A 48,889-nucleotide genomic window follows, 5' to 3' on the forward strand; every position below is an offset into this window, starting at 1 on the left:
CAGTGCGGCCGGGTCCTGGCGCAGCGCTTCAGGCAGGCGCACCACGATGTCGAAGCGGCGGTCGCCTTCGAACAACTGCCCTGCCACCTGCCCGCCCACCGCCGTGGCCACGGTCGACTGCACCTGCCCTGGATTCAGCCCATAGCCGGCCAACGCGGTGCGATTCGGGGTGACGGTCAGCAGCGGCAGCCCGCTGGTTTCCTCCACCCGTACGTCTGCCGCGCCCGGCACGGTGCCGGCCACCGCCGCGATGCGTTTGCCGACCGACAGCAGCGTGTCCAGGTCATCGCCGAACAACATCACCGCCACGTCGGCACGCACGCCGGAGATCAGCTCGTTGGTGCGCATCTGGATCGGCTGGGTGAACTCGTAGTTGTTGCCGGGCAGCTGCTCGACCGCTTCCTCCAGCTCGCCGAGAAGGGCCGCACGCGATTTGCGGGGATCCGGCCAGGCCTTGCGCGGTTTCATCATGATGAAGGTATCGGCCACCGAGGGCGGCATCGGATCGGAGGCAACCTCGGGCGTACCGATCTTGGAGAACACCTTGTCCACCTCGGCGAACTGCACCAGCCGGTTCTCGATCTGCTTCTGCATCTCGATCGACTGGGTCAGGCTGGTCCCGGGGATACGCATCGCGTGCATGGCGACATCGCCTTCGTCCAGGTTTGGCACGAACTCGCTGCCCAGCCGCGTGGCCAGCAGACCGCAGCCGATCACCAGCACCAGCGCACCGCCGACCATCCAGCGGCCGCGACGCAGGGCGAACGCGAGCATCGGCTCGTAGCGCCGGCGCACCCACGCCATCAGGCGGTTCTCCTGCTCCTGCACACGCCCCCCGAGGAACAGTGCGATCGCGGCGGGAACGAAGGTCAGCGCCAGCACCATCGCACCGGTCAGGGCCAGCACCACCGTGATCGCCATCGGGTGGAACATTTTTCCTTCCACCCCGGTGAGCGCGAAGATCGGCAGGTACACCGCGGTGATGATGCCCAGCCCGAACAGGCTGGGGCGGATCACTTCGGCCGTCGCGCTGGCGGTTTCGGCGAAGCGTTCTTCGCGGGTCATGTCGCGGCCGAGCACATGCTGGCGTTCGCCGAAGCGGCGCAGGCAGTTCTCGATGATGATCACCGCCCCGTCGACGATCAGGCCGAAGTCCAGCGCACCCAGGCTCATCAGGTTGGCCGACACACCGCCGCGGGCCATGCCGGTCAGCGTGAACAGCATCGCCAGCGGAATCACCGCCGCGGTGATCAGCGCCGCACGGAAATTGCCGAGCAGCAGGAACAGCACCACGATCACCAGCAAGGCGCCTTCGATCAGGTTCTTTGCGACCGTCTCGATGGTGCGGTCCACCAGCGCGGTGCGGTCGTAGCTGGCGGTGACGGTGACGCCCTCGGGCAGGCTGGCCTGCGCCTGCTGCAGGCGCGCCGCCGCGGCCTGGGCGACGTCTCGGCTGTTGGCCCCGATCAGCATCACCACGGTGCCCATCACCACTTCATGGCCGTTCTGGGTGGCCGCGCCGCTGCGCAGTTCCGGTCCGTCCTGTACTTGGGCGACGTCGTGCACGTGGATCGGCACGCCTTCGCGGCGGGCCAGCACGATGTTGCCGATCTCCTCCAGGTTGGCGACCTGGCCGGGAATGCGCACCAGGAACTGCTGGCCGTTGCGTTCGATGTAACCGGCGCCGACGTTCTGGTTGTTGGTCTCCACCGCCTGCGCGACGTCTTCCAGCGTGAAGCCCAGCGCGCGCAGCCGGGCCGGGTCGGGGGTGATGTGCACCTGCCGCTGGAAGCCACCGATGGTGTTGACCTCGGTCACGCCGGGCACGTTGCGCAGCTGCGGCCGGATCACCCAGTCCTGCAGGGTGCGCAGGTCGGTGGCGGTGTACGCCGTGCCATCGGCCTTGCGTGCCTTGGGATCGGCGTCGATGGTGTACATGAAGATTTCGCCGAGGCCGGTGGAGATCGGTCCCAGCTGTGGATCGAGGCCGTCCGGAATCTGCGACTTGACCTGCTGCAGGCGTTCGGCGACCTGTTGGCGCGCGAAGTAGATGTCGGTGCCGTCCTTGAACACCACGGTCACCTGCGAGAGCCCGTAGCGCGACAGCGAACGCGCCTGCTCCATGGCTGGCAGGCCAGCCATCACCGTTTCCACCGGGTAGGTGATGCGTTGCTCGGTCTCCAGCGGCGAATAGCCGGGGGCGGCGGTGTTGATCTGCACCTGGACGTTGGTGATGTCCGGGGTGGCGTCGATCGGCAGCCGGGTGAAGCTCCAGCTGCCGATGACGATCAGCACCAACGTCAGGGCCATCATCAACCAGCGATGGGCGATGGCGGCGCGGATGATGCGCTCAAGCATGGGGGCGCCCTCCGTCTGCGGGGCACGGCAGCACGTCAATGTTCATGCGATGCCCCTGCCTTGCCGATATCGGCCTTGACCACGTAGCTCTGCTCGACCACGACCGCTTCGCCGAGGGTCAGGCCACCGAGCACTTCGACCTTGCCCGCGTCGCGCGCACCCAGCGTCACCGCACGCGCGGCATAGGTATCGCCCTGGCGCACGAATACCACGTCCTTGCCGTCCATCGTCTGCAGCGCGCTCAGCGGCACCACCTGCGCAGCCGGTGTGGTGGCCACGACGATCCGCGCCTTGACCGCGGCACCGGGCCGCCACTGACCATCGTCGTTGCGCAGCGTCGCGCGGGCGACCGTGCTCTGGCTGGCGGTGGCGGTGCCGGGCAGCACACGTTCCAGCGTGGTGGCCTGGCTGACGCCGTCGGTCATCCGCGACACGGTGACCGGCACGCCGGCGGTGATGTGCTGGGTGTCGTTGCCGAAGATATGCAGGTCCACCCACAAGGTGGAGAGATCGCCGATCTCGAACAGCGGCGTACCCTCACCGGCGACGCCGCCGACCTGGGCCTGGCGCGCGAGCACCACGCCACCGATGGGTGCGCTGACCGTGTACGTGGTGAGGCTGAGATTGCTCTCGATGCTGGCCAGCACCTGGCCGGCGCGCACGCGGTCGCCGACGTTGGCGCGCAGCGAGCGGATCGGGCCGGGGAAGCGCGCCATCACCTGGGCGACGCGGCCATCGACCGGGGTCAACAGGCCCTGCACGTCGTGTTCGTCGGCGATGGTGCCGGCCACGACCGGTGCGACGCGGATGCCGGCCTGGTCGGCCATGGCCGCGGCGATGGTGGTGCTTTCCGGGGCGTCGTGATCGTCATGATCATCGTCGTGCCCGGCCTCACCATGGCCGGCATCGGTCCCGGCCGGCTTGGCCGGTGCCGCAGCGGGTTCAGTGCCGCCGCAGCCGGTGAGCGCCATCAGCGCGATCAAGAGGCTGCCGGCCAGCGCGGTACGGGTCTGGGAACGGGTCATCGGCGGTCCTCCGTGGACACGGTGTCGGTAGCGGCGACCATGCTCTGGCCGGTCAGGCGCTGGATTTCGATCAGGGCGGTCTGTGCGGCGATGGCCGCTTCCAGCTGGCGCTGGCGTGCGTCGATCCGCATCGCCTGCAGCTGGGCCCATTCCATGTAACTGATCGCACCGGCGCGCCAGGCCTTCTCGGCAGCGTTCTCGGCACGCTGCAGCTGGGGCAGCACATCGCGCCCCATGCGGGTGACGTCCAGCCGCGAGGTCAGGTAGCGGCCATGCGCTTCGGCGAGCGTGGCGTACAACTGCAGTGCGCGCGCATCGCGCTCCACGCTGTTGAGCGCCAGTTCGGCTTCCGCCGCGCGGATCTCCGGCCCGGCACGGCGCACGCTGCCCAAGGGCAGGCTGAAACCCGCGACCAACGAGGTATCGCGGGTATCCCGGCTGTTGCGCACGCCGACCTGCCAACTGACATCGGGCCGCGCCTGGGTGCGGGCCAGCTGCACCTGCGCCTCGCGGATGCGACGTTCGCCGGCCAGCACGGCCAGTTCCGGGGTGCGCTGCAGTGCGTCGGCGAGCACCGCGAAGTCCTGCAGCGCGGGCAGTTGCATCGGGTCGCCACTCACGACATCGAAGCCAGGATCGCGCTGGCGCCACAATGCCGACAGCGCCGCACGCGCGGACTGGTCCATCTGCTTGGCGCGATCGCGGTCCAGTTCGGCCTGGGCCAGCATCGCCTGGGCGGTCATCAGCACCGATTCCGGCGAGGCACCGGCCTGCAGGCGCAGCCGTGCGGCGGCGACCGCGCGCCTGCGCTGTTCGATATCGGTCTCGGCGATGCGCAGTTGCTGGCGCGCGTCGGTCACCGCCAGATAGCGGCGTGCGACCTCGGCCATCAGGTCCAGCCGCGCGGTTTCGCGCTGCGGGGCCAGGCTGTCCAGGTTGGCCTGGGCCACGGCGCGGCGGGCATCCAGCTTGCCGCCACGTTCCAGCACGCCGGCCAGGGTGACGGTGGCTTCAGCTGCATCAAAGCCGCGGCTGTCGCCGGTGCCGAGCGCGTTCTCCAGCTCCACGCCCAGGGTCAGCGGGGGCGGGAGCCCGGCGGCGTCACGGCGGGCTTCCCACACCGGACGCTGGGCATCGGCCAGGCGCAGGTCGGGGTGGTACTGGGCAACGCGCGCGATGGCGGCGTCGAGGGTCAACGGTACGGCGGGTGTCGTGCCCTGTGCGTACACGCACGGCACGAACGCAATGGCAGCCAAGGCTGCCAGACGCATCCACATGGGAGTCTCCAGAAAACGATCAGATGGCAAACGGCGGCGCGCGGCCGCAGGGCATCAGATCGCTATCGGGGGACGCAGCAGGTTCTCGGGCGGCTGTGAGCGCAGCTGCGCGATCAGCCCGGCAGGGACACCGTGGCTGGGGGCGGCGGCCAGGCTCCAGGCCATCGCGGCCATCGGCAGCACGCCGCCGTGGCCATGGCAGTGGCCGCAATGCACCAGGGCATGCAGCCAGTCGTCATTGCCATCGTCATCGCCTGGCGCGGTGGACGCCGTGTCATCCAGGCTGCCATGCAGCTCGCTGCTGTCCGCATGAACGGTCAGGTGAATGTCGGCCAGGGCCGAGGCCAGCGAACTGCCGAACACGCCCACACCGACCACCACCAGCATCAGCAGGCGGAGCAGCAGGGACGGACGCGGGCGGGCACGACGGAACATGGCCCGCAGGGTAGCCGGGTGCGAAGCCGTTACACAATCGCAGCGCGTTCCGGTGGTTCACGTTGGCGGGGGCCGGCACGATGACCGGCCCCCACGCGGATCAGCTGGCCGCGGCCTTGCGCTGGGCGATGAAGGCCTGGATCTGTTCCTCCAGCACCGGCAGCGGCACCGAACCCTGGCTCAGCACGGCGTCGTGGAAGGCCTTGACGTCGAAACGGTCGCCCAGCTCCTGCTCGGCCTGCGTGCGCAGGCGCACGATCGCGATCTCGCCGAGCTTGTAGCTCAGCGCCTGGCCCGGCCAGGAGATGTAGCGGTCCACTTCGGTGGTCACTTCATGCTCGCTCAGCGCGGTGTGGTCGCGCAGGTAGGACAGCGCCTGCTCGCGGGTCCAGCCCTTGTGGTGCACCCCCGTATCGATCACCAGGCGCGCGGCGCGCCACATCTCGTAGGTCAGGCGACCGAAATCCTCGTACGGGGTTTCGTAGATGCCCATCTCCACGCCGAGCTTCTCGCAGTAAAGGCCCCAGCCTTCGCCGTACGCGGAGATGTAGTTGTTGCGACGGAACGCGGGCTGCTCGCCCTGCTCTGCCGCGAGCGCGCCCTGCAGCGCATGGCCCGGATCGGACTCGTGCAGGGTCAGCGCCGGCAGGTTGTACAGCGGCCGCGCCGGCAGGTTGTAGGTATTGAGCCAGTAGGTGCCCATGCCACCGCGGCCCGCGGTCCAGAACGGGGCGATGTCCGGCGGCACCGGCACGATGGTGAAGCGCGCGCGCGGCAGCGTCATGTACTTGCCGATCACGCCGTCCACACGCTTGGAAATCCAGGCGGCGCGGTGCAGCAGCTCGTCCGGGGTCTTGGCATAGAACTGCGGATCGGTGCGCAGGAAGGTCAGGAATTCGGCGAAGCTGCCCTTGAACTCGACCTGCTTGATGATGCCGTCCATCTCGGCCTGGATGCGCGCGACTTCCTTCAGGCCGATCTCGTGGATCTGCTGCGGGGTCAGGTCCAGCGTGGTGTACTCGTGGATCTGCTGCTTGTAGTACGCCTTGCCGCCCGGCATCGCCTCGGCGGCCAGGGTGGTGCGCGCCTGCGGCACGTACTCGCTGACGAAGAAGGTGCGCAGCTTGGCGAAGGCCGGCACCACGCTGCCGCCGATGGCCTGGCGGGCCTGCTCCTGCAGCTGCGCCTGCTCGGCGGCGGGGATGCCGGCCGGCAGCTTCTTGAACGGTGCGTACAGCGGCGACTGGGTCGGGTCCTTCAGTTCGGACACGGTGGCGATGGACACCTCGCGCCCATCGAGCACCGCACGCGGGACGCTGAAACCGCGCTTGAGGCCGGCGCGCATGTTCTCGGTCTGCTGGTCGAAATAGCGCGGCACATCGTTCAGGCGCGCGAGGTAGTTGCGGTAGTCCTGCGCGGTCTTCATCTCGCGCCGCGCCATGAAGGACAGGTTGGACCAGAACGAGGAATCGGCATTGAACGGCATCTCATAGCCGCGCAGGCGCACATCGGCGGCCAGGTTGAACACCTGGTCGCGGTAGATCGCGTAGTTGATCCGGTTTTCGGCCGAGAGCGCCTGGGTGTCGACCTTGTCCAGCTGGGCCAGCACGTCGTCCCAGACCTTCAGGCGTGCCTGCTGCGCGGCCGCGCCGACATCCGGCATGCGGGTGGCGTTGGCCGGGCCGTCGCCATCCTCACTGGCTTCACCACCACCGGCCTCGCGCCAGGCCCATTCCTTCTCGTAGATGGCGCGGAACTGCGCATCGGCGGGACCTTCAGTGGCCAGGCTGGCCGGGGCGACGGCCGGGGCAGCCGGAGGCGCGGCCAGGGCAGCGCCGGCAGGAAGGGCCAGGGCGAGCAGCAGCGCAGCAACGAGCGGTGATTTCACGGTCAGGGGTTCCCGAGGGACGACAAACCCCGATGATGGCACCAAGCGGCCGGGCGCTGCATGGATCAAAGGTCCTGCCCCCGACACGGCAAGCATCCACGCATGGCGTGGATCCACCCTAGTGCGCGGCCTTGTCCCGCTTCCATCCGCGGTGCGCGATATCGAGCTTCAGGCTGTACAGCGCGGTGAACGCCGGGAACAGGTTCTGCAGCACGCCCACCGAGTCCTGCTTGGCCGAGAACAGGAAGTAGCTCAGCGTCATCAGGCTGCCGACCACGCTCATGTACCAGAACAGGCGCGGGATCACCGGCTTGCCGGCGCGGCGCGAGGCAACGAACTGGACCAGCCAGCGGCCGCCGAACATCAGTGCGCCGGTGTAGCCGATCAGCTTCCAGCCGGTGACGTGCAGGCCGGTCCAGTACAGCCAGGTCAGCGGCTGGTCGAGCCAGTGCAGTTCCATCAGCGTTCTTCCACGGCGGTGCGCTTGCTGCGCGTGATCAGCCAGGCGACCCCGCGCAGGTCGCGGATGCCGACCAGGGCGCGGCCGAGGTTGTTGTACTTGGATACGCCCGCGGTGCGATGGCGGTGATTGACCGGCACGCTGAGGGTCTTCCAGCCGGCACGCTGCATCAGCGCCGGCAGGTAGCGGTGCATGTGGTCGAAATACGGCAGGTCCAGGAACGCGGCACGCTCGAACAGTTTGATGCCGCAGCCGGTATCGGGCGTGTCGTCGCGCAGCATGCGCGCGCGGATCGCGTTGGCCCACTTGCTCGCCCAGCGCTTGCTGCCCGAATCCTGGCGGTGCACGCGCCAGCCGGCGAACAGCTTCACCTCGCTGGCGGCCGCAGCGCGCGCGGCAAGCAGCCCGGGGATGTCGGCCGGATCGTTCTGGCCGTCACCGTCCAGGGTCGCGATCCACGGCGCGCGGGCGTGCTTGACGCCGTTGCGCACCGCGGTGCTCTGCCCGCTCTGGGTGACATGGTGCAGCACCCGCAGTTCCGCCGTGGTGGCCTTCAGGGAGTGCAGCACCGCCAGGGTGTCGTCGCGCGAATGATCGTCGACATAGACGATTTCGAACTCGATCCGTCCGCGCAGCGCGGTGGTGATCTCGTTGATCAGGGGCGTGACGTTGTCGCGTTCATTGAAGACCGGGACGACGACCGACAACTGGGGTTGGCTCATGGTCGGACTCTGCGAATGGCCAGGATCGAAAAAGAGCGCGCATTTTCCGCACCCGAGGTTATCCGAAGATGAATGGGTGCGTGTGTGTCAGGCGTGAGCACCGAAATAATCGCGGCACCAGGCCACCACCGGCGGCAGGCCGCGCTCGATCGGCATGGCCGGCTCATAGCCGAACGCGTCATGCGCCCGCGTGGTATCGGCCATGGTGCGGACCATGTCGCCCGGCTGCATCGGCTTGTAGACCTTCTGCGCCGGGCGTCCGGCCGCGGCCTCGATGACACCGATGAAGTGCTCCAGCTCGATCGGCGTGTGATTGCCGAGATTGAAGACGCGGTGCGGAACGACCTCGCTGGACGGATGCGCCAGCGCGCCGAGGATACCGTCCACGATGTCGGAGACATGTGTGAAGTCGCGCTGCATTTTTCCGTCGTTGAAGACATCGATCGGGCGGCCGGCCAGCACCGCGCGCGAGAACAGCAGCGGTGCCATGTCGGGGCGGCCCCACGGGCCGTACACGGTGAAGAAGCGCAGGCCGGTCGCATGCAGGCCGAACAGCTGGGCGTAGGTGTAGGCCATCAGCTCGTTGGCGGCCTTGGTCGCGGCGTACAGCGAGCGCGGCTTGTCGATGCGCTGGTCTTCGGAGAACGGCGGGGTGGCGGAATCGCCGTACACCGAGCTGCTCGAGGCATACACCAGATGGGCGACGCCGCGATGGCGGCACAGCTCCAGCATGTTGACGAAGCCGGTCAGGTTGCTGTCGACGTAGGCCTGCGGGTTTTCCAGCGAGTAACGCACGCCGGCCTGCGCGGCCAGGTGGATGACCCGGGTCGGCTGGACCTCGTCGAACAGCGCGGCCAGGCCCTCGCGGTCGGTCAGGTCGAGCACGCGGATGTCAGCCTGCGGGCACAGCGCGGCCACGCGATCGCGCTTGATCTGCGGATCGTAGTAGTCGTTGTAGTTGTCCAGGCCGACGACGCGCTCACCGCGCGCGAGCAGGGCCTTGCAGGTATTGGCGCCGATGAAACCGGCTGCACCGGTCACGAGAATCGTCATGGGGTCCGTCCGTCATACCGCCACGTATCAATACAGTGATGCCGGGGCGCGCGCGTGGCGATCCGCGCGTCCCGGCGCCGCTTCACCACAGGCTCAGCGGCGCTTCCTTGGCCAGGGTGGCCTTGCGTTCCTTGCTGAAATCCCACCACGGCCGCGGTGCCTCGCCCTGCATGAAACGCACCACCGACAGGAACACATCGATCACGCAGGGGTCGTGCATCACGCCGGTGCGCAGACACAGCTGTGCGTACATGTCATAGGCATCGCGGCCGCGCAGGTGCGCTGGCACGCGAATGCCGATCAGACGGAGATCTTTCTCACAGGCCGGCCCGACATTCGGCAGGTCGGTCAGACGCAACAGATGGTTGCGGTCGACCTTGGTGGGGTTCATTGCTTGGGGGGGATCCTCTGACGCCTGCGGGGGACTCAGCCCTTCTGTGCGCGAAGTCGGTCGAGCACGCCATCCAGCGTGTCCAGGTCGGTGTAATGGATGATCAGCTTGCCCTTGCCGCCACGGCCGTGGTTGATCGCCACGCGGGCGCCCAGCGACTCGGACAGTTCGGTTTCCAGCGAGGCGATGTCGGCCTGCGGCGCCGCGGCAGCGGGTTTCTTGCGCAGCGCGCCCGGCACCTTGCCGGCGGCGAACTGCTGCGCGCGGTGCTCGACTTCGCGCACCGACCAGCCCTGGTCGGCCGCTTCCTGGGCCAGCTTGCTGGCCAGTTCCGGCGCCAGCGTCAGCAGCGCGCGGGCATGGCCCATTTCCAGCCGGCGGGTTTCCAGCAGCAGGCGGATCGCGACCGGCAGCTCGAGCAGGCGCAGCAGGTTGGAAACCGCCGCACGCGAGCGGCCGACAGCCTGCGCGGCCTCGGCGTGGGTCAGCGCGAATTCGGTGATCAGCCGCTGCAGTGCTTCGGCTTCTTCGAGCGGGTTGAGGTCTTCGCGCTGGATGTTCTCGATCAGCGCCATCGCGATGACGGTGCGGTCTTCCAGTTCGCGCACCACCACCGGCACTTCATCCAGGCCGGCCAGCTGCGAGGCGCGCCAGCGGCGTTCGCCGGCCACGATCTCGAAGCGGTCCGCGCCAAGCTGGCGGACCAGGATCGGCTGGATCACGCCCTGCGACTTGATCGACTCGGCCAGCTCGCCGAGCTTGATCTCGTCCATGTCGCGGCGCGGCTGGTACTTGCCCGGCTGCAGGTGGCCGACCGGCAGCTTGCGCAGGATTTCACCCGGCTGCGGCTCGACCACCGCCGCTGCCTGCACCTGTGTCACCGCCCCCTTGGGCCCCAACAGCGCGTCGAGGCCACGGCCGAGGCCGCGTTTCTTGCCAAGGGCAGGCTTGGTGCTCATCAGGCGGTCTCCATGGCCTTGTCGGCCTTCTTGCGTTGGTTGTTGCGACGGATGATCTCGCCGGCGAGGCCGAGATAGGCAACGCCACCGCGCGAGGCACGGTCGTAGCCGACGATGCTCTGGCCATGGCTGGGCGCCTCGGCCAGGCGCACGTTGCGCGGCACGATGGTGCGGAACACCTGCTCGCCGAAGTGCTCGGTCAGCTCGGCCGACACGGCGTTGGCCAGGTTGTTGCGCACATCGAACATGGTGCGCAGCACGCCCTCGATCTCCAGCGCGGGATTGAGGTTGGCGCGCAGCGCTTCGATGGTTTCCACCAGCGCGCTCAGGCCTTCCAGCGCGTAGTACTCGCACTGCATCGGCACGATCACCGAGTCGGCGGCGGCCAGCGCGTTGAGCGTCAGCAGCGACAGCGCGGGCGGGCAGTCGATCAGGATGTAGTCGTATTCGTCGCGGATCGGGGCCAGCGCGCGCTTGAGGCGCTGCTCGCGCTCGCTCTGGTCCATCAGCTGGATCTCGGCGGCGGTCAGGTCGATGTTGCCCGGGAGCAGGTCGAAGCCTTCCGGCGTCTTGACCCGGACCTCGGCCGCGGTGCTTTCGCCCAGCAGCAGATCACAGGTGGACGCGGCGACTTCGCGCTTGTCCACGCCGCTGCCCATGGTCGCATTGCCTTGGGAATCGAGGTCGACAAGAAGCACGCGCTTGGGTGCAGCAGCCAGGGAGGCGGCCAGATTGACGGCGGTCGTGGTCTTGCCGACGCCACCTTTCTGGTTGGCGATGGCGATGATGCGGGCCATGCGGGTGAGCCTCATCGGCAGGGAGTGGGACTGGTCATTATGCGTATATGGGGCGTGTCATGCACTGTGAGATGCGCGGCAGGCACGCGCCGCAATGCCGCAGCCGCGCCCACGGGCACGCCGACGACGCGGCACGGGGCCAGGCCGGGAGAGGGGCAGGACGACCGTGGGACGGGCGATGCGGGCAGTGAAGTCACCGGCTCACGGGCCGGTGACCACCACCAGATGGCGCTCACCGGTCAACCCGGGGACGCTCAGCGGCACCACCTTCTCGACCGACCAGCCGGCCGGCAGCTGCGCGATCTCGTCGTGCGGGTACACGCCTTTCATCGCCAGCAGGCGGCCACCGGGGCGCAGCAGATGCCCACCGACCCGGATGATCCCGGCCAGGGTGTCCATCGCGCGCGCGGTCAGGTGGTCATACGCGGCCGGTTCGGCCAGCGCCTCGGCGCGCGACTCGGCCACGCGGGCATTGCCCAGGCCCAGCTGGCGCACGGCCTCACGCATGAAACGGGCCTTCTTGCCGTTGCTCTCGACCAGGGTCACCTGCAGCTGCGGGCGCGCGATCGCCAGCGGAATGCCCGGCAGCCCGGGGCCGGTCCCCAGGTCGGCCAGGGTGCCGGTCTCCAGGTAGGGCTGCATCGCCAGCGAGTCGAGCAGATGGCGGGTGACCATCTCCAGCGGGTCGCGGATCGCGGTCAGGTTGTAGGTACGGTTCCAGCGGTCCAGCAGGGTCAGGTAGGTCAGCAGCGGCGGTGCCAGCGCGGCCTCCAGGCCCATCGCCGACAGCCCGCGCTCCAGCGCGTCGGCCACGCCGGACGGAAGTGTGTGATCAGTCATGCCGTGATTATCGCATCTTGCCTGCAGCGGCAGCGGCGCCCGGGGACGACGGGCATCCATTACAGAGCGTGGAAGGCCAGCGCGGCCCGGAAATCATCGGCCGCCTGCCACTCATGCAGGTGCCAGCGCTCGGCAGGCCCGAGTTCGGGGTCGCACCAGGCCAGGTGCAGGCCACCATCGATGCCCGGCGCGAGCTGCAGCCGGTGCAGGCCGAACGAAATGCCCTGCCCCTGCGCCTTGAGCAGCGCTTCCTTGGCGCACCACACGCGGAAGAACCAGTGGTTGCGGGCGGTCTCGTCCAGCGACTCCAGCCAGGCGATCTCGGCCGGGTGGAAGAAGCGCTGGACGATTTCCAGCATCCGCGGGCGCGGGCGCAGCGGCTCCAGGTCCACCCCGAGCCGGACCCCCTCGCCCATCGCGACCAGCAGCAGCCCGTGGCTGTGGCTCCAGCCGGTGCCCACATGCGCCAGCGGGCCATGCAGCTCCGGCCGGCCACGCGGGTCGCGCTGCAGCGGCAGATCCTCCGGTTCGCCACCCAGCTGCCCGGCCAGCAGCACCCTGGCCTGTGGCTCCCCACGGGTGCCCGCCACGTGCGGCAGGCGCCAGACCGTGACCGGGCCGAAGCGCCAGGGGCCGTCGAGGGTGGCCGGCAGGCTCATGCCACGCCCCCGCCATCGCGGCTGCACGACGACTTCACGGGGTGTGCCGTCAACTGCACAGGTTGCAACCGCACAGAGGGAGTCAACGCTATGGGCATCATCATCTGGTTGATCGTCGGCGGCATCGTGGGCTGGCTTGCCAGCATCATCATGAAGCGGGACGCGCAGCAAGGCATCATCCTCAACATCGTGGTCGGCATCATCGGCGCACTGCTGGCCGGTTGGCTGTTCGGCGGTGGCATCAATGAAGCAATCACCATCCGTACGTTCCTGTTCTCGCTGATCGGTGCCGTCATCCTGCTCGCGATCGTGAACCTGTTTACGCGTCGAAGCGTCCGCTGACGCGCTCACGCAGTTCGTTCGATCAACAAGGCCCGGCACTGCCGGGCCTTGTTGTTTCCGCGGTCAACCCAGCTGCACCCACGCCGGGGCGTGGTCGCTGGGGCGTTCCCAGGTACGCGGTTCGCGGTCGATGCCGGAGGCCAGCGCGCGCGCCTTGAGCGCGTCGGAGACCAGGGTCAGGTCGATGCGCAGGCCCAGGTTGCGGCGGAAGCCGGCCGCCCGGTAGTCCCACCAGCTGAACACGCCCTCTTCCTCGCTGTGCAGGCGGAAGGCATCGTGCAGGCCCAGCTGCAGCAGCTTGTTCAGGGCGCCGCGCTCGGCGGTGGAGGTCAGGATGTGGTTCTCGTTCCAGACCAGCGGGTCGTGCACGTCGCGGGCATCGGGCGCGATGTTGAAGTCGCCCATCACCACCAGCTCCGGGTACCTGGCCAGCTCGGCCTCGACCCAGGCGTGCACGGCCTCGAGCCAGCGCAGCTTGTAGGCGTACTTGTCGGTGCCCACGTCCTGGCCGTTGACCACGTACAGATTGATGATGCGCACGCCGTTGACGGTCCCGGCGATGGCGCGCTTCTGCTCATCCTCGAAGCCGGGAATGCCGATCTGCACGTCCTGCGCCGGTTCGCGCGAGAGCAGCGCGACACCGTTGTAGGTCTTCTGCCCGGCGAACACGCTGCGGTAGCCCAGGCCGGCCAGCACCGCGTCGGGGAACTTGTGGTCCTCCATCTTGGTTTCCTGGATGCCGACCACGTCCGGCGCGAACGCCGTGAGCCATTGTTCCAGGTGCGGCAGGCGCACATTGAGCGAGTTGACGTTCCAGGAGGCGATTTTCATGTGCGCCATTCTACCTGTGGGGCGCGCCTTCGTCGGCGGCCCCTAGCGCACCATCATCTTCAACATCCCGGCGATCTTCGAATACGGCGGTTTGAGCAGATCGCTGGCGGCCCAGCGCGACTGCCACAGGATCGGCAGCTGCTTGCTCATCGCATCGAAGCCGGCACGCGCGTGGTACGCGCCCATGCCACTCGGGCCGACGCCGCCGAACGGCAGCCCATTGACCGCGAAATGCAGCAGCGTGTCGTTGACGGTGACGCCGCCGGCCACGACCTGCGCCAGCACCCGTTCCACCTGCGTGCGTTCGTGACTGAAAACGTACAGCGCCAACGGACGGTCACGTGACTGCACCTCCGCGATGGCAGCGTCCAGATCCGGATACGCGCAGACCGGCAGGATCGGACCGAAGATCTCTTCGCGCATCAGGGCCAGATCGGCCGGCGGATCGAGCACGATGGTCGGCACGATCAGCCGCTCGCGTTGGGCACGCTCAGGATCGACCGTCGCCAGCTCGATCACCGGCACGCCCCGCGCGCGGGCCTCCTCGAGATAGCCGCGCAGCCGCTGATACTGGCCCTCGTGGATGATGCGCGTGTAATCCGCGGCGTCGCTGAAATCGCCATAGCGCGCCTGCACCTGGGTCTGCAGCTGCTGCACCAGCTCGCGCTGGCGATGGCCGTCGATCAGCACGTAGTCCGGCGCGATGCAGGTCTGCCCGGCATTGAAGAACTTGCCCGTGGCCAGGCGCGCGGCCGCCTTGTCCAGCGGGTAATCGCTGCAGACGATGGCGGGGGATTTACCGCCCAGTTCCAGGGTCAGCGGGGTCAGGTGCTCGGCGGCCGCCGCCATGACCTTGCGGCCGATGGTGGTGGAGCCGGTGAACACCAGGTGGTCCAGCGGCGAGCCGGCCACGGCGCTGGCGAGGTCTCTATCGCCCTGCACGACCGCCACGCGATCCGACGGGAATACCTCGGCCAGCAGCGACTGCAGGAAGGCACTGGTGCGCGGCGTGTGCTCGGACGGCTTGAGGATCACGTGGTTGCCGGCGGCGATCGCGGTCGCCAGCGGAATCAGGGCCAGGTTGACCGGATAGTTCCACGGCGAGATCACCCCGACCACGCCCAGCGGCACCGGCCGGGTCTGCGCACGTGCCGGCCAGAACCGCCAGCCGACACCGACCCGGCGCGGTTGCATCCAGCCGCGCAGATGGCGGCACAGATGATCGATGTCGCCGAGCACGGTCATGCCATCGGCGATCAGCGATTCGTGGGTGGAGCGGTGGCCGAAGTCGGCCGAGATCGCGGCGGCCATCTCCGGCAGCCGGGCCTTGAGGGCCGCGCGCAGGCGCTGCAGGTCACCGCGGCGCTGGTCCAGCGTCGGGCGGTTGGCCTGCCAGGCGGTGCGCAGGGCGTGCAGGATCGCGGGAAGCGCGGCGGGATCGGTGTGGGCATCGCTCATGGCCCGACTATAGCGGCAGGCTGCGTGATGGCGGGATCGGTAGTGCCGGCCGCTGGCCGGCAACCTCGCACGCGTACCCGCCGGTTGATCGGGAGCCGGCCAGCGGCCGGCACTACCCAGGACACAAAAAAGAGCCGCGATCTGCATCGCGGCCCCTTCGTCTTGCCATGTGGATCGCCTGTTACTTGGTGATGTCCACATCCTTGGTTTCATGCAGGAACAGGCCACCGACCACGACCGTCATCAACGCGATGATGATCGGGTACCACAGGCCGTAGTAGAGGTTGCCGGTACCGGCCACCAGCGCGAAGGAAATCGCCGGCAGGAAGCCACCGAACCAGCCGTTGCCGATGTGGTACGGCAGCGACATCGAGGTGTAGCGGATACGCGTCGGGAACAGCTCGACCAGATAGGCGGCGATCGGGCCGTAGACCATGGTCACGTACAGCACCAGCAGCCACAGCATGAAGATCGTGCCGGGGATGTTGATGCGCGCGTTGTCCGCCTTGGCCGGGTAACCGGCGGTGCTGAGTGCGCCCTTCAGCTCGCCACCGAAGGCATCGCCCTTGGCCTTGAGCTCTTCCTTGGTCAGGCCTGCAGCCTCGTAGGAGGTCACGGCGGTGGTCCCGACGTTGACCGTCGCCAGCGTACCGGCCGGTGCCGGCTTCACTTCATAGGGCACACCGGCCTTGGTCAGGGCCGCGGTGGCCACATCGCAGGAGCTGGTGAACTTGCGCAGTCCGACCGGATCGAACTGGAACGAGCAGGTGTTCGGGTCGGCATTGACCAGCGCCGGCGAGTTGGTGCGGGCTTCTTCGATGGCCGGGTTGGCGAAGTGGGTCAGGCCCTTGAAGATCGGGATGTAGGTGATGGCAGCCAACAGACAGCCGGCCAGGATGATCTTCTTGCGGCCGATACGGTCCGACAGCCAGCCGAAGAAGATGAAGAACGGTACGCCCAGTGCAAGCGCGGCGGCGATCAGCAGATAGGAGGTGGTGGCGTCGACCTTGAGCATGCTGCTCAGGAAGAACAGCGCGTAGAACTGGCCGCCGTACCACACCACGGCCTGACCGGCTGCGGCACCGAGCAGGACCAGCAGCATCAGCTTGAGGTTGCCGTCCTTGAGGCTGTCACGGAACGGGGTCTTGGAGCCCTTGCCTTCGGCCTTCATCTGCTGGAACAGCGGAGACTCGCTCAGCTGCAGGCGAATCCACACCGACACGCCCAGCAGCACGATCGAGACCAGGAACGGAATGCGCCAGCCCCAGGCTTCGAAGGCCTCATTGCCCAGGAAATAGCGGCAGGCCAGGATGATCAGCAGCGACATGAACAGGCCGAGCGTCGCGGTGCACTGGATGAAGCTGGTGTACAGGCCACGCTTGTCGGCCGGTGCATGTTCGGCGACGTAGGTCGCGGCACCACCGTACTCGCCACCCATCGCCAGGCCCTGGGCCAGACGCAGGATGATCAGGATGACCGGGGCGGCGAAACCGATCGAGGCGTAGTTGGGCAGCACGCCGACCAGGAAGGTCGAGATGCCCATGATCAGGATCGTGACCAGGAAGGTGTACTTGCGGCCGATGCGGTCGCCGAGGCTGCCGAAGAAGGCCGCGCCGAACGGGCGCACGAAGAAGCCGGCCGCGAACGCCAGCAGGGCGAAGATCATGCCCGTGGTTTCATTGACGCCGCTGAAGAACTGCTTGGCGATGATCGCGGCGAGCGAGCCGTACAGGAAGAAGTCGTACCACTCGAAGACGGTACCCAGGCTGGACGCGAAGATGACCTTCTTGTGTCCCTGGGTAAGTTGGGCTTTCGCCGGTGCAGGTGTTGTTGACATGGGACGCTTCCCCTCCGAAGCAATCGTTGTTGTTAGGTGCCGACCGTGGGTCGGCACGCATTTAGAAGCTGTATTTGGTCGTGAACTGCAGGCGGCTGATATCGCCCTTGCGGCCATCCTCGATCTCGCGCACGCCGTACATCAGCTCTGCGCCGACATCGACCTTGGGCATCGGCGTGTAGAACACGTTGCCGCGGATGCTCTGCACGCTCTTGGTGACCAGCGGGCCGAGGCTGCCGTCGTTGTCGTAATCGCTGCGCGCGTAGATCAGGTTGGTGCGCAGCTTCGGGGTGAAGGCGTGGCGCCAGCCCACGTAGCCGGCCAGGACGCCGGTCGGGTTGAGTTCGTCGCGGGCGATGTCATACGCGGTATCGGCGGTGACACCCAGGCCGATGTAGCGCGCGATGCCTTCGCCGCCGGTGACCTGGTAATGCAGCGTGTCGGTCGGACCCATCACCCACTTGCCGCCCAGGGTCAGGCCGCCGGCGATCTTGTCCGCATCGGCACCGGTGGTCTGGTTGTCGACCTTCAACTGGCGGACCACGCCGCCGACGCCGAAGGTGCCCCAGTCACCCTTCCAGCCATAGCGCAGGGTCAGGTCGGGCAATGCGCCGCGATCGGAGTTGCTGGCCACGTTGGTCCACGCACCGGTGACCGGATTGCGGGCGCCGGTGAGCAGCGTGGTTTCCGGGTTTTCCAGCGCGACGCTGAAGCCGCCCTGGGTGTAGCGGATCTGGGCCTGGCGCACGAAGATCACGCCGTCGGTCGGGCCGACGAAGTCAGCGGCTTCCGGCAGCGAGGCCGCGTCCATGAAGTTCGACCAGGTCTGGCCGGCCATCCAGTTGTTCCAGTACATGTAGGCGTGACGCAGGGTCGCACCGTAGGTATTGGTGGCGGTCTGGTTGCCCAGCGAGTTGCCGAAGAAGTCCATCTCGAAGAACGCACCGGACTTGTTGCCGGCCTCGCTGACATTGTCGATGCCCAGGTTGAAGCGCGAGAACTTGGCGTGGGCGTTGTAGTCCACGTCCGAACGCTTGCCGCTGCCGCCGGCACCGGCCACCGGGGTCTGGCCCGGCAGGTACAGCGCGCGGCCGGTGGCGTCGTCGGCCAGCTGGCCGTCGCCGGTCTGGGTAGCCAGGAAATCGGCCTTGATGAAGCCGCCGATCTTGACCGTGGTGCCCGGCGCGGCGCCCGGGGTGATGGTGGTGACCTGGATCGGCTGCTTGCCGGCCGGCACGGTGGCCGCCACCGGCTGCTGCGCCTGGACCGTGCGCACGGCGGTGACCTCGGTCTGGGCCTGGCTGATCTGGACCTGCTGTTGCTGCTGGTTGGACAGCAGCAGCTGGACCTGGCGCTCCAGTTCCACGACGCGGGCTTCCAGTGCTTTCTCTTTTGCGGTTTCGGCGAACGCCATGCCTGGCGCGATCAATGCGACGAACATGGCGGCGGCCAACGGCCGGCGTGTCGTCCTCAGCAAACGGTGGCTCATGTTGCCCTCTCTCCCGGGTGGCAAGGTGATGCCGCGCATGGGGCACGGTCGAGCCGAGGGTGCGGCGCGTTGACGCACCGAAGCTATTGGCCATTAGTCGTACTCGCCCCGACCGGGCGAGTACGACCCGGGCGCCGGCAGGCGACCGGCAGGTGCCGCAGGCACCGCGTAGGTACCGACCGTTGGTCGGTACGCAGTGCCTCACGACCAACGGTCGTGAGCTACCGGGACCAACGGTCGCGAGCTACCGCAGCGAACGGTCATGAGCCATCGGGGTCACCGGCCGTGTCCCATCAGGGCGCGCGGCGTTCGACCATGGTCTAACCACCCCGGTAACGCGCAGGCGGGTGGATGCGGCAAACTGAGGGGGAGAGGTCGTCACTTATGTTGCGACCGCACAACCCAAGTCAACGTGCAAGTGAGGGTGCCATGGCTGATCTTTACCCCGTCGACGCCGCGTTCGCCGCGGCATCGCGGATCGACAGGAACACGTACCAGCAGCTCTACCGCGAATCGGTGGAGCATCCGGATGCCTTCTGGGGCAAGGCCGCGGAGCGCCTGGACTGGTTCAAGAAACCCACCCGCATCAAGAACGTCAGCTACCAGCTCGACGATTTCCGGATCAAGTGGTTCGAAGACGGCGAGCTCAACGCCAGCGTCAACTGCCTGGACCGCCAGCTCGACACGCGCGGCGACAAGATCGCGTTGCTGTTCGAACCGGACAGCCCCGACGCACCGGCCCAGGGTGTCACCTACCGCGAGCTGTATGAACGCACCTGCCGCCTCGGCAACGCGCTGCGCAACCTCGGCGTCAAGAAGGGCGACCGGGTCACCATCTACCTGCCGATGATCGTTGACGCCGCGGTGGCCATGCTGGCCTGTGCGCGTATCGGTGCGATCCATTCGGTGGTGTTCGGCGGCTTCGCCCCGAACTCGATCGCCGACCGCGTCATCGACTGCGGCAGCAAGCTGATCATCACCGCCGACGAAGGTCTGCGCGGGGGCAAGAAGATTCCGCTCAAAGCCAATGTCGATGCCGCGCTGAAGCTGCCCGGCACCACCACCGTGGAAACGGTGCTGGTGGTCCGCCACACCGGCGGCGCGGTGGACATGCAGGCCCCCCGCGACCGCTGGTTCCATGACGTGGTGGATCCGCAGCCGGCGCAGTGCGAACCCGAGCGCATGAATGCCGAGGATCCGCTGTTCATCCTCTACACCTCCGGGTCCACCGGCAAGCCCAAGGGCGTGCTGCACACCACCGGCGGCTACCTCCTGTACGCGGCCTACACCCATGAAGCGGTGTTCGACCTGCGCGAGGACGACGTCTACTGGTGCACCGCCGACGTCGGCTGGGTCACCGGCCACAGCTACATCGTGTACGGCCCGCTGGCCAATGGCGCGACTTCGGTGATGTTCGAAGGCGTGCCGAACTACCCGAGCACCTCGCGCTTCTGGGAGGTGATCGACAAGCACCAGGTCACCATCTTCTACACCGCCCCCACCGCGATCCGCGCGTTGATGCGCGAAGGCGATGCACCGGTCAAGCGCACCTCGCGCAGTTCGCTGCGCCTGCTCGGCAGCGTCGGCGAACCGATCAATCCGGAAGCATGGCGCTGGTACTACGAGGTGGTCGGCGACAGCCGCTGCCCGATCGTGGATACCTGGTGGCAGACCGAAACCGGCGGCATCCTGATCTCGCCGCTGGCCGGCGCGGTCGATCTCAAGCCGGGTTCGGCCACCCTGCCCTTCTTCGGCGTGCAGCCGGCCCTGGTCAACGCCGACGGCGAGATCCAGGAAGGGGCCACCGAAGGCAACCTGATCATCCGCGATTCGTGGCCGGGCCAGATGCGTACCGTCTACGGTGACCATCAGCGCTTCATCGATACGTATTTCCGCACCTACCCGGGCAGCTACTTCACCGGCGACGGCTGCCGTCGTGACGAAGATGGCTACTACTGGATCACCGGCCGCGTGGACGATGTGATCAACGTCTCCGGACACCGCATCGGCACTGCCGAAGTGGAAAGCGCGCTGGTCTCGCACCCGAAGGTGGCCGAAGCGGCCGTGGTCGGCTTCCCGCACGACATCAAGGGCCAGGGCATCTATGCCTACGTCACCCTGATCGCCGACGAAACGCCGAGCGATGAACTGCACAAGGAGCTCGTGGCCTGGGTGCGCAAGGAGATCGGTCCGATCGCCGCGCCTGATCATCTGCAGTGGGCGCCCGGCCTGCCCAAGACGCGCTCGGGAAAGATCATGCGCCGCATCCTGCGCAAGATCGCCGAGAACGCACCGGATCAGCTCGGTGACACCTCGACCCTGGCCGATCCGTCGGTCGTGGCCTCGCTGGTGGAAGAGCGGAAAGTGAAGTGAAGTAACCCGTCACCGTGAAGGCGCAGGATGGGGCCGCGTCATCGCGTTCGCGCTGTCGCTCCCACGATCCGCAAGCGGATCGTGGGCCCCGCCTCACCATCACCCACACCCCGCCGCTTCGCGGCCGCCCCCTGACTCAGGGGGCTGTCATCTCGATAGACTTTTTCGTTGCGTCGCTGCACTCCTCCGCAACATGGCCCCCACCATGACGACCCTCCTGATTGCCGATGACCATCCGCTGTTCCGCGAAGCCCTTCGCGGGGCCGTGCAACGCGTCATTCCCGGCGTGCAGCTGTACGAAGCGGACAGCGTGGAAGCGCTGTACCAGCTGGCCGACCAGCACACCGACGCCGACCTGGTCCTGATGGACCTCAACATGCCCGGTGCGCAGGGCTTCAACGCGCTGGTCCACATGCGCGCCCTGCACCCGCAGCTGCCGGTGGTGGTGGTGTCCGCGCGCGAGGAGCCGACGGTGATGCGCCGCGCGCTCGACCATGGCGCCTTCGGCTTCATCCCCAAGTCCGCCGATTCGGACACGATCGGCCATGCGCTGGGCACCATCCTCGATGGCGAGACCTGGGCGCCGCCGGAAGCGCACAACGTGCCACCGACCGGCCGCGAGGAACGCGAGATCGGCCAGCGCCTGCGCGAGCTGACCCCGCAGCAGTTCCGGGTGCTGCAGATGCTCGGCGCCGGTCGCCTCAACAAGCAGATCGCCTACGACCTCAACGTGTCCGAAGCGACGATCAAGGCCCACGTCACCGCGATCCTGCGCAAGCTCGGCGTCACCAACCGCACCCAGGCGGTGCTGATGGCCGGCAAGCTGGCCATCGATGACGAACAGATCGTGTTGCCGCCGGAAGAAGAGTAGGTCCACGCGCGCCGTCGTTATAGCCGGAGCTATGAATTCCAGCGTTACCTGCGCAATTCGCGGTAAGCGCTCCACGCTGCAACCCCGGTGCTAAGCTTCGCGTCCCCTTGGGGAGTAGCCGGATTCCTGCTGAAGGAATCGCCCGCATCAACATACTCGGCCAGTGCGCCGTGGTGCGGGTAGCCATCTTGGTTGGCGAGACCAGCGGTCCGCGTGCGCAACGACAGGTTGGGCGCGTTCGCGGTCCGTTGCTCGCCATCGCCCGACCTGCCGCGTACCCCCATGTCTCCTGTTTCGATCCTGCTGATCGGCTTTGCCATGTCCACCGACGCCTTCGCCGCGGCGATCGGCAAAGGCGCGGCCATGCGCAGACCGCGCTTCTCCGACGCGCTGCGCGCCGGCCTGATTTTCGGTGTCATCGAAGGCATCACCCCAGTGATCGGCTGGCTGCTCGGGCGCGCCGCACTGCAGTACGTGGAGGCCTTCGATCACTGGATCGCGTTCGGCCTGCTCGGCGCGCTGGGCGTGCACATGATCATCAACGGCCTGCGCCCCGATGACGGCGCCGAGGACGAAGACACCAGCAAGCACCACGGCTTCTGGCGCCTGGCGATGACCGGTTTTGCCACCAGCATCGATGCGATGGCGGTCGGCATCGGCCTGGCCTTCCTCGACGTCCATATCGGCGTGATGGCACTCATCATCGGCCTGTGCACCCTGACCATGGTGACCGCGGGCATCATGCTCGGCCGCGTGCTGGGCGGCATGGTCGGCAAGCGTGCGGAGATCATCGGCGGCCTGATCCTGATCATCATCGGCTCGACCATCCTGTACGAACACCTCAGCGGCGCCATCGCCTGACCGGCCGCGGCCACGGCCCCGCGGCTAGAGATCGCCGCGGGTGTCGTGGAAGGCCGCCAGGAAGGCGCGCAGCGAGGCCGGCTTGATCGGCTTGGTCAACAACCGGTAGCCGCGGTCGCGTGCCATCCGCTTGAGCTCATCGCGCCCATCGGCGGTGAGCAGCGCACCCGGAATCGCACGTCCGGCCTTCTGGCCCAGCGCCACCAGCGTGTCCAGCCCGTCCAGGCGGTCGTGCAGGTGGTAGTCCACCAGCATCACATCCGGCCGCTCGACCACTTTCTCCAGCGCCTGGTCGACCGTGCTGGCGGTGATCACCTGTACCTGCCAGCGTCCCAGCAATGCACGCATGCCGTCCAGGATCTCCTGGTCGTTGTCCACGCACAGCACGCGCATGCCGGCCAGTGAATCGGCGCGGGTGACCGGGCTCGGTGCCGGCAGCGCGGTCGCCGTCGGCAGGGCCGGCGCGGCCACCAGCGGCAGCAGGATCGAGAACATGCTGCCGCTGCCGACCCGGCTGCGCGCGTTGAGGCGGTGATCGAGCAGGCGCGAGATGCGCTGGCAGATCGACAGCCCCAGCCCCAGGCCCTGCTCCCCCCAGTCGAACGGCTGCTGGTAGCGGTGGAACTCATCGAAGATCTGCTGCATGTGATGCTCGGGAATGCCGGGGCCGGTATCCCACACCTGCAGTTCCACCTCCGGCCCGCGATGGCGCACGGCCAGCACGATGCGGCCCTGGCGCGTGTAGCGCAGCGCATTGGCCAGGAAGTTCTGCAGCACGCGGCGCAGCAGGCGGCGGTCGCTGCGCACCCAGGCCGGACGCGCGAACAGGTCCATGCGCAGCCCGCGTCCGGCGGCGACCGGCGAGTACTGCGCGGCCAGCTCGCGCATCAGCAGGCTGACATCGAAATCGCCGATCACCGGGTGCAGGCCACCGGCGTCCAGGCGCGAGACATCCAGCAGGCCGTCCAGCAGCTCCTCGGCGGCGCGCAGCGATGCATCCACGCGCTCGGCCAGGTGCCGCTGCTCTTCGTTGTTGTGGTGGCTCTCGCGCAGCGCCGAGGCGAACAGGCGGGCGGCATTGAGCGGCTGCAGCACGTCATGGCTGATCGCGGCCAGGAAGCGCGTCTTGGACTGCTGCGCCACCTCGGCTTCGTGCGAGCGCTCGGCCACGCGCTGCTCCAGGGTTTCGTTGGCCTCCAGCAGCGCGCGCTCGGCGTGCTTGTAGTCGGTGATGTCGTTGTAGCTGGTGACGTAGCCACCGCCGGGCAGGGCCTGCCCACGCATCTCGATCACCTTGCCGTCGCTGCGGGTGCGCTCGAAGATGTGCGGCGAGCCGGCGCGCATGTAGCCGATGCGGCGGTTGATCTGCAGCTCGATGTCGCCCTCGCCGAGCTCGCCGCGCTCGGCGTTGTAGCGGATCAGGTCGGCGACCGGCCGGCCTACGTAGAGCATCCCGTCGGGATACCCGAACATCTGCTGGTAGCGGCGGTTCCACGCGGTGAGACGCATGTCCGGATCGACCACGCTGACCCCCGCGCTGATGTTCTCCAGCGTGGTGGAGAGGATCTCGCGGTTGAAGCGCAGCTCCTGCCCCGCTTCGTCGAGCACCGCGACCACTTCGCCCAGGTCCATGCCCGAGCCGCGCAGCAGGCTGGTCAGCAGCAGGCGCGCCGAGGCCGCGCCGATCGAGGCGGCCAGCAGGCGCTCGGTGAACTGCACCCAGGCGCGGTCGGCCGGCGCGGAGGCCTGCAGCTCACGGTCCATCGACTGGGCCTGCTCGAAGAAGGACCGGCGGGCATGGCGGTCACCGACCACGCGCGAGGCCAGCGCCAGCAGGTCGCCCACATGCACGTTGCCGGGCCAGGCGCCGGCCACCGAGGGCCGCTGCGCATACGGGTCCAGGAACGGGGCGGCGCGCAGGCGCTCGTCCACGCCCGGGCGCCAGCGCACCGAGACCAGCACCATTGCCGCGACATTGACCAGCAGCGACCAGAACGTGCCGTGGGTCAGCGGGTCCCAGCCGCTCATGCCGAACAGATGCTGCGGTTGCAGCCAGCCGATCCCGAACGGCCCCTGCACCAGCCAGGCCTCGTCCATCCACCCGGCGTGGGTCAGCGCAGGCAGCAGCAGGGTATAGACCCACGTGGCGAAGCCGAGCAGCATGCCGACCTCCACGCCCCGGCGGCTGGCACCGCGCCAGTACAGCCCGCCGATCAGCCCGGGCGCGAACTGCGCCACCGCCGCGAAGGCCATCAGCCCATACGACGCCAGCGTGCTGTCGTTGCTGCTGCCGCGGTAATAGCTGTAGGCGACCAGCGCCAGCAGCAGGATCGCGGTACGCCGGATCCACAGCACGCGCGAGGCGACATCGGCCGCTTCCTGATGGTCGCCACTGCGGCGCAGCAGGACCGGCATCACCAGGTCGTTGCTGACCATCGTGGCCAGCGCGATCGAGGCCACGATGACCATGCCGGTAGCCGCCGAGAAGCCGCCGACGTAGGCGACCAGCGCCAGGAATTTGCGGCCTTCGGCCAGCGGCAGCGCCAGCACCATGCTGTCATCGGCGACGCTGCCACCGGTGCCGAACAGGGTCACGCCGGCGGTGGCGATCGGGATCACCATCGCCGAGATGATCACCAGGTAGGCACCGAACATCCAGCGCGCGCGGCGGATGTCGCGCACGTCGCCACACTCGACCACGGCCACGTGGAACTGACGCGGCAGGCAGATGATCGCCAGGAAACTCAGCAGCGTCTGCGAGATGAAGCCCACCGGCGGCAGCCCGGTGAACAGCGTATGCGCCGACTCGATCACCGCATCGGTGCGGTCGTTGAGCCACAGGTAGGCGAACAGGCCGAGCGCGACCATCGCGATCAGCTTGATCATCGATTCCAGCGCGATCGCCAGCATCATGCCGTGGTGGTGCTCGGTGGCATCCACCTGGCGGGTGCCGAACAGCGTGGCGAACAAGGCCATCAGCAACGCCACGTACAGCGCCGGATCGGTGAAGAAGCCGGTGGGGCCGACATTGCCGGTCAGTACCTGCAGGCTCATCGCCACCGCTTTGTACTGCAGGGCCAGGTACGGCACGATGCCGATCAGCGCGATCACCGCCACCAGCGCGGCCAGGCGGCGCGAGCGCCCGAAGCGCGAAGAGATGAAATCGGCGATGGACACCACGTTCTGGCTGCGGGCGATCAGCGCCAGGCGCTCGATGATGCGCCAGCCGAACACCCACAGCAGCAGCGGCCCCAGGTAGATCGGCAGGTAGCCGATCCCGTTGCGGACCGCCGTGCCGACCGCACCGTAGAAGGTCCACGACGAGCAGTACACCGCCAGCGCCAGGCTGTAGACCACCGGCCGCAGCCACGGCCGGTTCGGATACATCGGGCGACGGTCGCCCCACCACGCCACCGCGAACAGCAGCGCGGCGTAGACCACTGACACCAACAGCAGGATCCAGCTGGAGACCACGCGGGTGTTTCCGTGAGAGCAGCCCGCAGTGTAGGCCACGACCGTTGGTCGTGGCGTTCCAGCGCGGGCCGCCGTGCCTTATTCGGCCGGGACGCCCATTTCCTTCAGCAGTCCGGGTGCCGGGTAGACCTTGGCCAGCAGCCAGCGCAGGTAGCGCATGTCCACGTGCACCGCGCGCTTGAAGCGCGGATCGAACCACCAGCTGGCGCTGACCGACTCCCAGTTGCTGTCGAAGTTCAGGCCGATCAGCTCGCCCTTGGCATTGAGCACCGGCGAGCCGGAGTTGCCGCCGGTGGTGTCCAGGTTGGTCAGGAAGTTGACCGTCTGGGTCTTCAGCACCGGATCGGCGGTGGAGCCGAAATCACCCTTGGCGATCGCGTCCAGCAGCGGCTTGGGCGCATCGAACGGATAGGCGTTGGTGTTCTTCTCGACGATCCCGGCCACGGTGGTCACCGGGTCGAAATGCACCGCATCGCGCGGGGACAGCGCTTCGACCTTGCCGTAGCTGATGCGCAGCGTGCGGTTGGCATCCGGGTACACCGCCCGGCCCTGCTTGGCACGCCAGGCGAACAGCGCCTGCATATAGGCCGGGCGCAGGCGCAGCTGCTCGCCCTCACGGGTCTTGCGCTCGTCATCCAGGCGCAGCTGCGCGGCGACCAGCGGGCCGGCCAGATCGATCAGCGGATCGCGCGCCAGTGCCTTGCCCTCTTTCGCCGCAGCAAAGCGCGACAGGCGCTCGGCTTCGTCGCCCAGATGCGTGCTGGCGTACAGCGTGTCCAGGGTCTTGGCCAGCGCGGCCGGGGTGCGCCCGAAGGCGGCATCGAACTCGGGCACGCGCTGCGCGTCCGGCAGCTGCTGGTAACGGGTCAGCAGCGTGGTCAGCAGGGCCTTTTCGATGGCCGGATCGTACCGGCGCTGGACCTGCTTGAGCACGCCTTCGATCAGCGCCAGATCGCGCTGCTGGTAGCCGCTGTCACGCTCGGCATCGGGCTTGGCCGATTCGATGCGCAGGCGCTCCAGGGTCAATGCCGAACGCAGCAACTGGCTCTGCGCCGAGAGCAGGTCGAGCAGCAGATCGCGCTCGCCCACCGAGGCACCGCTGGACAGCGAGGTCAGCAGCGACTGGATATCGCCCTGGTACTTCGCATCGGTGGCCAGCAGCATCGCCGCTTCATCGGCGGCGCGCTGGGCCTTGGCATCGCTGCGCAGCAGGCCTTCCAGCTCACCGGCGGCGCGCTTGCGGTTGTTCTTCAGCGACTGCAGCTGTGAGGCGTAGCGGGTACGCGCCTGGGCGTCCTTGGCACTGGCCGACTCGATGGTGTCGATCATCTGCTGGAACACCGCCACGCGGCGCGGCAGCACCGCATCGATCTGGCTGGCGAATTCCGCGGCCGTGCGATGGCGGTAGGTGATGCCCGGATAGCCGGCCAGCATCGCGTAATCGCCGGTCTTCGGGCCGTCGATCGCCATCTTCAGATGGGCCGGCGGGTGGTAGGGCACGTTGTCCACGCTGTACGGCGCGGGCTTGCCGTCCTTGCCGACGTAGGCGCGCAGCAGGGTGAAATCGCCGGTGTGGCGCGGCCACATGAAGTTGTCTATCTCATCGCCGTAGTTGCCGATCGCGCGCGGCGGCGCATAGACCAGGCGCACATCGCTCAGCTCGAGCTGGCGGATGCGATAGAAATCGGTGCCGTAGTACATGTCCGCCACGCTGCAGCGGATGTTGCCCTCCTTCTCGCAGTCGGCCACCAACTGCTTGCTGGCGCGGTCCACCGCGTCGAAGTACGCACGCCCGGTCTTGCCGCGGGCATCGCGCAGCACGTCATCGGTGACCTTGTCGAACCCGACCGTGACCAGCACGCGGAAATCCGGGTTGGCCGCGCGCTCATCGCTGCGACCCTTGGCGATGAAGCCGTCGTTGATCAGGTTGTGCTCGGCCGAGCTGTTGTACTGGATCACGCCCATGGCGACGTGGTGGTTGGTCAGCAGCAGGCCGTCGTCCGAGACGAACGAGCCGGTACCGCCACCGGCCCGCACCACCGCGCTCAGCGGCGGCGCGGTGACGTTGGCCAGGTCGCCCGGGTTGCCCTTGAAGCCGGCCGCCTTCAGCGGTTTGGCCAGGTCCGGCAGCTGGGTCGGCATCCACATGCCTTCATCGGCATGGGCGCCGGCGGCGAGGGTCAGGCCAAGCGCCAGCGCGGCGGTGAGGGGTTTGCGTGAAGACATGGGCACATCCGGTACGTCAGAACAGCCCGAGACCTTAGCCGCTGCGCCCGGCAGGGGCAACGGCCGATGGTTGGGCAAGCACCCGCATCACGACCAACGGTCGTGACCTACTTTTCTTTTCGCCAGTTCAGCGACCCACGGTTCTCCACCGTGCTCGATTCCAGCTCCACATCGAAGCCGCGGCGCAGCAGGTACTTCAGCGTCAGCACCGAGCCACTGCCGACCAGCGAGACGCCGTAGCCGATGTAGAGCTTGGGCGAGATGTACTTGCCGAAGCCGATCACCGAGCCGCCCAGCGCGCGCGACTGGCTCACGCCGGCGTCGTCCAGGCCGAGCTTGGCCCCCAGCTGCGAGGCGAGCAGGCCGCTGCCGGCCGACAGCGCCGCCGAGGCCGCGTTGACCTGCTGGGCCTGGTCGCTGCTGGCACCGGTGAGGCTGCGGCCCAGCACCAGATAGGCCAGTGCTTCGGACTGCGACATCGCCGGTTCCGACCACACATCCACGCGCGGCGACTGTGCCCGCCCGGTCACGTCGATGCCGGCGGTGACATCGCCGACGGCGCGCTGGGCCCGGATGTTGATGCGCGGATCGGAGACCGCGTTGTAGTTCCAGTTCAAGTTGCCGCGGGTGATGGTCAGGTCCTGTCCGTAGGCCTTGTAGCGGCCACTGACTTCCAGTCCGCCGTTGGCGGTCATCTCGCGGCCGGGGCGCGCCCATACCTGCATCTTGCCGGTCAGCGCCCCCTTCAGGCCGAACCCGGCCATCTTGACCTTGTCGCCCAGGCTCACGGTCAGGTCCATGTCCAGCGGCGAGCTGGGGCCCTCTTCCGGATCGACCGGATCAAGCACCACCACGTCTTCGGACACCGAGGTGCCACGATCCAGGCGTTCCAGGTCCAGGTCCGCTTCGGGCACATGCACGGTGCCGCGCAGCTGCATCGCGCTGCCGGCCAGGGTGAAGTCCAGGTTCGGATTGGCGATCACGCGCAGTTCGCTGGTATTGGCCAGCAACACGTTTTCGCCGTGGATATGCAGCTGCAGCGGCTGTGCATCGCCGAACCAGGACAGCCCGCCATCGACATACAACGTGCCCTTGCCGGAGTTGGCCTGCGCGGTGATCTTGGCCGAGCCATCCGGCTGCGCGGTGAAGCTGCCCTTGCCTTCGGCGAAGGTGAGGCCCAGCGCGGGGAATTCACCGTTGAACTTGCTCAGCGTGGCTTCGCCGCCCAGCGACGGCGTGCCGCGCGTGCCGCGCAGGCTCACGTGGCCTTCGATCAGCCCGGTCGGCCGCACGATGTCCGGCGAGAACAGCTCCAGCCAGTACAAGCGCGCGATGTTCATGTACAGCTCGCCGTTGAGGGGTGCGTTGGCATCCCAGCCGGTCTGCACCTTCGCATCGACGAAGCCGTCGCCCTGGAAACCGACACCGAGCTTGGCGTTGATCTGCTGCGGGGTCATCTCCAGGTTCACCGAGAACTGGTCGTAGCGCACCAGCTCGCCACGCGCGTTGTCGCCCAGGCGCACCCCGCCTTCGCGCGAGGTGACCGAGGCGCTGCCTTCCCACGCGTTGCCGCGGGGACGGATGCGCCCATCCAGATTCACTTCACCGCGCAGGAAGATGCGGCGCCCGGACTGCGGGGGCAGCCACGGCTGCACCAGCGCCAGCGGCAACGCATCGCCACGCACCAGCAGGCCTTCGCGCGGCCAGTTCGCGCTGGCGCACAGTGCGCCACCGGTGGCCGACCCCAGGCAGGCATCGCTCAGGGTGAAGGTGCTGCCCTGCACGCTGAAGGCAGCCGGCGCGCGCAGGCTCCAGGCATCGCCCTTCATCGGTGCGATGCGCAGCGCAGTGAGGTCACCGCGCCAGGCCTGGCCCTGCTGGCGCACGCCGCCCTGCAGCGCGATGGCACCCAGTTCGTTTCTGGTCTGTGCATCCAGGCGCAGATTGGAGAGACTGCCGCGGGCGTCCACGTTGAGCGTGTCCAGCAGCATGCCGACCTGCACCTTGCTGCCCTGCACCGCCAGCGTGCCGCTGTCGCCCTGCCACGGCAGGCGCCCCTTGATGCTGATCGCCTCGGCGCCCCAGTCGTCCCAGCGCAGGCCGCTGCCGACCAGATCGGCGGTGATGTCCGGCGCGGTGCGCGCGCCCTTGATCAGCACGTGGCCGCGCAGGCTGCCGCTGCTGTTGGGCAGCAGGTCGGCCAACTGCACCGGATCCAGCTGCGCATCGATATCCAGGCGGTCGCCGACCGAGCCCTTGGCGGTCAGTCGGCTGCTGCCCACCGCAAGCTTGAGATTGCCTTCGCCCTGCTCGCCGCGCAGCGCGAACCTGCCTTGCGCATCCAGCGCGCGTTTGCGCAGCGTGCCCTTGATGCCGGGCACATCGACCGTGGCTTCATAGCTGCCGGCGGTGCCGACCGGACTGCCCGCCGGCGGCGGCAACTGGCGGCCCTTCGATGCAAACGAACCGGACAGCTTGCCGTCCCAGCCCGGGGCGAAGTAGCCCGGATCGAAACCGGCCAGCTTGGCCGCCACGTCCCAGTCCAGCTGCGGTGCCCAGGCCACCTGACCGGTGACATCGAGCGAACCGCCCGGTGTGCTCGCCTGCAGCTGTTTGATGATCGCCGCCTGATCGTTACCGCGCACGTCGAAGGTCAGGTCGGCGACCTGTTTCTCGCGTTCGACCGAGGCACGGCCAACCGCCGCCCAGGCCTTCAACGTACCAGCCAGGCCCATGCGCGCTTCTTTCAACGTCACCGGCACCGGCGCCGCGGCGCCCGGGGTGGTGGTATCGGCAGCGGGCACGAAGGTCAGGTCGTTGGCGATGATGGAGAAACGCAGGCTGGCGTTTTCCTTGTCGGTGAAATCGGCGACGCCTTCCAGCCGCGCCTGCCCACCGAAGCCCTTCACCTGCAACGGCGAGACGGTCAGCACCTGGTCGGCGAGGCCGACCTTGGAGGGCGCCAGTTCCACCGCGATGTCGCCCTGTTTGAAGCTGCCCTGCAGATTGGCCTGGCCGCCCTTGCCGTCGGCCTGCACGTCCAGCGCCATCGGCGTGCTGGTGCCCGCATCCATGCCCGGTACCAGCAGCGCCAGGTCCAGCTCCCTGCTGCGCGCGGTGAGTTTCCACACCGGATCGGTGCGTCCATCGAAGACCAGGCTGGCCTGCAGCGGCGCCGGCGCGTTGCCGGCGATCGCCACTTCCATATGGCCCAGATCGCCGCGTGCGACCAGACCGAGTCGCGCCGGGGTGCGCCCACGCGGGGCCGGCATCAGCGCGCCGATGGTGATGTCGGTGTCGTAATCGCTGCGCGGCAGATAACGGCCGTCCACGCGGAAATCGCCCATGTCGCTGTCGACCTTGAGCTGGGTCGCGCGGAATTCGCCATTGGCGATCTCCACGCCGCCGCGCACCTTGGCGATGTCGATCAGCGGCTGCTGTGCCTGGGTGATCCGGAATCCATCGATGATGATGGTGTCGGCCTGGATCGCCAGCGGCATTTCGATCTGCGGCAGCGAGTCCGGCCACGAGGGCAGCTCGAACGGCTCATCGCTCTTGGCCAGGTTCAACGTCGCGTTCTTGATCTGCAAGGCATCGAGCTGCAGCTTGCGACCCAGCAGCGGCCGGATGTCGGGATCCAGATAGGCGCGCTCGGCGGTGAAATGGATGTCGTCGTAACGGAAGTCCAGATCGTGCAGCACCAGCGGCCCGGCGACGGGGCCATCCACCTTGCTCCAGGTCAGCGACGCCCCGACCGGCAAGCGTGCGACCACCTGGGCCAGCAGCACATCGCGGCCGGCCACGGTCTGCAGCAGCCAGTACACCAGCAGCAGCGCGAGCAGCACCAGGCCGAGCACGGTGAAGCCGGACCACGCCCAGAAGCGGCGCTTGCGGTAGAAACGCACGCGCGGCGGCGGCGGGGTGGCGGGTGCGGAAGGCGTCGGCGTGCTCACAGGTCCGCTCCGATGTTCAGGTACAGCTGGAACTGCGAGTCCGGGTTGTTCAGGCCGTGCGCGACATCCACGCGCACCGGGCCCACCGGCGATTTCCAGCGCACGCCGAAGCCCACGCCGGTGTGCAGGTCGATGGTGTTGTCGAATGCGCTGCCGGTATCGACGAACACGGCCGCGCCCCACGGCCCGCCCTTGAAGTAATGCTCATACTCGGCCGAGCCGACCACCAGGTTCTTCGCGCCGAGCGCGAATTTGTCCGGCGGTGCGGTGCGTGGGCCGACTTCGCGGAAGGCGTAACCGCGGATGCTGCGGTCGCCACCGGCGAAGAAGCGCAGGCTCGGCGGCATCGCCACCAGATCGCTGGTCCAGGTCGTGCCACCCTCACCGCGCAGGATCAGGCGGTCGGTGTCGCCGATCGGCACATACCAGCGCAGCACCATGTTGGCCTGCACGAAGCTGGTGTCCGAGCCGGCGCCCTCGATGCCGCCGCGCAGGGTCGCGCTGCCGCTGAGGCCGCGGCGCGGGAACATCTCATCGTCGACGTTGACGTAGTCGGCGACCAGCTGCGGGTAGACCAGGGTGGAGGTGTTGTAGACCGCGTCGGTGAATTCGGTGCCCGAGGCATAGCGCCAGCGCTCGCGCAGGGCGTTGATCGAGGCGATCGCTGTCCAGTACTCGTTGATCTCGCCACTGCGGCTGGCCGACAGCTTGAAGTTGCGCAGGTCGATGTAATCGGTCTGCTCGTCATAGGCGCTGGCGGTGAACGCATACCAGCCATCGAGCCACGCGAAACCCGGGATCCGGTAGCTGGTGACCAGGCTCTTGCGCTTCTGCGCGTAGTCGAGCTGGGTGTTCATCTTGTGGCCGCGGCTGTTGAGGAACCGCCGCTCCAGGCCCCCGCGCACACCGGCGCCGCTCTCGCTGCCGTAGCTCAGGCCGGCGGTGTAGATCGTGCGCTTGGCGCGGGTCAGGCTGACGTCCACCGGCACGTCGCCGTTCTCGTCGGCCTGGTCCGGGCGCGGCTGGATGTCGATCACGCTGAAGTAATCGAGCTTGGTCAGCGACTCGCGCAGGCGGTCCAGCTTGCCTTCGTGGAAGTAACTGCCTTCATCCCAGTACACCAGCGGATCGAACAGCTTGTCGACGAAGTAATTCTGGTGGAAGCGGATCTCGCCCATGTTGTAGCGACGCCCGCTGTCCCAGGTGAGATCGACGTCGGCGGCGTTCTCGGCGCGGGTGATCTGGACCTGGCGCAGGGTGAAGTCGGCATCGAAGTAACCGCGTTCGGCCAGGCGCCGGGTCACCCGAATCTTGCTGGCCTCGTATTCGGTGTGCTCGAACCGCTGGCCCTTGCGCGGCTTGAAGTTCTCCAGGTCTTCCTGGAGGTACTGGTCCAGCTGGGCCGGGCCGGTGATGTCGATGTGTTCGCGGCGGACCAGGGTCGGCGGCCCCTTGTCGACCTGGATCACCACGCGCAGGTTTTCACCTTCGCGGGGGCTGTCCACGGTGATGGTCGGGTTGTAGTACCCGAACGGCTCCAGTGCCTCGCGGGTCTGGCGCTCGGCCTGGGACAACAGGTACTCCAGGCGCGACTCGCCCTGGACCTTGCCGATGGTGTCGTACAGGGACAGCGAGACCTCGATGTTCTCGATCATCTCGGCGTCGTCGCCCTTGTCCAGTCCTTTGATGTCCACTTTTTCGATGGTCCCCCGCGCATGTGCCACCGAGGCGGTGGCAAGGGACAGGAACATCAGGGGAAGGGCGAATTTCGTTGGCTGCATGGCGACAGCATAACGGGCCATCGCGGGCATGCGAAATCGGCGTGGCAGTTTCAGAACGACGGTGAAGACGCCGTTAAATTCCGCGAGAAAGTCGCTGCTGACGCATCGGCCCTGAGCGATGCCGGCACGGTGTCGGACAGAACCGTCCGCGACGGCGCATGACGTTCCCGGCGCGAACGGTGCGCAGTGCGCCGGCCACCCCCTGGAAACGCAGAAGGCGCGAACCGCCGAAGCCGTCGCGCCTTCTGGTGAGCCTCGGGGCGTCCTGCCCCGCAGCGTCAGTTGGACAGGTGTTCGATCGCCGCCACGCTGCCCAGGCGGTCGCCCAGGCGCTTGAGCAGGGCCAGGCGATTGGCCCGCAGCGCGGGATCCTCGGCATTGACCATCACCGCATCGAAGAACGCGTCCACCTGCGGGCGCAGGCGCGCCAACCGGTTCAACACGCTCACGTAGTCCTTCTGGTGCAGGCTGGCGTTGCTGTCATCGATCGCCGCTTCCACCGCTTCGGCCAGTTCGCTCTCGGCCGGCTCGGCCAGCAGCGCCGGGTCGATCATGCCCGGGATGTCGCCCTCGGCCTTGCGCAGGATGTTGCGGATGCGCTTGTTGGCCGCGGCCAGCGCCTCGGCTTCCGGCAGCGCGGCGAAGGTGCCGATGGCATCGATGCGGCGATCGAAATCGTACAGCGAGGCCGGCTTCAACTCGGCGACCGCGTTGAAGTGCGTGGCCGGCACGCCCTTGTCGGCGTAGTAGCCGCGCAGGCGGTCGATCACGAAGTCGTACAGCTCCTGCGGCAGCGCCTCGGTCTTGCTTTCGGCACTGGTCTGCACGCCCGCCGGCAGGCCGGCGATGGCGGTGGCGACCAGCGCGCGCAGGTCCAGGTCGAAGCCGCTCTCGATCACCGTGCGGGCCAGGCCCAGCGCATTGCGGCGCAGCGCGAACGGATCCTTGTTGCCGGTCGGCTTCAGGCCTGCGGCAAAGCCACCGGCCAGCGTGTCCAGGCGCTCGGCGATCGCCAGCACCTTGCCCAGCGGCGACAGCGCGATGTCATCGCCACCGAAGCGCGGCTGGTACGCTTCGTCGATGGCCAGCGCCACGTCCGGCGACTCGCCGCCGACCATGGCGTAATGCCGGCCGGCGATGCCCTGCAGTTCCGGGAACTCGTTGACCATGCGCGACTGCAGGTCGTTCTTGGCCAGTACCGCGGCGCGCCTGGCCAGCACCGGATCCACGCCCACCTGCGGCGCGATGGCCTCGGCCAGTGCAGCTACGCGGGTCACCTTGTCGGCCACCGAGCCCAGCCTGGCCTGGTAGGTGACGGTCTTCAGGCCGTCGCCCATGGATTCCAGGCCCTGCTTCAGATCTTCGTCGAAGAAGAACTTGGCATCGGAGAACCGCGGACGGATCACGCGCTCGTAGCCCTTGGCCACTTCGGCGACATCCTTGGACTCGATGTTGGCGATGCCGATGAACTTCTCGGTCAGCTTGCCGCCGGCATCGAGCACCGGGAAGAACTTCTGGTTGATCTCCATCGTCTCGATCAGCGCTTCCTGCGGGACCGCCAGGAACTCGCGTTCGAAACTGCACAGCACCGGCGCCGGCCACTCGACCAGGTTGACCACCTGCTCCAGGTTGTCCGGGGTGATGCGCGCCTGGCCGCCGGCCTGCGCGGCCGCCGCGTTGACCTGCTCGACGATGCGCGCGCGGCGCGCGTCGGCATCGACCAGCACATAGGCGGCCTGCAGCGAGGCGACATAGTCCTCCGGCGCGCTCAGCCACACGGTCTTGTCATGCATGAAGCGATGGCCGCGGCTCATGCGGTCGGCCTTCAGGCCCAGCACCTCGGCCTCGATGATGTCCGGGCCGTGCAGCAGCACCAGCCAATGCACCGGGCGGGCGAAGCCGTAGGTGTGGCTGCCCCAGCGCATCGGCTTGGGGATCGGCATCGCGGCGATCGCCTCGCGCAGGATCTCCGGCAGCAGGGTCGCGGTGCGCGCGCCCGGCGTAGTGGAGCGGTGCACGAAGCGCTCGCCCTTGGCATCGGTGGTGCGCTCCAGCGCGGTCCAGTCGATCCCGGCCTTGGCGGCGAAGCCCTGCAGCGCCTTGGTCGGCTGACCGTCGGCATCCAGCGCGATGTTCAGGTACGGGCCGAGCACTTCGGAATGCTGTTCCGGCTGCTCAACGGCCACGCCGGGCAGCAGCACGGCCAGGCGGCGCGGGGTCGAGAGTGGCTTGGCATCGCCACGTTCGATGGCCACGCCACGCTTGCTCAGGCCGTCGACGATGCCATCGAAGAAGGCCTGGGCCAGGCCCGGCAGCGCCTTGACCGGCAGTTCTTCGGTCCCCAGTTCAATCAGCAGCGGCTGCATCGTGCTCATGCCTGCACCTCCTTGGCGGCGACGGCTTCGAGGCGCTTGGCCTCGTACAGCCTGGCCACGGCCTGGGCCAGCGCGCGCACGCGCAGGATGTAGCGCTGGCGCTCGGTCACGCTGATCGCGCGGCGCGCATCCAGCAGGTTGAAGGCATGGCTGGCCTTGCAGACCTGCTCATACGCCGGCAGCGGCAGGCCGACATCGACCAGCTTCTGTGCTTCCTTTTCGCAGGCATCGAAGCGATGGAACATCTCGTCCACGTCGGCATATTCGAAGTTGTAGGTGCTCTGCTCGATCTCGTTCTGCAGGTAGACATCGCCATAGGTGACCGGGGTGCCGTCCGGACCGTAGGTCCAGATCAGGTCATAGACGTTGTCGCAGTTCTGCAGGTACATGCACAGGCGCTCCAGACCGTAGGTGATCTCGCCGAGCACCGGCTTGCACTCCAGGCCGCCGGCCTGCTGGAAGTAGGTGAACTGGGTGACTTCCATGCCGTTGAGCCAGACTTCCCAGCCCAGGCCCCAGGCGCCCAGGGTCGGCGATTCCCAGTTGTCCTCGACGAAGCGCAGGTCGTGCACCAGCGGGTCGATACCCAGCGCCTTGAGCGAATCCAGGTACAGCTGCTGGATGTTGTCCGGGCTGGGCTTCATCGCCACCTGGTACTGGTAATAGCGCTGCAGGCGGTTGGGATTCTCGCCATAACGGCCGTCGGTCGGGCGGCGCGAGGGCTGCACGTACGCGGCATTCCAGCTTTCCGGACCGATCGAGCGCAGGAACGTGGCCGGGTGGAAGGTGCCGGCACCGACCTCCAGGTCCAGCGGCTGGATCAGCACGCAGCCCTGCTGCGCCCAATACTGGTTGAGGGTCTGGATCAGGCCCTGGAAAGTGATCGGAACGTTCGGAGTGGCGGACATGCGGCGGATTCTTGCCTGCAGAAGGGGTGCGCTAGTATAGCGACCGACCGCACGGGCCTTCCGTGCCTGGGGAAATGGAGGATGGAACCACGCCTGCCAGCGGCTTTTGCCAGCGTCCCTGAGGGGGTCCTGCCCCTGCCACACGGCCGCCTCGATTTCGACCAGGTCGCCGCGGCGCTGGTCGCCGATGGCCTGGTCGCCGCCGCGGACCTGGAGCGCATCCGTTTCTCCGCCCAGGGCGCGCGCAACGCCAGTGAGGTCCATCCGCTGGTGCTGCTGGCCAACCTGAAGCTGGGCGCCAGCGCCGGCGGCGAACTCGGCCTGGAGCGCCTCAGCGAGTGGCTGGCCCAGCGCGCGGGCGTGCGCTACCTGCGGGTGGACCCGACCCGGGTCGACGTCTCGGCGGTCACCGCCCTGGTCTCCCACGCCTACGCGCGCCGCCACCGCTTCCTGCCGCTGGCCGTGGACAGCGAGCGCGTGCTGGTCGCGACCAGCGAGCCGCTGGCCCAGGAATGGCTGCGCGACCTGCAGCACCTGAGCCGCCGCCGGATCGAGCTGGCGATGGTCAACCCGCTCGACCTCCACCGCTACACCATGGAGTTCTACGGGGTGACCCGTTCGGTGCGCGGCGCCCGTGGCGATGTGCGCAGCGACACCAGCAGCTCCCTGCCCAGCTTCGAGCAGCTGGTCGAGCTGGGCCGCGCCGGCGACGTCAATGCCGACGACCAGCACATCGTGCACATCGTGGACTGGCTGCTGCAGTACGCCTACGAGCAGCGCGCCTCGGACATCCACCTGGAGCCGCGCCGCGACATGGGGCGCATGCGCTTCCGCATCGATGGGGTGCTGCACAAGGTGTTCGAGGTGCCGCCGGCGGTGATGACCGCCGTGGTCAGCCGGATCAAGGTGCTGGGCCGGATGGATCTGGCCGAGCGCCGGCGCCCGCAGGATGGCCGCATCAAGACCCGTTCACCGGGCGGGCGCGAAGTGGAAATGCGCCTGTCGACCATGCCCACCGCGTTCGGCGAAAAGTGCGTGATGCGCATCTTCGACCCGGATGCGGCGTTCAAGAGCATCGACCAGCTGGGTTTCAGCCCGCAGGAGGCAGCCGGCTGGACCGCCCTGGTCGAGCGCCCGCACGGCATCGTGCTGGTCACCGGCCCGACCGGCTCGGGCAAGACCACGACCCTGTATTCCACCCTCAAGCGCCTGGCCACGCCCGACGTGAATGTCTGCACCGTGGAAGACCCGATCGAAATGATCGCGCCGGAATTCAACCAGATGCAGGTGCAGACCAACATCGACCTGGATTTCGCCAGCGGCGTGCGCACCCTGCTGCGGCAGGACCCGGACATCATCATGATCGGCGAGATCCGCGACCTGGAGACCGCGCAGATGGCGGTCCAGGCCTCGCTGACCGGCCACCTGGTGCTGTCCACCCTGCATACCAACGATGCCCCCTCGGCGATCACCCGCCTGCTCGACCTGGGCGTGCCGCATTACCTGCTCGCCTCCACCCTCAACGGGGTGCTGGCCCAGCGGCTGGTGCGCACCCTGTGCACCACCTGCAAGGTGCCCACGGTGCTCTCGACCGAGCAATGGGCGGTGCTGACTGATGCCGATGCGGCATTACCTGAGGCGCCCACGCCATATGCACCGGTCGGCTGCATCGACTGCCGGCGCACCGGTTTCCTGGGCCGCGTCGGCCTGTATGAGTTGCTGCCATTGGGTTCCAGCCTGCGCCGGCACATCCGCGCGGACATGGATCTGGCCGCCTTCAACCGTGCCGCACGTGCTGAAGGGGTACGAACCCTGCGCCGCGCGGGGCTTGAAAAGGTAGCGGCAGGGCTGACTACAATCGAGGAAGTCCTCTCGGTCCTGCCTCCCCCGGATGAATTCCGCCCCGTTCCTGATTCTTGAAACCGGCCAACCCGTCGCCTCGCTGCGCCGCTACGGGCGGTTTTCGCACTGGATCCGGGTCGCGGCCGGGCTGGATGCCGATGAGACGGTAGTGGTCGATGTGGAGCACGGCGGTACCCTGCCCAGCCACCGCGATTTCGCCGGGGTGATCGTCAGCGGCTCGGCCGCCTACGTCACCGACCGCGCAGAATGGAGCGAGCGCAGCGCGCAGTGGCTGCGCGACGCCGCCCACGACGACCGCCCGGTGTTCGGCATCTGCTACGGCCATCAGCTGCTGGCCCACGCGCTGGGCGGCGAAGTCGCCTACAACCCGGCCGGACGCGAGTCCGGCACGATCGAACTGGCGCTCGACCCTGCGGCCGTCGACGATCCGCTGTTCGGCGGCCTGCCGGCGCGCTTCCCGGCGCATGCCACCCACCTGCAGACGGTGCTGCGCGCCCCCGAGGGCGCGGCGATCCTGGCGCGCTCGGCACAGGACAACTGCCACGCGTTCCGCTGGGGCGCGCATGCCTGGGGCGTCCAGTTCCATCCCGAGTTCGCCACCCACCACATGCGCGGCTATGTCCGCGCCCGCGCCGAGTGCATCCGCCAGCACGGCGGCTGCGCGCGCAGCGTCGCCCGCGAGGTCAGCGCCGCGCCGCTGGCCCGCCAGCTGCTGCGCCGTTTCGTCCGCCAGGCGCGCAACGCCTGACGCCCGCGCCGGTACCGCCTCCGGGCGCAACGCAGCGGCCGCGCCGCGCATGCCGGCCTTCAGGTCACGCGTCGGGAAAACAGGGATAATCGACCGCACTCGGGCGTTCGCGCCTTCTCCCCTGTCCCGGAATGTTATGAGCGAGATTCGCAAGCTGCCGGCCTCCGCCGGCGCGGAATGGCTGGTGTCGGGTTTCACCCTGCTGCGCAAGGCGCCGTTGGCGCTGGGCCTGCTCGGCGTGATCTGGGCCGTGGCCGCGTTGCTGGTGATGTCGCTGGCGATGGTCAGCCCGGCGCTGAGCACGCTGGCGCAGCTGTTGATGGCGCTGGCCGGCCCGCTGTTCTTCGGCGGCCTGGTCTGGGCCGTGCGCGAAGTCGACCAGGGTCGCGTCGCGCAGCCAGCGCACCTGCTGCAGGGCCTGCAGGAAGGCCGCGCGTTGAACCTGCTCGCCTCGCTGCTGCCGCAGCTGGTGGCCGGCCTGTTCCTGGGCGTGTTGTTGCTGGTGCTGATCGGCAGCAGCGGCCTGCAGCACCTGAGCGAGGTGATGGTGCAGCTCAACGCGATCAGCCAGGCCGGCGCGCAGCCGGACCCGGCCCAGATTGAAGAGTTGATGGCCAGCCTGCCGGCGATGCGCATCCTGCTGTGGCTGGCGCTGGTGGTGGTGACCTTCCTGGCGATGGCGCTGGCATTGTTCACCCTGCCGCCGCAGGTGATGTTCGAACATCGCAACGGCCTGCAGGCGATGCGCCTGAGCCTGCGCGCCTGCCTGCACAACGTGCTGGCGATGGTGGTGTTCTTCCTGCTCGCCTTCGTGGCCGTGTTCGCGATCTACTTCGGCGTGATGCTGGTGGCCCTGATCGCGCAGCTGATCGGCGGCACGATGATCGCCCTGTTCGTTGCGCAGCTGCTGCTGATGGGCGTGGTGATGCCGGTCTTCGCCGGTGCCATCTACACCGCGTGGAAGCAGATGTTCGGCCAGCAGGGGCCGCAGACCCCGCCGCCGATGCCGGGCCCGAACAACGTGTTCGCGGCCTGATCAAAACGAAACCCCGGCCAAGGCCGGGGTTTCTGTTTATGCGTCACTCCGGCTGTTCTTTCCCGCCCGCGCGTGGCACCAGCCAGCGCGCGGCATGGATGCCCAGCTCGTAGAGCAGACACATCGGAATGGCCAGCATCAGCTGCGAGACCACGTCCGGCGGCGTCAGCACCGCGGCCAGCACGAAGATGCCGACGATCGCGTAGCCACGACCTTCCTTGAACTGCTGCGGCGTGATCCAGCCCAGCAGCACCAGGATCACCATCGCCACCGGCAGTTCGAAGCTGGTACCGAAGGCGAAGAAGATCGCCAGCACGAAATCCAGGTACGCCGTCGCGTCCGGGGTGATCGCAATCACTTCCGGGCGGAACGTGGTGAGGAAGTGGAACACCGCCGGCAACACCAGAAAGTACGCGAACGCGCAGCCCAGGTAGAACAGCAGCACCGACGAGGCCAGCAAGGGCACCGCCAGGCGTTTCTCGCGGGCATACAGGCCGGGCGCCACGAACGACCACAGCTGGAACAACAGCCACGGCACGGCGATGAACACCGCCACGAAGAACGTCAGCTTCAACGGCGCGAAAAAGGCGCCGGCCGGATTGGTCGCGATCATCGTCTGCCCGTTCGGCAACTGCGAGATCAGCGGTTCGGCGATCATCGTGTAGATCTGCCGCGAGAACGGCATCAGCCCCAGCAGCACCACGCCCAGGCCGATCAACGCACGCACCAGGCGCGCGCGCAGTTCGATCAGGTGTTCGACCAGCGAACTCTCGCTGCTTTCATGCTCGCTCATCGCGGTGTCTCCTCGCTCGGCGGCGCAGGCGTGCGCGGCGCGGTGTCCGCCAGGGCCGGTGACGCCGTGGGCGGCTCCACACGGGGCGCGCTGCCGTCGATTCCGGGGGGCGACATCGCATCGCGTGGCAGTTCGGCCTCGTCGGTCGCCACCACGTGCTGGGCCACGCTGGCCGGGGAGCCCGGTGCGGGACCGGTCATCACCGGTTCGTCTTCGGCCCCTGCGGCAACGTCATCGGCCTGCCGGGCCACGTCCTGGCGCATCTGCTCGGCTTCGCGGCGGACCGCTTCGCCACTGGCGCGCAGCTGCGACTCGGTATCACGCACCGAGGACTTCACATCGTCGAACTGCCGCTTGATCTCTTCGGCATGCAGTTCGCGTTCGAGCTCCTGCTTCACCGAATCCCACTGGTTGCGCGCACGGCGCACCCACAACCCGGCGAAGCGGGCGGCCTTGGGCAGCCGCTCGGGGCCGAGCACGACCAGGGCCACCACCGCGATGACCAGCAGTTCACTGAAACCGATATCGAACACGCCAAGCCGCCCGGATCAGCGCGGGTCGCGGTCGTGCTCGGTCTGCGACGTCGTCGTCGAGTCCTGCGGACGCGAACTGTCGCTGAGCTGCGCATTCGGCTTGTCCTCGTCGCGCATGCCCTTCTTGAATTCCTTGACGGCGCTGCCAAGGTCCTTGGCGCCGCTGGTCAGTTTCTTGGTGCCGAACACCAGCAGAACGATGACCAGCACGACCAACCAATGCCAGATGCTGAAACTGCCCATGACTCGCTCGTTACGTAGTGATCAGACGGTTGAGCATAGCGCACCGGCGGTAAGCCGGCGCGCGTGACAAAAGTCAGTTGCCGTCCAGCGATTCGGTACGGACTTCACCGTCGCCGACCGGCTGGAAGCCCTGCTGCGGGGCCGGTTGCGCCGGCACGGACTGCAGCGGGGCGGTGGTCGCGCCGGCGGCGGCCGGGGCCGGTGCCTGTTCAGGTCGGACCGGCACGGCAGCGGCGCGCGGCGCCGGGGCCGGTGCAGGCGCACTGCCCGCGGTGCCGCGCTTCTCGCGGGCGGTGTAGGTGGCTTCTTCCAGGCGATCGCGGAAGGCGACTACATCCACCGACGGCGGCTCGCCGACGCGGCCTTCGAACACCATGCGCGGCGTGGTGTTGCTGCCGTAGGCATCCAGGTTGGCGGCATCATCGATCTGCAGCACGGCGCCATCCAGCGCCACACCGGCGAACAGGCCGCGGGCGCGCGACCAGGACCAGATTTCAGCCTTCAGCTGGCCATCGGTGGCGGCGGCGGCGTTGCGGCCGACCGGACCTGCGGCGACGCCGGCATCGGCGCCCAGGGTGAATTTGCCGTTGACGAGATTGTCCAGGCTGCGGTCATTGCGGAACACCAGCACCACGTCGGAGGACTGCACGCCGGCCTGGAAGCCGATGCTGCCGCCGGTGAGCTTGACGAACACCGGGTTGGACCAGCTGCCGTCCGGCGTCTTGACCGACATCAGGCCGTGGCCGCGACGGCCACCGATCACCAGGCCGGCCTTGATCGTGTCGGGAATGACGATGACCGCGCGGCCCTCGTCGAGCAGCTTGTCCGGAATCCCCTGCTCGGGGATGTCCTGGATTTCATTCAGGACGCGCACGGCATTGCGGGCGCGCTGGTCCTCCTGTGGCCCGGCCATCGCCTGGGTCGACAGCAGGCTGGCGGAGATCAGCAGTACAAGGCTGAGGCGGCGCATGGGTGGGCTCCAGAAAGTCGATTCATACAAGATAGCGGCAGGTACGACCGGGGTCGATACGCTTCTCGACGTTAGAAGGCCCGCGATGAATCGGCAATGAGTATTCCGGGCTATCGATATGCCTGCTGGATCACGTTCATCATCCAAATCCATCCCGCCAATCGCGTAGACCTGCGAGAATGGCGGCATGCTCGACGCACCCGACACCGCCGTGCTGGCGGTCAATCTAGGCACGCCCGAGACGCCAACCGCCCCGGCGGTGCGTCGCTACCTGGCTGAGTTCCTCAGCGATCCGCGCGTGGTCGCGATTCCGCCGCTGTTCTGGAAACCCTTGCTGTACGGGCTGATCCTGCCGCTGCGCAGTGGTCGCTCGGCCGCCAAGTACGCCCAGGTCTGGCTGCCGGACGGCTCCCCGCTGATGGTCTACACCCGGCGCCTGGCCGAGGCCATGCAGGGCCTGATGCCCGATCTGCGGGTGCGCCACGCGATGCGCTATGGCAGCCCGGCGCTGCCGGCCGAGCTGGATCGTCTGGCCGCCGAGGGCATGAAGCGGATCGTGGTGCTGCCGCTGTATCCGCAGTATTCGACGACCACCACCGCCTCGATCGAGGACCAGGTGCGCGAATGGCAGCCCAAGCACCCCGGGGTCACCGTGACCCTGGTGCGCGATTACGCGGTCGATCCGGACTGGGTCGCCGCCGTCGCCGGCAGCATCCGCCAGTGGTGGGATCAGCATGGCCGTGGCGAGACGCTGGTGTTTTCCTTCCACGGCATTCCACAGCGTCTGGCCGACGCCGGCGATCCCTATCCGCAGCGCTGCGAAGCCAGTGCGCGGGCGATCGCGCAGGCGCTGGAGCTGAGCGACGATGCCTGGCAGCTGACTTACCAGTCGCGGTTCGGCCGCGAGAAATGGCTGCAGCCCTACGCCGAACCCACGCTGTGGGCGATGGCCGAACGCGGCGTACGCAGCATGGACGTGGTCTGCCCCGGCTTCGCCACCGACTGTCTGGAAACCCTGGAAGAAGTGGCGATGGGCTTCACCGAGACCGTCGCCCAGCGCGGCGCGACGATGCGCTACATCCCCTGCCTCAACGACGCGCAGGCACATGCACTGGCGCTGTCGCGGCTGAGCATCGCGGCGCTGGCATGACCCTGACGTCCTTCTCGCTGCCGGTTGCCGGCACCACGGTGGCCGGCCTGCGCTCCCCGGGCACGGGTGGCCAGCGTGTGCTCGCCCTGCACGGCTGGCTGGACAACGCCGCCAGCTTCGTCCCGCTGGCGGCGCAGCTGCCCGGGCTGGAGCTGGTCGCGATCGATCTGCCCGGCCACGGCCACAGCGCGCATCTGCCGCCCGGCACGCAATACAACACGCCCGGTGCGATCTGCCATGTCCTCGACGTCGCCGATGCGCTGGGCTGGGACCGCTTCGTGCTGCTCGGCCATTCGATGGGGGCCGGTATCGCCAGCCTTGCCGCGGCCGCCGCACCGGAACGCGTGGAACGCCTGGTCGCGATCGAAGCGCTGGGCGGCCTGCGTGGGCCCGAGAATGAAACCGCGCAGCGCCTGCGCGAGCATGTACGTGCCGCGCGTGCGCTGCCCACCCGCAGGCTGCGTGTGTTCCCCGACCTTTCCGCACCGATCCGCGCGCGCATGATGACCAACCAGCTCAGCGAGCCGTGCGCACGGCTGCTGGTGGAGCGTGGCGTCAAACCGGTCGACGGCGGCTACAGCTGGTGCAGCGATCAGCGCCTGATGCTGCCCACCGCGATGCGCCTGAGCGAAGCGCAGATCGATGACCTGCTCGCGGCGATCGAATGCCCGACCCAGGTGATCTACGCCACCCCGGCGCAGGCCTATTACCCCGAGCCGTTGCGCAGCGAACGCATCTCGCTGCTGCGCGACGGTCGCCTGGCGGTGTTCCCGGGCACGCATCATCTGCACATGGAGCATCCGCAGGTGGTGGCCGAGGTGATCCGGACCTTCCTGGCCGGGTAGTCCCGGCGCGGTGCGACACACGGTCGCACTCAACTTATCCCGGCAGCGACCGATACCGATGATGCAGGCCGATTTTCCTCGGCCGCACTGTCGTCGCTTGCTCCGCCGTTGCGAAGCCGCGCATCACCCAGGCTTCCAGGGAACGTCGTCGCAATGCCGGATTGGCCGTGCCATCGCCCACAGGACCGGGCCATGCCGGCGGTGATCGCCACCGCCGACGCGGCGTCCGCCGCTGCCCGTTCCCTGCGCACCCATCCGTTTCTTCCCGCTGCCGCACCCACCGCTACGCCGGTGACGGGTGCGGCATCCGCCTGCGTGCGTACGCGCCGCGGGCTCTCTGCTTTCTACTGATCCTGGAGCCGCCATGTCCGCCCTTCCTGCTGCCACCTCCCGACCGCCCGACCAACGGCGCGCACGATCGCCCCGTGCCTCCGTGGACAGCGCGTATCTGCTCGCGACGGGCGTGCTGCTTGCCGCGGCCGTGACCACGGCGATCTGGCAGCGGCAGCCGTGGGGACTACCCTTCATCGCGGTCGCAGCCGTGCTGCTGGGCCTGGTGGCGCTGCGTTCGCGGCGGCAGGCCCACGCCCTGCGGCAGGCCGAGCAGCGATCGATCGCCGTGGCTGCGGAAGCGGCGCGCGACCACGCCCGCGCCAGCATCGGGCATGCCCATGACGCCCAGGTAAGACAGGCACTGGACGTCTCGCGCACGGCGATGATGATCGCCGACAACGACCACGTGATCCGCTACGTCAACCAGGCCGTGGTGAGCCTGCTGCGCAACCAGCAGGCCAGCCTGCGCGAGGCCTTCCCCGACTTCGACGCCGAACGCCTGGTCGGCAGCAGCATCCACCGCTTCCATGTGGATCCGGACCGCATCCGCGGCATCCTCAACACCTTGAGGGTCACCCACCACGGTCGCGTGCGGATCGGACCGGTGCACTTCGCCCAGGTGGTGACACCGGTGTTCGATGCGCAGGGCCAGCGCCAGGGCTTCGCGGTGGAGTGGCATGACCGCACCCACGAACTGCTGCTGGAAACCGCGGTGGCGAACATCGTCGAGGCTGCCAGCAAGGGCGATCTTGATCGTCGGCTGCAGGCCACCGAGGGGGGCGCCAGCTTCCTCACTAGCCTGACTGGCGGGATCAACCAGCTGTTGGACAGCGTGGGCGGCACGGTCGGCGAGATCCGCCGCGTGCTGTCGGCCCTGGCCGATGGCGATCTGGACCAGCGCATGCACGGCGACTTCCATGGCTCGTTCCAGGCCATGCAGCGCGATGCCAACGCCACCGCCGAGCAGCTGACCGCGATGGTGGAGCGCATCAAACAGTGCACCGGCTCCATCTCGCTGGCCGCCCACGAAATCACCAGCGGCAACGATGACCTGTCCGAGCGCACCGAGCGCCAGGCCGCGCATCTGGAAGAGACCGCCGCCTCGATGGAGGAACTGACGTCGACCGTGCGCCAGAACGCCGAGCACGCACGCCAGGCCAGCGCGCTGGCGCACGGTGCGCATGATGTCGCCACGCGCGGCAGCCAGGTGGTCAGCCAGGTGGTGACCACCATGGATGCGATCCAGACCGCGTCGCAACGGATCGGCGATATCACCCGGGTGATCGACGGCATCGCCTTCCAGACCAACATCCTGGCACTCAACGCTGCCGTCGAAGCGGCCCGTGCCGGCGAGCAGGGCCGCGGCTTTGCGGTGGTCGCCAGCGAAGTGCGCATCCTCGCCCAGCGATCCGCCGACGCGGCCAAGGAGATCAAAGGATTGATCGATGCCTCCGTGGTGCAGGTCGCCGAAGGCGCGCGCCTGGTCCAGGACGCAGGGCAGACCATGGGCGAGATCGTCAGCAGCGTGGCCAGCGTCAGCGGCATCATGGCCGAGATCTCCTCGGCCTCGCAGGAGCAGGCGGCGGGCATCGACCAGGTCAACCAGACCGTCGCACAGATGGACGATGCGACCCAGCAGAATGCCGCCCTCGTCGAAGAAGCCAGTGCCGCCGCACGCCTGCTCGAAGCCCAGGCCGCCGACCTGACCCAGGCTGTCGCGGTGTTCCGTCATCAGGAACAGGCCTACCGCGCAGCCGCGTAAGCCTCATCTGCGTCAACGCCCAGCGCCCCGCTGCGGCGCCGCGTCCTGCAGCCAGGCGGCGACATGCTCGACCGCCTGGCTGGCACGCGATGGTTGGGTTGGCCTCCGGGCCGGTGCAGCGGACGCGCTGGCCAAAGAGCGTTACGGCAGCGATACCGGGACTGCATTGGTCGAAGCTGACACCCCTCTCTTCCCGGCGAACCGCAGCTGTTTCGCCGCAGCCAGCTGCATGTCTGTGGCGCTTGGCACCCCGAACTGAGTTCGCTTCCGAACGCATGGCCACTCCGCGCCATGCGTTGACTGATCCTGCCCAGACCATGCCGCCCCGGACACACACCTTGCAGGGCGTGGTGTCGCCGGTGCCCTGTCGTCAGGATCCGTTCCCGCGCAGCGCGGTGGCTACGGGCACCCACAGAGGTAGCACACCAGGATCAGCGTCCACGCTGCCGCGACAGCCAGCTCCATGCTTGGTCGGGCATGCCTGTCGGTGACGTCCACTGGATCAAACTTCGCACGATGCACGGGGTGCACCCCGCTCGCGCGGCGCAGCCCGCCTGGAACCAGTGCAGCCTCCAGGAACCAGTGCAGCGATCCGGGAACCAGTGCGGCCCTCCTGGACCCGCAGGAAATCATGCGCTGCACCTTCGCCACCGCGATATCGATATCCCGCGTTGCGCGTGCCGCGCGTGATCTGCCGTCACCGGCCGAAGCGCGGCGTGAGCGATGCGACGTTGCCCGGCGTGCGTTCCCGCATCATCCAGAATGCCCGATTCGAAAGCGCCGACCGCCGGGAAAAGCGGCGTACTCGACGTTCGTCCTCGCCAGGAGGATCGCTGAGTCGCTGAATCGCAGACAAAAAGAAAACCCCGCTGCGTGAGCAGCGGGGTTTTCGGGTAAAAACCCTGGCGATGACCTACTCTCGCATGGCTTAGGCCACACTACCATCGGCGCAGCTGCGTTTCACTTCCGA

At 68.0% G+C, this 48,889-nt stretch carries 37 protein-coding genes (1 of these 37 cut by a window edge); 10 read left to right on the forward strand and 27 right to left on the reverse strand.

From position 1 onward, the window contains the following. The 13 genes from ABE424_RS17645 to ABE424_RS17705 all read right to left on the reverse strand — a co-directional run. On the reverse strand, positions 1–2,358 hold the 5' portion of the coding sequence (locus ABE424_RS17645; protein ID WP_346492860.1) for a CusA/CzcA family heavy metal efflux RND transporter. Its footprint begins 825 nt before the window's first position; only the first 2,358 of its 3,183 coding nucleotides appear in the window; its start codon is at positions 2,356–2,358; its stop codon lies beyond the left edge, outside the window. A gap of 35 nt (positions 2,359–2,393) precedes the next feature. Then, positions 2,394–3,383 (reverse strand): efflux RND transporter periplasmic adaptor subunit, encoded by a 990-nt coding sequence (locus ABE424_RS17650; RefSeq protein WP_346492859.1) that lies wholly within the window; start codon positions 3,381–3,383, stop codon positions 2,394–2,396. Next, complete coding sequence (locus tag ABE424_RS17655; RefSeq protein WP_346492858.1) at positions 3,380–4,660, reverse strand: TolC family protein; 1,281 nt, start codon at positions 4,658–4,660, stop codon at positions 3,380–3,382. Before ABE424_RS17655 ends, ABE424_RS17650 begins: the two co-directional genes overlap by 4 nt. A gap of 54 nt (positions 4,661–4,714) precedes the next feature. After that, positions 4,715–5,095: a DUF2946 family protein gene (locus ABE424_RS17660; protein ID WP_179459695.1), complete on the reverse strand. Its 381-nt coding sequence runs from the start codon at positions 5,093–5,095 to the stop codon at positions 4,715–4,717. 100 nt (positions 5,096–5,195) lie between these two features. Then, positions 5,196–6,983, reverse strand: a complete 1,788-nt coding sequence (locus ABE424_RS17665; RefSeq protein ID WP_346492857.1) for a DUF885 family protein — start codon at positions 6,981–6,983, stop codon at positions 5,196–5,198. Between the two features lie 118 nt (positions 6,984–7,101). Continuing rightward, complete coding sequence (locus ABE424_RS17670; protein WP_088432293.1) at positions 7,102–7,443, reverse strand: lipid-A-disaccharide synthase N-terminal domain-containing protein; 342 nt, start codon at positions 7,441–7,443, stop codon at positions 7,102–7,104. Continuing rightward, the gene (locus ABE424_RS17675) at positions 7,443–8,165 is read right to left on the reverse strand and encodes a glycosyltransferase family 2 protein (protein ID WP_346492856.1); all 723 of its coding nucleotides are present in this window, start codon (positions 8,163–8,165) and stop codon (positions 7,443–7,445) included. Before ABE424_RS17675 ends, ABE424_RS17670 begins: the two co-directional genes overlap by 1 nt. An 87-nt stretch (positions 8,166–8,252) precedes the next feature. Beyond that, entirely contained in the window at positions 8,253–9,218 is a 966-nt protein-coding gene (locus ABE424_RS17680) for an SDR family NAD(P)-dependent oxidoreductase (RefSeq protein WP_346492855.1), read from the reverse strand. Between the two features lie 82 nt (positions 9,219–9,300). Beyond that, the gene (locus ABE424_RS17685) at positions 9,301–9,609 is read right to left on the reverse strand and encodes a helix-hairpin-helix domain-containing protein (protein ID WP_176987791.1); all 309 of its coding nucleotides are present in this window, start codon (positions 9,607–9,609) and stop codon (positions 9,301–9,303) included. 35 nt (positions 9,610–9,644) lie between these two features. Beyond that, a complete protein-coding gene (locus tag ABE424_RS17690; protein WP_346492854.1) occupies positions 9,645–10,568 on the reverse strand; it encodes a ParB/RepB/Spo0J family partition protein in 924 nt (307 codons plus the stop codon). Then, positions 10,568–11,365, reverse strand: coding sequence for a ParA family protein (locus tag ABE424_RS17695; RefSeq protein ID WP_019185613.1), 798 nt, complete (start codon positions 11,363–11,365; stop codon positions 10,568–10,570). Before ABE424_RS17695 ends, ABE424_RS17690 begins: the two co-directional genes overlap by 1 nt. Before the next feature lie 201 nt (positions 11,366–11,566). Then, positions 11,567–12,205 carry a 16S rRNA (guanine(527)-N(7))-methyltransferase RsmG gene (rsmG, locus tag ABE424_RS17700; protein WP_346488542.1) on the reverse strand — a complete coding sequence of 213 codons (639 nt, stop codon included), beginning with the start codon at positions 12,203–12,205 and terminating at the stop codon, positions 11,567–11,569. 59 nt (positions 12,206–12,264) lie between these two features. Further along, positions 12,265–12,864: a 4'-phosphopantetheinyl transferase superfamily protein gene (locus tag ABE424_RS17705; RefSeq protein WP_176987787.1), complete on the reverse strand. Its 600-nt coding sequence runs from the start codon at positions 12,862–12,864 to the stop codon at positions 12,265–12,267. A gap of 90 nt (positions 12,865–12,954) precedes the next feature. On the opposite strand from ABE424_RS17705, the gene ABE424_RS17710 reads away from it, so the two are divergent. Beyond that, on the forward strand, positions 12,955–13,206 hold the full coding sequence (locus ABE424_RS17710) for a GlsB/YeaQ/YmgE family stress response membrane protein (protein ID WP_038685456.1): 252 nt from the start codon (positions 12,955–12,957) through the stop codon (positions 13,204–13,206). Between the two features lie 63 nt (positions 13,207–13,269). On the opposite strand, the gene xth is transcribed toward ABE424_RS17710, so the two are convergent. From xth to ABE424_RS17730, 4 genes are all read right to left on the reverse strand, one after another. Continuing rightward, on the reverse strand, positions 13,270–14,037 hold the full coding sequence (gene xth, locus ABE424_RS17715) for an exodeoxyribonuclease III (protein ID WP_088432299.1): 768 nt from the start codon (positions 14,035–14,037) through the stop codon (positions 13,270–13,272). Positions 14,038–14,079: 42 nt separating this feature from the next. Further along, positions 14,080–15,495, reverse strand: coding sequence for a coniferyl aldehyde dehydrogenase (locus tag ABE424_RS17720; RefSeq protein ID WP_346492853.1), 1,416 nt, complete (start codon positions 15,493–15,495; stop codon positions 14,080–14,082). A gap of 181 nt (positions 15,496–15,676) precedes the next feature. Continuing rightward, the gene (locus tag ABE424_RS17725; RefSeq protein WP_346492850.1) at positions 15,677–17,332 is read right to left on the reverse strand and encodes an MFS transporter; all 1,656 of its coding nucleotides are present in this window, start codon (positions 17,330–17,332) and stop codon (positions 15,677–15,679) included. A 61-nt stretch (positions 17,333–17,393) separates the two neighbouring features. Further along, positions 17,394–18,821 (reverse strand): DcaP family trimeric outer membrane transporter, encoded by a 1,428-nt coding sequence (locus ABE424_RS17730; protein ID WP_346492849.1) that lies wholly within the window; start codon positions 18,819–18,821, stop codon positions 17,394–17,396. A 429-nt stretch (positions 18,822–19,250) separates the two neighbouring features. Between ABE424_RS17730 and acs the strand changes: the two genes are divergently transcribed. From acs to ABE424_RS17745, 3 genes are all read left to right on the forward strand, one after another. Continuing rightward, positions 19,251–21,194: an acetate--CoA ligase gene (gene acs / locus ABE424_RS17735; RefSeq protein WP_346492848.1), complete on the forward strand. Its 1,944-nt coding sequence runs from the start codon at positions 19,251–19,253 to the stop codon at positions 21,192–21,194. A 205-nt stretch (positions 21,195–21,399) separates the two neighbouring features. Further along, positions 21,400–22,065: a response regulator transcription factor gene (locus ABE424_RS17740; protein ID WP_070470067.1), complete on the forward strand. Its 666-nt coding sequence runs from the start codon at positions 21,400–21,402 to the stop codon at positions 22,063–22,065. Positions 22,066–22,347: 282 nt separating this feature from the next. Then, positions 22,348–22,926, forward strand: a complete 579-nt coding sequence (locus ABE424_RS17745) for a manganese efflux pump MntP family protein (RefSeq protein WP_179459682.1) — start codon at positions 22,348–22,350, stop codon at positions 22,924–22,926. A gap of 24 nt (positions 22,927–22,950) precedes the next feature. Here ABE424_RS17745 and ABE424_RS17750 read toward each other — a convergent pair whose 3' ends face one another. From ABE424_RS17750 to glyQ, 6 genes are all read right to left on the reverse strand, one after another. Further along, positions 22,951–26,400 carry a PAS domain-containing hybrid sensor histidine kinase/response regulator gene (locus ABE424_RS17750; RefSeq protein WP_176987781.1) on the reverse strand — a complete coding sequence of 1,150 codons (3,450 nt, stop codon included), beginning with the start codon at positions 26,398–26,400 and terminating at the stop codon, positions 22,951–22,953. Positions 26,401–26,478: 78 nt separating this feature from the next. Next, positions 26,479–28,626: a S46 family peptidase gene (locus ABE424_RS17755; RefSeq protein ID WP_346492847.1), complete on the reverse strand. Its 2,148-nt coding sequence runs from the start codon at positions 28,624–28,626 to the stop codon at positions 26,479–26,481. Positions 28,627–28,733: 107 nt separating this feature from the next. Next, entirely contained in the window at positions 28,734–32,579 is a 3,846-nt protein-coding gene (locus tag ABE424_RS17760) for a translocation/assembly module TamB domain-containing protein (RefSeq protein WP_346492846.1), read from the reverse strand. Further along, complete coding sequence (locus tag ABE424_RS17765) at positions 32,576–34,360, reverse strand: autotransporter assembly complex family protein (protein ID WP_346492851.1); 1,785 nt, start codon at positions 34,358–34,360, stop codon at positions 32,576–32,578. The genes ABE424_RS17760 and ABE424_RS17765 overlap by 4 nt, the downstream gene beginning before the upstream one ends. Before the next feature lie 278 nt (positions 34,361–34,638). Further along, positions 34,639–36,735, reverse strand: coding sequence for a glycine--tRNA ligase subunit beta (gene glyS, locus ABE424_RS17770; protein WP_346492845.1), 2,097 nt, complete (start codon positions 36,733–36,735; stop codon positions 34,639–34,641). Next, entirely contained in the window at positions 36,732–37,643 is a 912-nt protein-coding gene (glyQ, locus tag ABE424_RS17775; protein ID WP_176987777.1) for a glycine--tRNA ligase subunit alpha, read from the reverse strand. The genes glyS and glyQ overlap by 4 nt, the downstream gene beginning before the upstream one ends. An 81-nt stretch (positions 37,644–37,724) precedes the next feature. Here glyQ and ABE424_RS17780 point away from each other — a divergent pair, with 81 nt between their 5' ends. From ABE424_RS17780 to ABE424_RS17790, 3 genes are all read left to right on the forward strand, one after another. After that, positions 37,725–39,563, forward strand: a complete 1,839-nt coding sequence (locus tag ABE424_RS17780; RefSeq protein WP_346492844.1) for an ATPase, T2SS/T4P/T4SS family — start codon at positions 37,725–37,727, stop codon at positions 39,561–39,563. Beyond that, positions 39,535–40,254, forward strand: a complete 720-nt coding sequence (locus tag ABE424_RS17785) for a glutamine amidotransferase (RefSeq protein ID WP_346492843.1) — start codon at positions 39,535–39,537, stop codon at positions 40,252–40,254. Before ABE424_RS17780 ends, ABE424_RS17785 begins: the two co-directional genes overlap by 29 nt. 136 nt (positions 40,255–40,390) lie before the next feature. Continuing rightward, the gene (locus ABE424_RS17790; RefSeq protein WP_346479209.1) at positions 40,391–41,290 is read left to right on the forward strand and encodes a BPSS1780 family membrane protein; all 900 of its coding nucleotides are present in this window, start codon (positions 40,391–40,393) and stop codon (positions 41,288–41,290) included. 43 nt (positions 41,291–41,333) lie between these two features. On the opposite strand, the gene tatC is transcribed toward ABE424_RS17790, so the two are convergent. The 4 genes from tatC to ABE424_RS17810 all read right to left on the reverse strand — a co-directional run bounded on the left by tatC (position 41,334) and on the right by ABE424_RS17810 (position 43,829). Further along, positions 41,334–42,083, reverse strand: coding sequence for a twin-arginine translocase subunit TatC (gene tatC, locus ABE424_RS17795; RefSeq protein WP_176987773.1), 750 nt, complete (start codon positions 42,081–42,083; stop codon positions 41,334–41,336). Continuing rightward, on the reverse strand, positions 42,080–42,616 hold the full coding sequence (gene tatB, locus ABE424_RS17800) for a Sec-independent protein translocase protein TatB (RefSeq protein WP_346492842.1): 537 nt from the start codon (positions 42,614–42,616) through the stop codon (positions 42,080–42,082). Before tatB ends, tatC begins: the two co-directional genes overlap by 4 nt. A gap of 15 nt (positions 42,617–42,631) precedes the next feature. Further along, a complete protein-coding gene (gene tatA / locus ABE424_RS17805) occupies positions 42,632–42,859 on the reverse strand; it encodes a Sec-independent protein translocase subunit TatA (RefSeq protein ID WP_019185586.1) in 228 nt (75 codons plus the stop codon). A 73-nt stretch (positions 42,860–42,932) separates the two neighbouring features. Beyond that, complete coding sequence (locus ABE424_RS17810) at positions 42,933–43,829, reverse strand: YSC84-related protein (RefSeq protein WP_121041012.1); 897 nt, start codon at positions 43,827–43,829, stop codon at positions 42,933–42,935. A 187-nt stretch (positions 43,830–44,016) separates the two neighbouring features. Here ABE424_RS17810 and hemH point away from each other — a divergent pair, with 187 nt between their 5' ends. From hemH to ABE424_RS17825, 3 genes are all read left to right on the forward strand, one after another. Continuing rightward, entirely contained in the window at positions 44,017–44,979 is a 963-nt protein-coding gene (hemH, locus tag ABE424_RS17815) for a ferrochelatase (RefSeq protein WP_346479211.1), read from the forward strand. Then, positions 44,976–45,824 carry an alpha/beta hydrolase gene (locus ABE424_RS17820; RefSeq protein ID WP_346492841.1) on the forward strand — a complete coding sequence of 283 codons (849 nt, stop codon included), beginning with the start codon at positions 44,976–44,978 and terminating at the stop codon, positions 45,822–45,824. The genes hemH and ABE424_RS17820 overlap by 4 nt, the downstream gene beginning before the upstream one ends. 364 nt (positions 45,825–46,188) lie before the next feature. Next, a complete protein-coding gene (locus ABE424_RS17825) occupies positions 46,189–47,919 on the forward strand; it encodes a methyl-accepting chemotaxis protein (protein WP_346492840.1) in 1,731 nt (576 codons plus the stop codon). The last annotated feature ends 970 nt before the right edge of the window (positions 47,920–48,889 follow it).

The sequence above is a fragment of the Stenotrophomonas sp. TWI1149 genome, from assembly GCF_039673155.1.
Taxonomy (GTDB): domain Bacteria; phylum Pseudomonadota; class Gammaproteobacteria; order Xanthomonadales; family Xanthomonadaceae; genus Stenotrophomonas; species Stenotrophomonas maltophilia_AA.

Bases quoted from the DNA above. Each gene is read 5' to 3' on its own strand.
- ABE424_RS17650 (WP_346492859.1), bottom strand. From the start codon at position 3,383: ATGACCCGTTCCCAGACCCGTACCGCGCTGGCCGGCAGCCTCTTGATC.
- ABE424_RS17655 (WP_346492858.1), bottom strand. From the start codon at position 4,660: ATGTGGATGCGTCTGGCAGCCTTGGCTGCCATTGCGTTCGTGCCGTGC.
- ABE424_RS17660 (WP_179459695.1), bottom strand. From the start codon at position 5,095: ATGTTCCGTCGTGCCCGCCCGCGTCCGTCCCTGCTGCTCCGCCTGCTG.
- ABE424_RS17670 (WP_088432293.1), bottom strand. From the start codon at position 7,443: ATGGAACTGCACTGGCTCGACCAGCCGCTGACCTGGCTGTACTGGACC.
- ABE424_RS17675 (WP_346492856.1), bottom strand. From the start codon at position 8,165: ATGAGCCAACCCCAGTTGTCGGTCGTCGTCCCGGTCTTCAATGAACGC.
- ABE424_RS17680 (WP_346492855.1), bottom strand. From the start codon at position 9,218: ATGACGATTCTCGTGACCGGTGCAGCCGGTTTCATCGGCGCCAATACC.
- ABE424_RS17685 (WP_176987791.1), bottom strand. From the start codon at position 9,609: ATGAACCCCACCAAGGTCGACCGCAACCATCTGTTGCGTCTGACCGAC.
- ABE424_RS17690 (WP_346492854.1), bottom strand. From the start codon at position 10,568: ATGAGCACCAAGCCTGCCCTTGGCAAGAAACGCGGCCTCGGCCGTGGC.
- ABE424_RS17695 (WP_019185613.1), bottom strand. From the start codon at position 11,365: ATGGCCCGCATCATCGCCATCGCCAACCAGAAAGGTGGCGTCGGCAAG.
- rsmG (WP_346488542.1), bottom strand. From the start codon at position 12,205: ATGACTGATCACACACTTCCGTCCGGCGTGGCCGACGCGCTGGAGCGC.
- ABE424_RS17705 (WP_176987787.1), bottom strand. From the start codon at position 12,864: ATGAGCCTGCCGGCCACCCTCGACGGCCCCTGGCGCTTCGGCCCGGTC.
- ABE424_RS17710 (WP_038685456.1), top strand. From the start codon at position 12,955: ATGGGCATCATCATCTGGTTGATCGTCGGCGGCATCGTGGGCTGGCTT.
- xth (WP_088432299.1), bottom strand. From the start codon at position 14,037: ATGAAAATCGCCTCCTGGAACGTCAACTCGCTCAATGTGCGCCTGCCG.
- ABE424_RS17720 (WP_346492853.1), bottom strand. From the start codon at position 15,495: ATGAGCGATGCCCACACCGATCCCGCCGCGCTTCCCGCGATCCTGCAC.
- ABE424_RS17725 (WP_346492850.1), bottom strand. From the start codon at position 17,332: ATGTCAACAACACCTGCACCGGCGAAAGCCCAACTTACCCAGGGACAC.
- ABE424_RS17730 (WP_346492849.1), bottom strand. From the start codon at position 18,821: ATGAGCCACCGTTTGCTGAGGACGACACGCCGGCCGTTGGCCGCCGCC.
- acs (WP_346492848.1), top strand. From the start codon at position 19,251: ATGGCTGATCTTTACCCCGTCGACGCCGCGTTCGCCGCGGCATCGCGG.
- ABE424_RS17740 (WP_070470067.1), top strand. From the start codon at position 21,400: ATGACGACCCTCCTGATTGCCGATGACCATCCGCTGTTCCGCGAAGCC.
- ABE424_RS17745 (WP_179459682.1), top strand. From the start codon at position 22,348: ATGTCTCCTGTTTCGATCCTGCTGATCGGCTTTGCCATGTCCACCGAC.
- ABE424_RS17755 (WP_346492847.1), bottom strand. From the start codon at position 28,626: ATGTCTTCACGCAAACCCCTCACCGCCGCGCTGGCGCTTGGCCTGACC.
- ABE424_RS17765 (WP_346492851.1), bottom strand. From the start codon at position 34,360: ATGCAGCCAACGAAATTCGCCCTTCCCCTGATGTTCCTGTCCCTTGCC.
- glyS (WP_346492845.1), bottom strand. From the start codon at position 36,735: ATGAGCACGATGCAGCCGCTGCTGATTGAACTGGGGACCGAAGAACTG.
- glyQ (WP_176987777.1), bottom strand. From the start codon at position 37,643: ATGTCCGCCACTCCGAACGTTCCGATCACTTTCCAGGGCCTGATCCAG.
- ABE424_RS17780 (WP_346492844.1), top strand. From the start codon at position 37,725: ATGGAACCACGCCTGCCAGCGGCTTTTGCCAGCGTCCCTGAGGGGGTC.
- ABE424_RS17785 (WP_346492843.1), top strand. From the start codon at position 39,535: ATGAATTCCGCCCCGTTCCTGATTCTTGAAACCGGCCAACCCGTCGCC.
- ABE424_RS17790 (WP_346479209.1), top strand. From the start codon at position 40,391: ATGAGCGAGATTCGCAAGCTGCCGGCCTCCGCCGGCGCGGAATGGCTG.
- tatC (WP_176987773.1), bottom strand. From the start codon at position 42,083: ATGAGCGAGCATGAAAGCAGCGAGAGTTCGCTGGTCGAACACCTGATC.
- tatA (WP_019185586.1), bottom strand. From the start codon at position 42,859: ATGGGCAGTTTCAGCATCTGGCATTGGTTGGTCGTGCTGGTCATCGTT.
- ABE424_RS17810 (WP_121041012.1), bottom strand. From the start codon at position 43,829: ATGCGCCGCCTCAGCCTTGTACTGCTGATCTCCGCCAGCCTGCTGTCG.
- hemH (WP_346479211.1), top strand. From the start codon at position 44,017: ATGCTCGACGCACCCGACACCGCCGTGCTGGCGGTCAATCTAGGCACG.
- ABE424_RS17820 (WP_346492841.1), top strand. From the start codon at position 44,976: ATGACCCTGACGTCCTTCTCGCTGCCGGTTGCCGGCACCACGGTGGCC.
- ABE424_RS17825 (WP_346492840.1), top strand. From the start codon at position 46,189: ATGTCCGCCCTTCCTGCTGCCACCTCCCGACCGCCCGACCAACGGCGC.